The sequence below is a fragment of the Acinetobacter sp. RIT698 genome (genome assembly GCF_009668065.1).
Classification (GTDB): domain Bacteria; phylum Pseudomonadota; class Gammaproteobacteria; order Pseudomonadales; family Moraxellaceae; genus Acinetobacter; species Acinetobacter guillouiae.
In genome coordinates, this window is the sequence record NZ_WJYH01000034.1 from 1 (window position 1) to 53,945 (window position 53,945).

Here is a 53,945-nt window from a genome sequence, read left to right on the forward strand (position 1 = left end):
AGAATAATTATTTTAGCCAGATATAAAAGGTGTGAGGTCTAATCTTGTGAATAAAATAATGTCTAGCCCTAAGAAAGATGCATTGTCTAAAAGTTGTTTAAGAGATTTTTCAGTACATTTTAGACGGCCTTATGAAATTGGAAGACCAGTAGATGAATATAATGGTGAATTTGGTTTTGATTGGGTTCGAGATGAATATATATACCCTATTTTGACAATAAAAGAAATAAAAGACCCTGTTATTTATGCATATAGTCATGATTTTACATTTTCATTATTGAAAGATAACTATGTTCGAAGTGTAAATAAAGAAATTAGTTATCCTAACTATTTTCCCTCTTGGTTATCAATTTTTGCTTCTGGTTGTAAAGGTGTTTTGGGTAGTGAAGAAATAAATGCTCAAGGTGCAGTTCTTGATTTAGAAATACATCAAGATGTAATTGATGCATATTACCAAGATAAACTTACAGTCAATGGTACAGTTCTGATCTTTGAAGCATCTAATACCTCAATAAAAATTTCAACATTTAATAATAATCAACAGACAGATTATATTGAAGAACCTTTAAGTCGATTTATTGACTCAGAGCGTGTTAAGGTGAATTTAGGTACCAAAACTAGATATGCTTATAAAAAGAAAAAGGCAATAACAGTTCATTGTTTAGGAGATGTTTTAAAGCAAAATGAAAGTATTACTGTTATAGCAAAATGTGGCGAAAACAAAAAGGAAGTTGGCATAATTTATCTTTCCAGAAATGATCAAGTAATCACAAAAGGATTAGTGATTGTTGATGTAAAAGTAAATGGGGAAATACTTAAAAGACCTGAAAATTACGAAAAAGCTTTAAAGTATAATATTTTTAATCAGTGCCTTATGGTTGTTCAAGTCCTTAAGACTGATATTTTTGATCTAGATAGATTGTCGAAAACAGATGCTGAGGTAGGTGCTTTTGTAAAAAAATGGTGGACCAAAGAAATATCAGAAGCCTATGGTAAAAAATTTCTTGAGGTTTGTTCAAATACTCTAGAGCAAGAAAGTCAAAATAGCATAAGAAATAAAACGATTAACGTGGAAGAAGATTTGTCTCAAGAATTTCAACGCGAGTTAATTGATCTATATGATAGGAAGAGAAAAGTAGAAGACAAGTTACTATCAATATATTCAGAAGTTGAGCAAAAGAATTATATTTTCTTTGCACCGATTTGTGTAAGTGAAACTCCAAAAACTGAAAATGTATATGATCCAATTTCAAAGAAAGAAATTAGCCAACCAGTGTGGATGAATGTTTTAGGTAGTGCTAGTTATAAACCTAAATCAAAATTTTTGACTCCGAGAGTTAAAAAGATAGATATGAACTCTAAAGAAGCATTTAATGAGCTTAAATGGGCGAATACAGTTGCTGTATTTAAGGATGCAATGGCGACCAAAGAAGGATTCCTTAAAACATTTTCTCATGAACTTTGCCATACATTTGGCTTGTTACATACATTTAATGTTCATGGGAACAAATTCAGATACCAGCAAGGCTATACAGATAATATTATGGACTACAGCTATACTGATGATGGTGAAACTTCAAAATTTAATAAAAGACAACTTGTGTTTAGAAAAGATCAAGTTGATGAAATGTATACAATAAATAGCAAGGAAAAAATACTTGGTGATCATAATCATTAATGAAATTTTACGTTCGAATCTTTGAGATATATCCTTGTGGTTAACGTAGAGCAGGACGGATTAAAGAGCTTACCAGATCTGCACAGTTTGCACTTTTATATGATGTGGAGGGAATCAAACATCAGTTGGGTATTTCTGTACGGGTATGTGATGAAACATGTATCAAATAAAACAGCTCGGTCAACGTAAAGTGTCTCAATAAGAAGCCGCTACTTATTTCGATGCAATGCTTAATAACAGCAGTTTCTGTATTAAAGAACAAGATGAACATTTTATTATTCAATTCTATCGACAAGTAGCTAGTACAGCTGATGCCAATAAAACTGAACTGAATGGAAAAGAAGCTGTAATTGGAGGTAAAGTTTAGCAATGTTATAAAGGTCATAGTATGTTGACCACTATAGATTTACCTGTCATATCGTATGTTGGATAAGCATCTTCACAAAAGCCATTTTTAGCTATTTTGCAGGTAATGAATGAGGTTATTGCAAACATGCTTATAAAAGAGTTACCTACTTTTTCTGATGATACCCATGAATCCTTTACAGTTATGTTGATAGATATACCACCCAATATAATTCTGGCTGACTAAAATATCATTTTCATGTCACTTTAAAGTTTGGCAAATTATTTTATTGTAAAAGTCAACAAACTTAATCTGAGAGAAACTCATGAAAAATGTACTTAGTCGAAGTGTAACAGCTTTAATCTGTATGGGTGCTTTAATGACCACAGTTCAAACATGGGCACATGAGGATGAAGATAAAGTATTGACTAGAACAGTCGATGAACAGCCAAAAGACAAAAAACAAAAGAAATGTGAAAAAAATTGTAAACCAAACAATGATCCTAAAACTCAAACAAATAACTCAACGCAACATCAGCATGGAAACGCTTCAGAAATGTCACAAATGGATCATTCAAAAATGACCAATATGCCTTCTTCGATGAAGGATATGGATCATTCAAATATGGAGATGCCAAACAAAACAAATAAGTAATTCTTTGAGAAAAATCATGAGTCTTTTAGACTCAACACATTTCATTGTGATCTCCAAAAGCTCATCAAAAGATGAGCTTTTTAAAACTTAAAATTTGCGTATGAACTATGCTTATTTTAAAAATGTCATCGCTTAGACACGATATTTGAGTATATTAGAAGAAATTTTCACAAAATAAATGTGTATGCCTGTTCAAGAAAAGACTTCTCCACGTATTCCCAAATATATTGCCATTCGAGATGCTATTGCCCATGAGATTGAGTCTGGGCAATGGAGTGCCAATACCAAACTCGCTTCAGAACGTGTGGTGATGGAACAATTTGCTACCACACGTGTCGCAGTTCGAGAAGCATTATTGGCTTTGGAAATGGATGGTCTGATTTATCGTTTAGATCGCCGTGGTTGGTTTGTTCGTGCGCCACGAATTATTTACCGTCCGCAATCGACTAAGAGTTTTAACCAATATGTGACTGAGCAAGGGGGTGTACCAAGTACGGAATTGATTTCTGCGGAATTGCTGCAAGCGACCTCTTGGGATGCAGCACATTTAAAAATTTCGGTGGGTGATGATATTTATTCGATGTGGCGACGTCGTAGTATCAATGGACGTCCTGCGGTAGTTGAGCATTTACGTATTAATGCAAGTTTATTTCCTCAATTCTTAGAACAACAATTAGAAGGTTCTATTACGACATTGATGGCAGAGCACTATCAACGGCAATTGACCCGAGCGCATATTAATCTTTATCCAACGGTATTGTCAGAACAACAAGCCAAAGCTTTGCATGTCAATGTTGGTAGTATGGGTTTATATATTTGCCGTACCAACTGCGATCAAAATGGAGTGATTACCGATGTTGACCAAGAATATTGGTTACATGATGTACTAGATTTACATTTTGAAGCGTCATGACAAAGAATTAAAATAATTAATCTGGTTTAAACCAGATTAATTAAATTGTCATAAACTTTTGTTGAAATACAGGCTATCAAGAAGCAGCATTCGTTAGGAATGTCACAATGAGCCCGTATCTGAAACAGCAGCAAAAAAAGCTCCTCGCCATGGGCACAAGTATTCTCTTTGCTTGTGTCAGCACAGCATGCACCACGTCTTCAACCTCGAATGATGTTGAGCAAATCACAGTCTATACCGCGGTTGAAGCGGATCAATTAAAGCGTTATCAATGGGAATTACGCAAAGCACATCCTGAATTAAAAGTAAAATGGGTGCGTGATTCGACAGGTGTGATCACCGCAAAATTATTAGCAGAACAAAAGAATCCACAAGCCGATGTAGTGATGGGACTTGCTTTGACCAGTTTATTGGTCATGGAAAAAAAAGACTTATTGCAACCGTATCGCCCGAAACATGTCGAACAACTTAAAATCGATTTTTATAGCCAAAAAGACATTCCAACATGGACAGGCATGACCGCTTGGGAGTCGGCTGTTTGTGTCAATACTGTTGAATTGGAAAAGAAAAAACTACCGATTCCGCAAACCTGGCAAGACCTGACTAAACCAATTTATAAAGGGTTAATCGTGATGCCAAATCCGGCATCGAGTGGCACAGGCTATTTGGATGTGACTGCATGGATGCAAATTTTTGGTGAAAAGCAAGCTTGGCAATATATGCAGGCACTCGATAAAAACATTTCTCAATATGTGCATTCAGGCTCGAAGCCTTGCAAGATGGCGGCTCAAGGTGAAACGGTCATCGGAATTTCGTTTGGTTATCCGGGCTTTAAGCTGAAATCACGTGGTGCACCTTTAGAAATTGTCTATCCGAAAGAGGGGCTAGGTTGGGAAATGGAAGCCTCAGCCATTGTCAAAGGTACGAAAAAACTCAGCAGTGCAGAGAAATTTATTGATTGGAGTGTTAGCCAAGCTGCCAATGAAGCTTATGCACAAAACTTTTCAATGGTGGCACATCACAATGTTCACAGCAAAAACCAAGACTTCCCAAAAAATCTCGCGCAGCAATTGGTGAAGAATGATTTTTATTGGGCAGCTGAACAGCGTGAATCAATTCTAAAACAATGGTCAGCAAAATTTGAAAAGTAATTGAATCATATACACAAAAAGCTATTCAGAATCAGTTATTCAAAATTAACGATTAAAAACTAGGTGCAGTATGCAAATTCCATCGCATTTACAAAATAGTAGGACAGGGCAAGCCATGCCAAACTCGGCAGGGCATCTGCTCTCAACTTTAAGAACGTTTAAAATGGCAGAATCAAAAACAGTGCTTGAAGTGATGGATATTCAAAAATCTTTTGGTTCAAGCCGTGTCTTGGAACACATTAACCTTGACCTGAAAGCAGGTGAATTTGTTAGCTTTTTAGGTCCATCAGGTTGTGGTAAAACAACATTGTTACGCATCATTGCTGGGCTTGAACAGCCAGATTATGGCAAGGTGATTAAACAACAGGTTGATATTACCCATTTTAATACTGCAAAACGTAAATGTGGCATTGTTTTCCAAAACTATGCACTCTTTCCAAACTTAACTGTGGCGGAAAATATTGCATTTGGTTTGCATAAAAAACACTGGTCAGCGCAAGAGATTCAATTTCGTATCAATGAATTATTAAACTTAATTGAATTGCCCAATAACTCAGAAAAATATCCTAATCAATTGTCAGGCGGTCAGCAACAGCGTGTGGCTTTAGCCCGTGCGATTGCGCCCAATCCTGATGTTTTGTTGTTGGATGAACCGTTGTCAGCTTTGGATGCGTTGGTACGTTTAAACCTCCGCCAAAAAATTCGTACCATTCAATGCCAATTAAATTTGCCTGCGATCATGGTTACGCATGATCAGGAAGAGGCGTTAAGTATTTCTGACCGTGTGGCAGTGATGAATAAAGGTGTGATTGAACAACTCGATACGCCACATAATATTTATTACAAACCGCAAACTCGTTTTGTAGCACAGTTTATTGGTTCGATGAATTTTATACAGACAGTAGCGGTCGATACGCATCGTTTAAAAATGAATGAGCAATCTTTTATTGAATTTCCACATTTAAACTTTGCCCAAGATGAACATTATGAAATCGCTTTTCGACCTGAAAATGTCAAATTAGTTGCTGGAAATGAACCTTCTACTGAATATTTAAATTTAGCTGTAGATATTGTCAACACTGAGTTTTTAGGTGCAAAACGTCGTTTATTCTGCGTGGTGCAAAACCAAGGTCAGGCAGATGACAATATGTTGCAAGTTGATGTGGATCATCAACATATGGCGGTGGTGCAAGATGGAATGTATCTGCAAGTTCCGATTCGTGACTTACATGTGTTTGATTCACGAGGGCATGCGAGATGTTAAATCAGTCTGCTGCAGATGCTTTATTAAGTAGTCAAACAGCACATCGTTTTCGTTATTCATTGCGTTCAAGTGCGGTGTTGTTTGTCGCAGCAATTCTATTCACCATGAGTTTGATTGCACCCTTAATCGTATTGATGCAAAGCGCATTTTTAAATGAACAGCATCAATTTGTCGGGTTGGATAACTTTACAGCTTATTTTTCCAATCCGGCCTTAATCTCATCGATTTTTAATTCGATGTGGATCGCCATTACAGCCATGTTGATTACGGTGAGCTTGGCAAGTGTTTATGCTTTTGCATTGATCAATTGCAATATTCGAGGCAAAGCTTTCTTTAAAACCGTGGCATTTTTACCGATTCTTGCACCTTCACTTTTGCCTTCATTGGCTTTGGTGTATTTGTTTGGTCAGCAAGGTGTTTTTAAGGGCATGCTGGGCGAGGTGGAAATTTATGGTCCACTAGGCATTTTGATCAGTTATTGCTTTTGGCTATTTCCTGCCATGGTCATGTTGATGATGGGGGCATTTCGCCATATTGATCAACATTTGATTGAGGCTTCTCATGCCTTAGGAAAAAATACACTACAAACCCATTGGGCTGTGACTTTTCCTGCGATTCGTTATGGTTTAGTCAGTGCCTGTCTGGTAGCATTTACTTATGTCATCACAGATTTCGGGATTCCCAAAGTGATTGGCGGGTCATTCAATATGATGGCGTTGGATGTGTATAAGCAGATCATTGGTCAACAAAATATGAACATGGGTGCCGTCATTTCGATTTTGTTGCTCTGTCCTGCGGTGTTGGCATTCATTTTTGATCGATACCAAAATCGCCATCAGGAACGCTATCAAAATTTCCAAATTCAGCCTTATCGTTTGCGTGCCAATCCTCGAATTGAAAAAGCATTAACTGTATTTTGTGGGATGATTTCAGGCGGTATTTTACTGATTATTGTGACTGCGATTCTCGCATCATTCATTCGCTATTGGCCCTATGATTTGTCAATGACCTTAAATCATTATCGTTTTGAATATGTGGATGGTGGTGGTTGGGCAAGTTATTTTAACTCAATCAAATTGGCATTGTTCAGTACAGTTTTCGGTACGATGATAATTTTCATCATTGCCTTATTTAGTACCCGTTTTAAAGCACATCCTTTACTTAAAAATTATGTAAAAGTCTTGGTGTTATTGCCTTTGGCTGTGCCGGGCTTGGTGTTGGGTATTGCTTATATCTTGTTCTTTAATGCACCGCAAAATCCTGTGTCTTTCGTTTACGGTACGATGACGCTGTTGGTGATTTCAACCATTATTCATTATTACACTGTGCCACATTTGACCTTAACGCATGCGATTCAACAGATCCCAAATCAACTTGATCATGCTGCACAAAGTTTAGGATCTTCACATTGGACAATGTTCCGCAAAGTATATTTGCCTTTAACCTTTCCTGCGCTGTGTGATGTGTTGGTGTATTTATTTGTCAATGCCATGACTACTGTTTCAGCTGCGATTTTCCTTTATTCACCTGATACCAATTTGGCATCGGTGGCAGTGCTGAATATGGATGATGCAGGTGATACCGTGGCAGCTGTGGCGATGAGTATTTTGATTTTACTCACCTCATGTGCAGTCAAGTTGGTGCATTGGTTATTCACTCGGAAAATGATGACGTCAACACAACGTTGGCGTGAGCAAACACATTCATAACAAATTGATGTTTCAGTCAATCTTTTTAATTAACTAAACCATTTGAATTGAACGCTTTCTTTTAGGTGCAGGGGATTTTGCGTGCTAAAAAAAGTAGATAAGGTGGAAAAGACAATGAATACAGCACAATTTGACTTAATTATTGTCGGTGCAGGCATTTTAGGATTATCGGCTGCGATCCAAGCGGCAGAGCAAGGTTTAAAGGTACAAGTCTTTGAAAAATATGCACAACCTATAGGTGCGACTCGCCGTAACTTTGGCATGGTTGGGACTTCGACGCTAAGCCGTCCTGATGCGAAATGGCGTGAATATGCTTTGGCAACCCGTGAATTTTATCAACGGATTCAGGCACAAACCGATATTTCATTTCAACAGCGAAATGGCTTGTATCTTGCGAATACTGAACTTGAATGGCAAGTATTAAACGAGTTTGCTCAAGCCGCAGCTGATTATCAGATTCCTGTAAGTCTATTGTCTAAGCAGCAACTGTTTGATCAATATACTTATTTAAACCCAAAAACTGCGCTACGTGGCGGTATGGTGTTTCATGAAGATTATTCAGTTGAGCCACATTTGGTGGGACTGCGTTTGTTGCAATATGCCGAAAAACTTGGTGTACACATTCATTGCAATGCCTCTGTGGTACTGACGCAATTTAACCAAGGTATGGCGCATATTCGCTTGGCATCAGGTCAAACATTTACCGCAAATAAAGTCATGATTTGTCATGGTGAAGAGACACAATTGTTGTATCCCGAGCTCTTACAACAAAAAGGTTTATTGCGTTGTACTTTGCAAATGGCATTAACCAAACCGCTAAAAGTCAATCTCAAAGCTTCGATTTATTCAGGATTGTCGATCTCTCGTTATCCCGCTTTTGAGATTTGCCCAAGTCATCAAGATTTACGCAATGAATCGCAAATCGGTTTAGTTGAAAAATACGGTATTCATATCCTGATTAAACAAAATGAATTCGGACAAATTATTTTGGGCGATAGCCATGAATATTATCCGATTGAAGACCTACCACAATTTAATCAACGTGAAGAAATTAACCAATTCATTTTGCAATATTGCAAAGAAAATATTGGCTTAGAACTACCTGAAATTGAATCTCGTTGGAACGGTTATTACCTGACTCATCCTACGGAATTGGCTTGTGTGATGGAAGCTGAAACCAATATTTTCCTTGTCAGTGCGATTGCAGGCAAAGGCATGACCACAGGCGCAGGATTTATGAAAGAAATGTTAGAAAATTATATTTTGTAATCTGGTTTAAACCAGATTTGTTTATGCTGTATGAAATTGATCAAAGGTTAGGCGAAATGAACGCACAAATTGAACTTGCAAACACAATTGAAAACGATGTTGAAAATAAATACTTACTGTTGACACCGGGACCATTGTCTACCTCGAAAAGTGTGCGTCGTGTGATGCAACGTGATTGGTGTACTTGGGACAAAGAATATAACGCATTGGTTCAGGAGATCCGCAGACGTTTGGTGGCGTTGGCCACTGCAAAACCTGAACAATATAGTGCTGTGTTGATGCAAGGCAGTGGGAGTTTCTCTGTAGAAGCCGTGTTAGGTTCGGCGATTCCAAAGGATGGTAAAATTTTAATTATCAATAACGGGGCATATGGCGCACGCATGGTGCAAATGGCTCGGTGTTTGAAAATTGACGTGGTGGAATTACGCTACCCTGAAATGCAAATCCCTCAACTGGCTGATATCGAAAAAGCACTTGAAGATGACAGCATCACTCATGTGTCATGTGTCCATTGCGAAACCACCACTGGTTTATTAAATCCAATTCAAGCGATTGGACGCATTGTCAAAGCCAAAAACAAAGTGTGGATTGTCGATGCGATGAGTTCTTTTGGTGGCGTGCCAATGGACATTGCAGAGCTTGAAATTGATTTCTTGATTTCAAGTGCCAATAAATGCATCCAAGGTGTACCAGGCTTTGGTTTTATTTTGGCAAAACGTGAGCAATTACAAGCGTGTAAAGGTTTGGCTTGTTCAGTCAGTTTAGACCTATATGACCAATGGAACACCATGGAACAGCATAATGGTAAATGGCGTTTTACTTCACCCACTCATGTGGTGCGTGCTTTTTATCAAGCACTTTTAGAATTAGAACAAGAAGGTGGAGTAACCGCTCGTTATCAGCGTTATTTCAATAATCAACAACGTTTAGCCGCAGGTATGCAAGCGCTTGGTTTTGAAATGGTCTTAGATCAAGACGCACCACAATCTCCAATTATCACTACATTTTTATATCCAAATGAAGCCGATTTTAGCTTCCAAGCCTTGTATGAAAATCTGAAACAAGCAGGGTTTGTAATCTATCCGGGCAAAGTCACCGACTTAAATTGCTTCCGTATCGGCAATATCGGAGAGATTTATTTGGATGATATTGAACGACTTTTAACAGCGATTGAGCACTATCGAATTTGATTGGAATTCAAAACTCCTTTTCTTGCGCCATTTATGGCTCAGGGCGGAGGTTAGGATGGGGAGATTATAGATCCTCTCCCTAGCTCTCTCCTTTGAAAGGAGCGGGCGCTTCCATTAGAAATTAAATATTACGCAAAACTCAACTTACGCAAGATAGCTATTTTTAACTTTGAGAAATGAATAGGACAAACTTATGAACACTTCAACTTCAGCATTACAAGCCGTGGTTTTTGATTGGGCAGGTACAACAGTAGATTTTGGTTCACGTGCACCAATTTTAGCATTTATGGCCTTATTTTCAGATAATAAAGTTGAAATTTCAATTGAAGAAGCACGTGCGCCAATGGGTTTGGAAAAACGCGATCACATTGCGGCAGTTTTGAAAATGCCACGTGTTGCAGATGCGTGGAAACAGGCACATGGTGCAGAAGTGACTGTGGCGGATATTGACCGTTTATATCAGGAATTTATTCCATACCAATTGAAAAGCATCCCGAGCTGCTCAAAATTGATTCCGGGGGCATTAGAGGCATTTGCTGACATTCGTGCCCGTGGTGCAAAAATTGGCAGTAATACTGGTTATGCTTCGATGATGATTGGTCAATTGGTGCAAGATGTAGCTGATCAAGGTTATGTGCCTGACTGTACTATTACAGCCAGTGATGTGAAACATGGTCGTCCATATCCTGAAATGTTGTGGAAAAACTTAATCGAACTTGATGTGTTTGATGTTAAAAATGTGGTGAAAGTGGATGACACAGTGGTCGGCATCGAAGAAGGTTTAAACGGTGGTTGTTGGACTGTGGGTTTGGCCGTCAGTGGGAATGAAGTGGGGCTAAGCTTCGAAGAGTGGTCTGCACTATCAGCGTCTGAACAACTAGGCTTAAAAGAAAAAGCATACGCAAAAATGAATGCTTCAGGTGCACATTATGTAATTGATAGTATTGCTGACTTACCTGCGGTATTGGATGCGATCGAACAGCGTTTAGCAAATGGTGAAAAACCTTAACAGATGATGAATACCAGTCTTTATGACTGGTATTCTTTTAGAGCTGAAATATCAATTATTTTTTTAATTTCCTCATGCTGCATGAAAATGATGAATCCATGAGAAATTGTTTAATTAACTTGAGTGTTTGCTTGGTTGTTTGTGGTAGACCAAGCTATGAGTTAAATCGATTTTATAAGGAAGCGAGTACGGTTTTCCAAAATTATTCTTATAAAACTTATGTTGCCTAATAGCTTCCATTCAATTTTTTGCAATTTAAGTTACCCCCCTTTCATGAGGGACGAAGGGAGGTTTTATACAGTTACATCAATCAACTTCGCATCCAGTGATTGACTGCAATTCGTCAAAGCTTAAACCGTCTACATTTTCAATGACTTTCACACTTTCCTCAGCCCCACCAATAAATAATGATGACTATTCGCATGTATCTGTTTAGGTGGTATTTAGCCAGCGGGACGATTTTCTTGGCTTCACACAGCATCTCTAAAGTCGTATCTCAGCTTTTTCAGCAAAATGAACTGATCAGTTACTTTTTGTTCGGCTCATATCCTAAACAACAAAGCCGCCAACAGCTGCTTAATAAAATTCAGAAATATTTTAAATATTATCAATAGGTTTTCTTAAATATGAGAAAGCTGCAAAACCTATTCCTTATGGATTGAGAAATCGACGATCTGCTTGGGTAAGTAAGCGACTTACAATATTTACACAGTCAAGCGAATAAACGTGATAGATCATGAAAATCTTTCAGCTACTGAGCAAGCTCAAAAATGGAAAAATAATTCAATACACTTTTAGAAAGACCGAAAAGAAGAAATTCAGCAACAGTCAAAACTACAAGATATGAGGACACTGCGTGATTTAGTCAAACAAATGCAGTCACTTCATTTATGCAATCAACCAGAATAAATGTGCCTACACAACTTTGAATATATCTATGACCAAGGAGGGTAAATAGGATTGAGTAAATAAGGCTTTTAGATGACAGCTTTATTTATGAGGAGCACTATGCAAAAAAACAAAAAATGCATGGTTATAGAGGATTTATAACGTGAATGATGCTGATTTCTAAAGAAAAGAAATCAAGATAGCAGGGAAATATATGAAACAGACTTTACTCACCGCTAGTATTGTGGCTTTGGCCACATTGGCTATGCCAGTTTTTGCTTCTGGTTTACAGAGCGTTAGTAGCAACTATGTGGCTTCTGATTATGCAAAAACCAAATATCCAGTTGTATTTAACCATGGGATGTTTGGTTTTACTCGACTCGGTCCGACAGCTTTTGGGATGGATTATTTTTATCAGGTTCTTCCAGATTTGGCACGTAATGGTGCGACGGTTTATGCAACCCAGGTTTCTCCACTAGAATCCACCGAAGTTCGTGGCGAGCAGTTGCTACAACAAGTAGATGAAGTTTTGGCACTCTCAGGAAAGTCAAAAGTTAATCTGATTGGTCATAGTCATGGTGGACCGACTATTCGTTATATTGAAGCAATTGCACCTGAGAAAGTCGCTTCACTCACTGCTGTTGCTGGAACGTTTAAAGGGTCCAAAGTGGGAGATGATATGTTGGATAATCCTGCTGAGAAATTTTTATTTACCGTCTTAGGACAATATATCGTTGCTCCAGTGGAGTTACTTCTACAAGGTAATCCTGATTTGCCGATTAGTCTGGATCGCTCATTGAAATCATTAAGTGAAAAGGGTTCTGTAGAATTCAATGCAAGATTCCCAACTGCAGCAATCCCATCTGATTGTGGCAATGGTCAGAAGATTACCAGTAATGGGGTTTATCATTACTCGTGGACAGGTAAAGCTCAAGCAACCAATCTACTTGATGTCATTGACGTTGCCATTTCCACCATGGCACCAAGATCATATAAAAATAATGACAATGATGGTTTAGTTAATCGTTGCAATGCACATTTCGGACAGGTGATTCGAGACGACTATAATCAAACTCACCTAGATGAAATTAATCAGATTTTGGGCTTGAAAGCATGGTTTGGACCTGATCCTGTGTCACTTTATCGTCAACAGGTTAATCGTCTAAAACTTGAAGGGTTATAAGGGAATATTATAAGCAATAGACCCAAATATTTTCAAAACTAACACTAAGCGCATCATAAGGGAGTCTGAATATTCAGGCTTCTTTTGTTTAGAACACAATGATTGGCTTTAGGTTTAATCTTTTCTAAAAATTTAGATTTTTTTTATCTATGAATAGAAAGCTGATAAAGATTTATTAGAGATCTTTGTAAAAGGGGAAGATGACATCCATGTCGATCATTACACTTGTCTTTAAGACCAGTTTTATGCTGATATCCTTATACGATCATAACGAAATCATGCAGATATAGACTTTATAAAAAATCCACCTTTCCTGTTTTTACATCATAAATACCACCTGCAATGCCAATTTCACCTTCTTCAACCATCTTTTTCAGTACTGGGCTATTTCTTAAGATATAGGCAATATTATTTTGTACATTTGCAATGGTCACCGCCTGAATGAAATTACTGGTGAGTTGGTAATCGGTCATTTCTTTATGCACATTTTCTGCCGCCTGCATAATCGGTTTAAGAAAGTATTGTACATGTGGGGTTTCGCTGAGTTGAGTAATATCCTTTTTTTGTTCATACATCTGACAAGCTGCTGTCACTGCACCACAATCTGTATGACCCAATACTAAAATTAATTTGGAACCCTTACTCTTACAGGCGAATTCTAGAGAGCCTAATACTTTTTCGCCCGCTATATTTCCAGCGATCCGTAAACTAAATAAGTCACCAATACCGACATCAAAAATCCGTTCTGTTGGTGCACGTGAATCCATACAGCCTAGAACGGCTGCAAATGGATGCTGTCCAGATTGTGCAGTGACTTGAATTTGACGAGCAATATTATGATAAATCCGTTCATGGTTAACGAACCGCTGATTGCCTTCTTTGAGTAGCTGAAACACTTGTGCAGGCGTAAGTTGTCGTTGAATTTCCTGAGTACTGACATCAATATCCAGTTCTTCTTCTTTAATTTCAGGATAATGTATTTTAAAGCCAATTAGTTTTACATCGATGCCATTTTCTGCAGCTGTTTCATCCCTAAAATCTTTAATCACTTGATATACATCCGGATCAATATAATAGGTATTCGACGCATCGATCACTACAGTATCGCCACTGACTATTTTCTCTAAGGCAGAAACTAATGCGGAACGATTTAAAAAGCTAATATTGGGTGCCAGTTCAATACGGGTAATATTTCCATGCAAATGTGCTTCATGGATGATACGAACACCACGGAATAAATTATTTTTTAATACAATGATAAAACTAATCAACAGCCCTAACAAAATACCGATAAGTAGATCCGTCGCGATAATTGCAACAACCGTTACAATGAAGGGTAGAAATTGCTTCCATCCTTGACCATAGATCCGTTTAAAAAGTGAAGGGCTGGCTAATTTTACGCCAGTTAAAATTAAAATGGCGGCAAGGGAAGATAATGGAACAACATTGATTAATGGTGTCAGAAATAAAACCGCAATAATCAATAAAATACCGTGAAAAATTGCAGAGAATTTAGTCTTTGCACCACTTGCTGCATTGACTGAACTTCGAACAATCACTGAGGTAATCGGCATACCTCCAATTAAACCAGACATGGTATTTCCGATACCTTGGGCGACCAACTCTTTGTTTGGCGGAGAGGCACGCTTTTGCGGATCCATTTTGTCCGCAGCTTCTAGATTTAATAGTGTTTCAAGCGAGGCAACGATCGCCAGTGTAAGGGCGCCTGTATAAATAATAGGATTATTCCATTGGGTGAAGTCAGGGAAACTGATAATTGATTCAACACCTGAAAAGATATTGGGAAGATTAACCAGATGTTCAGTGCTGACCGTGAGGCTGGAATTTGTACTGATAAAAAAATAGTTTAAGAGTCCCGCAAAAATAACCGCAATCAGTGCAGAGGGTACAACCATTTTTTTTAAAGGTGTTTTATCCCACAATAAAATAATGAATATACTTGAGATACCAATGATTGCCGCACCATAATCAAGATGCTGTAATAGGCCTGTCCCTTCGGACCAACGTTGTTGAAGAATTTCGGTTTTAATCCCAAAGAGTAGAGGAAGCTGATTGATAATCAAGATTAATCCGATGGCAACAAGAAGCCCCATAATCACATTGGTTGGGATAAAATTTGAATATGTCCCCAACCGAAATAACCCGAAAAATAATTGGATGAGGCCGGCTAAAACTAAACAAAATAAAAAAGCTTGATAGTTGCCTTCAAGCTTATCTAGCTGTGTTAAAACAATAGCGGTAAGCCCAGCAGCGGGACCTGACACACTGATATGAGAACCACTCAAATAACCGATAACGATTCCACCAATGACACCTGCAATAATACCGGAAATCAAGGGAGCACCTGAGGCACTGGCTATACCTAAACAGAGCGGTAGAGCAACTAAAAAAACAACTAAACCTGAGAGCAAATCATTTGTATAAAACTTTCTTCTGGGAACCAATTCCTGTTGCATAAATATTCTCGGCAAATTTATAAGTTTGATATGCATCTGGATACAGCCTATTTCATGCTGTACACCAAACTTGCCTAAGTTAGATGAGAATGTGTCCGTAAACTTTAATAAAGACCAAATGACAACAGATTATGAAAGAAACTCTATATCAGCTTTACAAATGATAAATTTTTCTGAATATTAAAGAAATTCTTAAATATTTATTCGAACAATTTGGTTAAATTATAAGTATTTTAATACGTTAATTTTAATTTGATTTTTAGGTTTTTGGCTAAAAAGTGCTGATGAAGTCTGTATAACTTATGGTTTGAGCAATAAGGAATGGTGATGTATTTGTTTTTTAATAGGTAAGTTTTACTTGCGAGCCGTGAGATATTTTTCCAAAAAATTATTCAGATGTAAAACTTATATTGTTTTTATATTGGGTTTTGTAGGGTTTATGAAATATTTTAGAAAATATGTTTTTTCACGTGAATTTAGTTGTTTATTTGAGTGGATAAAAATGAGTATTGTGGTGTTTTAACTACACAATGCTTGCGGATATATTTACTTTATCTACTCATCTGTTGGTGCTATATCATGTGAAAAAACATGTTATATTTCATTTGTATATGAAATGGATTTTCAACTAAACCGGTCTGTTGAGTACAACTCGTTTAGTAGGAGGCAGGAGCTGATACAATTTCATTAAAAAATACTTTTTATCTTCACGACTATTTTTAATATTATTCGCAACGTTGATTTTGAAAACTTTTGCGCTATAAATGTCAAAAAATATAAATGGATGGATTACTAGATGGATAATTATTTAAGGGACTAAATTGAAGACGACATTCGTTTTTTAAAAGCTAATCAAGCATATTAACAAGTCAGATATTTATAAATTATAAGTATTTTTAATAGCTTAGTGTTTATTGATGTGATTCTGAAATTGTGTATAAAACAATGCGGATACTTGATCAATAAATATTTGTAATGGGGGTATTTATGGTCGTTTTATCCTATTTAAAAAACCAAAACAAACATTTCAACGCCATAAAAAACCAACAAATAACGATTGCAGCTAAAGCAAACATTGTTATCTGTATCGCATTTTGCCTATTTTGGACAATATATTTTAGCTTTGCTGAGATGTGGTTCATTGTTTGTATTGATATTTTTTTTACAGCAATGTCTATCTTCAGCTTATTTTTGATTTATATACATCGGATTTCAGCGGGCATATTGGTTTCACAAATTGTCCTCTTTGTTTTTCCTGTGGTTTTTTGCTTAATATTTGATGTCGCTACAATAGACCACCCCAGAGTTGCGCATTTATTTCTTCCAGCAGGAGCCATATTGGGATATTTGAATTATCGAAGAGATCCCAATGCGTTACAACTGATTTTAATTATCTTATCCATTGCCGCTTTTATCTTTTTTAGCGGGAGTGCGTTTACTTTAGATGGAGCAATACCTTTAGCTGAAAGCATTCGAGCTTATGGTGGTTGGATTGCAATATCCGTTGCCACTTTAATGATTTGTATCTCAATTTTTGTGATGCAATTGGAGTTGCAAATTGAAAACAAGTTGGTGCAGGATCTACGTTTAGCGCTTTCAAAACAACAGTTTGAGCTCTTTTATCAACCTCAAGTAAATTCTTCTGAAAAAATTATAGGCGCTGAAATTTTGTTACGTTGGTGTCACCCGACACTTGGCTATATCCCTGCGAAAGATTTTATTCCTGTAGCGGAAACTTTGGAGTTAATGCCTAAAATTGGAGATTGGATACTGATTCAGGCAAGTAAAGTATTACAAGACTGGCGTAAAAATGAATCTACAAAAGATCTTACACTTTCAGTCAATATAAGTGCTGATCATTTCATGCAAGAGAATTTTGAGCAAATCGTTACTTCCATGGTGCAGAAAAATGCAGTGTTTCCATCCCAACTTATATTAGAAATAACTGAAAGGGTTGCGTTAAATAATATTGAAAGTGTTATAGAAAAAATGGGTTTTCTACATAAAAATGGCATTCAGCTTTCTTTAGATGATTTTGGTACTGGCTATTCATCATTAAGCTATTTGCAGAAAATGCCCATTAGCCAAATCAAAATTGATCAGAGTTTTGTGCAAGCGGCTTTAGAAGATGAGCGGTGTAATAAATTGGTCTATGGGATTGTTAAAATTGGCCTTGATTTAAACCTGCGTGTTTTAGCAGAGGGGATTGAGACCGTTGAGCAATTTAATCGCTTTCAAGAAAATGGTTGTACTGAATTTCAAGGCTACCTATGGGGATGTCCAATGCCTTTAACAGATTTTATGAGCAAAGTAGCTGAGGAAAATCATTAAAGTTTGTGAATTATAATCATAGAAATAAGCTGTTTTAGTTCTATCTTTGATCCAATGGTATTGTGTATGCCTTTAATAATTAGATGCTTGTGGATTAAATATTTTCTAAGTTAGCTAAGTTTTGGTGCTAAGTCGGTAGACGAGCTATCTCAGTCAATTTATTAAGTAACGTGAGTTGTACAATATTTATTCTTGATTTTAATTGCTAATATTATTGATTTTAAAAAATTTAAAATTGGTATAGATTGATTTGAATACAAGTTGGAATTTCTGTATTTATTGACCTAATTAATTATTTTAAGAAATACAAATAAGCGTACTTTTCTTTAGAGTGTCAGCAGGAGGAATGTAAAAAATTACATTCTATTTCCGTTCTTGAATAGGCCTTTGAGGACGGGCTTCAGTTGAATCTCTAAACCATGAAAAGAATGCTGACTCAGCTAATGCTATAAAACCAACTAAGAAAAAGCCCAACAATTTAGTTATATATCCTTCAACAAATAAATACAACAATGGAAATACAACAAGATATCCCCCGCCAATACGCAATAGGCTTAATCCAAAGTCATATAAACCATGTGCAGTTTTTCTAATCACAAATTTATGCTTTAAATTAAATAAATGAGTGATTACCAGCAATATCAAACTGATTAGGAATAATGTTCCTAAGGCAAGCATCCATGAAAATTCGAACATTTCATTGGCACTATCAAATATTTTTATCACACCATTATCCCCATCTAACCAATATGTAAGAAAGATAATCATGGCAGAAGAAAGAACGGCTAAAAGCATTTCACTATACAAATATTGAAAATACAGCTTGATGTTAAGTTTCATAAAAAATCTTTCTGATTGAAAAGTAATTTATTAACGATTTTTAATAGAAATACAATTATTTGACGACATAAAGTGACGCAAATGATCATAAAAATAAGAACTGAAATTTAGCTTTTTATTTCGAATACAACAGTTTCAAACATAGCTTAGGGCTTCGCGTTGCTGTAATAAAAATGAATAAAAGGAGCGGTATAGAAATAAAACATAGAGTATGTTTTAAACTATTGATTATAAAAAATACTTAATTAATTCAATATGTTTTTATCTAGCAACTGTTTAGTTTGTCTAATTTAACTCTTAAGTATTGTTAATTTTTTCTGTATAATTGTATATTTAATAGTCTGTTTTTTTAACTTTGAATGTTATTAATGATTATTATGGCAAATCAAAAACTTAAAAAAATATATTTTTTATCTATAATTTCGGCTTATCCACTTTGCTTATATGCCGCAGATATACCATCGAGATCAGGTATTGTGGATTTAACTCCTGAAATTATTCGTCAAGATCAACGTTTAAATGAGCTTGAAAAAAAGTTAAATGATGAAAATATATTATTAACTCCAAAACAAAAAACCGAAAAACTGGGTCGTGAGCATGTTGTTGTTCTCGAAAAGCCATGCTTTAAAATAAAACAACTCCACTTCATCATAAATGATCCAACACAAAGTAAAAATCAAAATATTTTCAATGGTTTGTTCTATGACTTAAATCAGCCTAATTTTGTTATAAGGCAATGTATTGGCACTCAAAGCCTACAGAATCTAGTGAAATATGCGCAAAATGAGCTGATCAAAAAGGGATTGATTACCACCCAAATTGTAGTCAACCCACAAGATTTAACTCAAGGCAATTTAGTTTTAAATATACATGTAGGACGAATTCATCAAAATATCTCTAAGGACAAATCTGTAAATAAAATAGAGATATTCAATGCTGTACCTTTAAAAAATAATGAAATTTTAAATCTTAAAAAAATTGATCAAGGTTTAGAAAATTTAAAACGAGTTTCAAACAGAGATGTGGATATCCAGATACAGCCCGCTGTAGCTCAAGATGCTACAGAACTCGTTGGTTATAGTGATCTTATCGTAACATCTAGGCCTTATAAAAAATTAGGATTTAGCTTGGGTGTTGATAATTCAGGTTCAAAAAATACAGGAGAATATATCGGTAGTTTAGGGATTAGTTTAAACAATCCTTTGCATTTGAATGATGCACTCAATATCAATTTAAGTCATTCATTGGACGATTGGAACGAAGACTTTAATCAAAGCTTTTATATTCACTATTCAATCCCATTTCGAAATTATGAGTTAACTGCAACCCATAATGAATATAAATATGAACAAAAGATCGCCGGTTTTAATGCGCCGATTTTATATAGTGGAAAAACCAAACAGAGTCATCTGACACTTTCACGCATGATTGGTCGTGGTACAGATTATAAAACCAGTATTTATACCAAGGGTTACCATAAAGAAAATCAAAATTTTATCGAAAATATTGAAGTAGGTGTACAACGTAGAAAAACTGCTGGATGGAATGCGGGTATTCAGCATCGACAATATATTGGCAATGCATTACTAGATTTGAATCTTGATTATCGACGCGGAACAGGCGCATTGAATGCCCAATCTGCGCCAGAAGAAAGAATTGTAGATATTTTGGGGCGTCCTTTACCAGTAGAAGGATATGCTCGTGCTCCACTGTGGAGTGCTGATCTCCGTTATTCGAAACCTTTCACCATTTTAAATCACCCTGTCCAATACCGCTTAAATTGGCGTGGGCAATTTGCACCTAAAATTTTAGTTCCTCAAGACCGTTTTTATATTGGTGGACGTTATAGCGTCCGAGGCTTTGATAGCGATGTCATGCTGTCTGGGGATAACGGTCATTATTTACAACAAGAATTTAGCTGGAATTCACCTATTCCTGCGACTCAGTTTTATGCAGGGATAGATCAGGGATGGGTCAATGGACGGAATAGTTATTCTGGCCAGCGTCATCTCATCGGGAGTGTATTTGGTACACGTAGTTATTTTAAAGGTACGTATTTAGATACCTTTGTGGGTCGTGGAATAGAAGCCCCTAATCGCATTAGCAAAGAGTGGGTGATGGGCTTTAACTTAAATTTTTCCTACTAAGCAAAAGGGAATAAAAAAATGAATAAAAATTGTTATCGCATTATTTTTAGTAAAGCAAAAAATATGTTTATTGCTGTGGCTGAAAATATCAAAAGCCAGACAAAGACTGCAGGACAAAGTACTAACTTAAATCGGGCAGAAAAATCAGATCACACACCTTTTCATCAAACGTGGCAAGTAAAAGGCTTAGTTGCATCGATGAGTTTGTTTACGTCACTTGCTCCTGTCTATGCGCAAATACAAGTTGCCCCGAATGCTCAAGCTTCACAAAAAGCCAGCATAGGTGTTGGGCGTAATCAACAAGGCCAAAATGTGCCTGTTGTTAATATTCAAACACCTAAAAATGGCGTATCGCATAATGTTTATAATCAATTTGATGTATTACAACCAGGCGTTGTATTAAATAACAGTCGTAATGGTGCTGGTTCAGTGATTGTTGGCAATGTAGGGGCTAATCCGTATCTGCAAATCGGTGAAGCAAGAGTGATTCTCAATGAGGTGAACTCGTCCGCAGCATCGCAATTCAAGGGAAATCTAGAGGTTGCTGGACAACGTGCAGATGTGATTATTGCCAATCCATCTGGAATTAATATTCAAGGTGGTGGTTTTATTAATGCCAATAAGGCAATTTTCACCACAGGTAAAATACAGCTAAATCCTGATGGAAGTATTCAACAGTTTGTGGTGGATCAGGGAAAAGTCAATGTTAGCTCAACTGGAAACAACTTAGGGCTGGGTGGTATTAACAATAATGCAGACTATGTTGATATCTATGCAAAGGCTGTCGAACTCAATGCTCAAGTGCATGCCAATCAAACCTTACAAGTCATTACGGGATCAAATACGGTGAGTAATGACTTAAGTACAATTACACCAAATCAAGTAAACAGCACGACTCCAACATTTGCACTTGATGTAAAAGCATTGGGTGGTATGTATGCCAATAATATTTTTATCATTGGCACAGATAAAGGTTTAGGTGTGAGAAATGCTGGCACCATTCAGTCACCACAAACTTTAGTCATTACCAGCGCAGGTAAAATTGAAAATACGGGGACGCTAAAAAATACAAATCCGCAGGGCAGTCTATTGAGTATCAGTACCGGTGAGGGTGCAGATATAGTCAGTAGTGGGTCGATGATCAGTAATGGTAATTTACTTTTGGAATCGGGCCGAAACATTACTTTTGATCGTGCTCGATTAGAAAAGAATGGGGTAGACAATCCAAACATTATTTCTGTCAGTGCCAAGGGTGACGTCAATTTTAAGAACAGTAGCAATGTCCAGAATTTTGGTCAAGGTGGTAATCTTTACATTGATGCGAAGAATATCAATCTTGATAGTAATATGAATATTGGGGTCAATGGTAGTATTCAATTGGTTGCTGATAATAATATTAGGATTCAAGACTCTGGAAATTTTTCAAGTGTTAACGATATTTATATTCAAGCTAAAAATGATTTAAATATTGAAAATTCAAAAATATCGGCTAATCAAGGTGATATTAATCTTACTTCTAATGGAACTTTAAATGGAAAAAATATTGATATAAATTCTAAGCAAGGAACGCTTAGCATTCAGTCAAAACTTGATTTAAATTTAGTACCAAAAAAAGAGATAACCTATGATAAAAGAGCCCCTGATATTGCTGTAGAAACATATACAAAAAATGTTCTAACAGGACTCAATGGTGTAAATTTAGTTTCCTCTGACTTAGGGAAAATTAGTCTTGAGAATACAAATATAAACGCTAAAAATGGTGATATTCAAATTTATGGAGGGAATGGTATTGATTTAAAAGAACAATTTAGTTCGGCTTTAGTGGAAGTGGAATTTTGGGGAAGAAAAGTTCTTTGGCCATTTCCAACAAAAGATTATAGTAAAATTTCATCAAAAGGACTTTATTTAAAAAGCAATAAAGACCTTAATATGAATTATATATCCATTAATACTATTGGAGGAGGAATAAATGTTGAGGCTTTAGGATGGGCTAATCTTTTAAACTCAAATCTAAAGTCAGAAAAAAATATTGAAATCATTTCAAATGATATTAACTCAAGAGGTTTGGATGTAAATTCAGGTCAAAATATTGCTTTACAATCTAAAGACTTAACTGTAACAGAGCGTTCAAAATATAATGCAAATGGTATGGTTTCTTTAGTTAGTGAAGGAGGTGGAGGTAATGGGTTAATAGATAGTGAAGTTTCATCGAAAGGATTTTATTTAAAAAGTAATACAGGTTCAAGCTTAAAAAATACATCTGTTAATACAATAGGAGGAAAAATAAATATTGAAGCTGTGGAGGATATTTATTTTGAAAATTCAACTCTAAAGTCAGATAAAAATATTGAGTTTTTTTCAGATGGAATTTATTCAAATCGTCTAAATGTTAACTCAGATCGTCATATCGCTGTAAAATCTAAAGGTTTAATTTCTTCAAATGACTCAAATTTTAATGCCAAAGGTATTCTTTCTTTAGTCAGTGATGGAGTACATAGCGCATCTGAAACCAATTATAATGGTGGCGCAATATTAGTCGAAGCTAAGAAAATAAATGAAAATAGTACAGTTTCCTTTAAAACGACGAGTACAGATATTTTAAAAAATGATGCTGATTTAAATAAATTAAATGGCAATTTATCAATACAAACTGAAGAAACACTGAAGTTAACTCCAACTATAAATATCAACGCTTTTGGTGATCTAGAGCTTGTATCTAAAAAAGGAGACTTAGTTGTAGAAAGTCAAGGTGGGAGAAAAGGCCGAGGATCAGAAAGCTTGGTTTCATTGATTAGCAATAAAGGGGGAATGAAACTAGAAGGAAATAGTGTCAGTATTGAAGCAGCAAAAATCAATGCTGAAAAAAATATTGAAATAATATCATCACAAGGCAATTTGAAAATTGATGCAGTAAAAAACACTTTTCAAAATAGAGAAACACTTTTTAATTCAAGGGAGTTTTTAGATGCTTATGAAAATTTAAAAATACAATACAGAAAAAGCGATGGTTCATTTTATCTTGCAGAAAAAGAATTTTTTAAAAAGTATCCAGTTGCAGCAATTAATAAAATAACATTTGGAGGGGGAGAAGGAATAACGAATTTTACAAATTTATTTACGGATCAATTCTTGCCTTTAGATCAAGTTTATAAATTTAAAACGGATGATAAATATCCTGATCTATTCACTGATAATAGCGGCTATAGTCATACAGGCAGCAATATAACAAGTAACTCAGGCAACATTTCACTAAAATCTAAAAAGGGAATTTCAATTAGTGGCTCTGAGTTAACAGCTAAGGCCGGAACAATCGACATAGAGGCGCAAGGACCTCTAGATCAGACTTATACTGCAACAGCTACACAAGGTGTGGGTGGTCAACCGAAAAGCTTTGATGCGAGTATTATTATAGATGGAACACAAGATTTCTATGATAAAGGCAATGAATATGATGCAAATTATAGTTTTAAAACTTTAGTTAATCCGACTGTTCTTAATGGTTTTAATGGTGTAGATCTAAGAACCGTTGGCAAAACTTTCAAAGATAACTTGGTCTTACAAGCAACAGGTATTGTTTCGCAAAATGGTAACGTTAAGATAGAGTCGTTTAAAAACATTCTTTTTGATGCAGCTATAGAACAAAACTATGATCGTAGAACGACGACCCAAAAGAGAAAATCATGGGGTGGTTTAAAGAAAAAATATATCACCACGAAAATCGAAAATGATAATATTGATGCTGCATCAGTTGAAATACAAGCAAAAAATATTTCTATAGAAAGTAAAGAGATTAATAATCCCAATAATAGTATAGATATTTATTCAGGTAAATTTAATGCGGAAGGAAATATTTCTATACGATCAGGTGGAAATATTAACTTTTATACTGCGAATAATATTTCAATAAGCAGGGAAGACATCACCAAGAAGTCCTCATTTGCAGGAATTAAGTACAATCGTTCAAAAACCAATTCTACTCGCTCCCAAGTGTCACAAATTCCAGCAACATTAAAAGCTAATTATATCGGCGTCAAGTCGGGTTTTGATATGGAACTTGTAGGTACAGAGTTTAAATATTTAAGAGGTGCAGAAATTGAGTCTGGTGGGAAAATTTTTATCGCACCTGCAATAACAAGAATTGAAGATGTTGTAAAAAAAGAAAAGAACTCTGTAGTTTGGCAGTCTACGCAAGATAAAGGTTCCATCACTGAAACTGCACAATTGCCAAGTTTTAATGGACCAACCGCTCCAACTTTCCAAGCTGATGGCGGTATTAGCGTTCAAATACCAGTAGGCGAAAAAGACCAAAATAAAGTACAAATTCGAGATGAAATTTTAAAACTGGCAAACCAACCAGGGAATGAATATTTAAAAGACTTTGTAAACCGTAATGATGTGGATTGGAATAAAGTCATTCTTGCTCAACAGGTTTGGGATTATAAATCTCAAGGTTTAACAGGAGCAGCGGCAGCTATTATTGTGCTCATTGTAGCAATAGTTACCTATGGAGCAGGTACTGCAGTAATCGGAACGACTACCGCTGGAGGCGGGTCTATCACATTTGGCGGAATAACTTTAGCGACAACAACAGCTTCAGGTGTGACAACTTATACAGCGGTAGGGGCGATGGTTAATGCTGCTTTGACTTCACTTGCAACTCAAACTTCATTGAGCTTAATAAACAATAAAGGAGATTTGAGTAAAACACTTAAAGAGTTAGGTTCTAAAGAATACATTAAAAGTTTAGCAACATCTGTTGTTACCGCTGGGATATTGGATAGCGTGAGTAAAACTTTAAACTTACCTACGAATTCTACTGACATAGTCGATAAAATTTATGCAAATACTATTACTGCTTTAACAAGTAGTGTTATTGAGGCTTCAATAAATGGTGATTTGAGTCAAATAGATTTAGAAAAAATTCTACTCAATGCTTTATCAAACTCTTTACAAGCAAAAGCAGCAGGCCAAATACACGATCTGAGAGTTGGTAATTCATTAGATATGAATTATGTAGTTACTAAGATTTTGCATGCAGTATCAGGGTGTGTAGCAGCAAAAATATCAAAAAAAGAATGTGAAGCTGGAGCTATTGGTGCAGCGATGGGAGAAATTGTTGCAGAAAATTTAAAGAATGGGAAATATTCTTTTGAATTAAGTGAGAGTGAAAAATTAAAAATTTGAGTAACCTAATTGCTGGATCAACAGCAGCAGCACTTGGTTACGATGTGAATACTGCAGTAAATACAGCAACAATAGCAGTTCAGAATAATGCACTTGCCGATGATCTTAAAAAGCTTTTTAGAGATAGCGCACAAAAAGCAGCTGGCGGTACAGTGGGTGCATTTCTCTCATTAGGACAATTAGGATTACCTTTTGTAAATTCTGAAGAAAGAGCAAAAATGATAGAGGGGATAAAAATACTTGCAAACTCTGAGGAGCCATTAGTTTTATTAAAGTTAGGGTTAATTAACAATCATAAGGAATTTCAAGATTTAGATGCACTTATGAGTATGAATAATGACACTTTTGGACGCGCCATGGTGGATGCAAAGTATACAATGGATATTGTTCAAATGTTAACTGGCGTTGCAGCATTACCAAAAGTAGTTGTTACAAGTGGGAAATTAGGAGTCGCAGCAACAGGATATGTAATCAATGGAACAAAGGTAATTATAAAAAATGGCACAGTAAGAATAGCTAAAACTACTGAAGAAATTAAATTTGTTAATGAATTTATAAAGTCTGGAAATGGTGAAGGCTTATTCTCGATGATCAATCGTGGAACTTATACTCCAGAAACAAATACTTTATTGGGGCAATTAAATAATTCATCATGTGCAGCAGCTAGCTGTAAAATGGCAGCTGGTCTATATGACATACCTGAAGCTTTTATAAGAAGTGCTATAAAAACAGCGGATGATGGTACTATTTTAGCTAACATACCAAGTGGATTAAAAGCACTAGGTTTTCGAGGGACTGCATCCTACTCAACTAATCTTTCTTTAGAATCAATTCAGACTGCTACCCAAAAAGGTGCTGCTGTGATTTTAAATGTAAGGACTGAAACAGGAGGATATCATGCGATTGTCGTTGATGCTGTTAAGAATGGGCAGGTTTATATCAGAGATCCTTGGCCAGCAGGTACAGGTAGTTCTTATTCAGTCCCAGTGGGTGCATTACAATCAGTAATGACTGGAAAAGGTGTTGTTGTTCAGAGATTTTAAATTTGGATTTTATTATGCAAAAAATATGTGATTTGTTTGTCCCTCATTTGATAGTACATGATGAACTTAAATTTCTTTCAATTTTTGATAAGGATTTTAATTATAAACCTGAAAGTGTCTATGAGGGTTTTGTTAATGTAAATGTAAAAAGAATAAAGCTTATTACATTTGTTGTCGAGTTTAAAAAAAGAGGTATTGAGTGTTATAATGTTCCTATAGAATATAGAGATAATAAAAATATTTCTGAAGGTGATGGTATTTTTTATGCAAGAAACTATGCGAATAAAAAAAATTATGATATTAACTTTATGTTTAAGCTATCATCACCATTGTATTGGGGTTTTGAAATAACTAATGATCCTGAAGAGAAAGTCGGTGGGGTTATTTATGTGGATAAAGTTGATGGTCACATTTGGAGTCTAGATGAATATGAGGAATACCATTATGATTATAATAATTGTTTATTTTAATTTTTATTAGAGTTTATATATTGGTTTTAGTTTTGGAAAAAGCTTGATTTATAATGGTTGTTAAATTATTAAGATGAATGAAAAATGTTTATTTAACAATATTGTTTATAGATATTAAGTTGATTTAAAATTATTACTGAGGGTGATAAATTAATATGGATAACAAAATCTTTAACCCAGATGATTTTTCTTTCAAGACTAGCAGTATTAAAGCCAATGATTTTATTATGGCAATTAATACTTTATCTGGAAAACGTAGTTTTATTCTCGATAACAAAGGGAAAGAGTATTTACTAGATGCAAGCATAGATAATGTACAGATAGAGAATGCATTGCGTGATTGCCTCGAAGCAAGCCGCAGAGTGTTACCAGTAGATGATATGGAGTTATTTGATTACAAGCAATCAATCGAGCGATATAAAGGTTGGGTTAACCGTTTACAAGAGTTTGTGGGTTTTAAAAGTAAAGCTAAGTTATTTCGACCTATGTTTTCCTTAACTGTAATTGAGCAGAATGGTGTAATTTTTATTGATCCATCTAGACAGGAAAAACCTGAAGCTTGGGATAGTGAAGGCATAGATGAATCCAACCGAGTCCAGATTTCAAGTGATTCAAGTCTTGAAGAAATAGGCATAGCTGTTCGATTGGCTTTAACTAGATGTAAATCAATGTATTTAAAATAGCCTAAGCTTGACTATTCTAAAATGATAAAAAGCTTATTTGTTCATCCATTTTTATTATAGATGTGGAGTACTAAGAATATGAATAAAACCTTACTTGCTATGATAGCAACAGTATTTCTTTTTACAGGCTGTGCATCAGTTCCACTTGCTAATCAGGAACTGAGTGCTACTTCAAAACAGTTTAAACAGCCTGAACAGGGTAAATCTGGGTTGTATATCTACCGTGCTGGTGGATTGGGTACGGCAATTAAAAAAGACATTAAAATCAATGGTCGTTGTATTGGTGAAACAGCCCCTAATATTTTCTTCCATGAAGAAGTTGCTAGTGGTCAGGAATATACCATTTCAACTGAATCAGAGTTTTCACCAAATGACCTTAAACTTCAAGCAAAGAGTGGAGAGAATTATTTTATCAAACAGTATATCAAACCAGGTTTGCTGGTCGGTGGAGCTGGACTGAAATTGGTAGATAATGCACAAGGTCAAAAAGCGATACAAAAACTAAAACTGGCAGAAAAGGGCAAATGCGGTAAATAAAATACCGATGCTTCATCATATGGCATCGATTGAAAAATTCATGCATTTTGAATGTTATATATTTGAAAATCTGGGCAGCCTACATGATGATTTACTGCCCAGATCATTTTTAATGACTGCCCATGTGAAAAAACTTGATTTTAATTTTTAGGTCTAGGCTAAAAAACTCAATTGATTTAAAAAATGGAGTAATTCGTGTTTCGGCTTGGGATAGAAAATGAAAGCATTAAATGAATTAAAAAGACATATAAAAGCTTATAAATCATATCAAATTCAAGATTTAAATGATTCACTTCATTCAAATGAGTTCGATGTGAAAAAAGCAATATACGAAGATGACCTATTTGTTACTGAGCTAATACGTATCATGGGATCTTTTTATGCTCAACGAGCTTTTTATGCAATAGAAAATGATTTTCTAAATTCTGATGCTTTAAGAGATTTAAATTTGGCTTTTATGTATATGGAAGCGTGTAATGAATCAGAATTGATGAAATTTAAAAAAAACTCACATGATAGAATGAAAATACATCGTTTTAAGAAGCACTATTCGGAAATTTCTGCACTTCTATTTTGGGCAATATTAACAGAAAATTTTAATTTAGCTAAAAAGTTGGCTAAATTTGTTTCATTTTGTTTGGAGCAAAAAATAATTCAAGATTTTCCAAATAGTTATGATTATTTTTCATTATGGGTTTATTCAAAATGGTCAAAAGAGTTACCTTTGATTGATTTAGATTTAAAAGGAGAATTTAAATTTTTGATTGATCATTGGAATGAATCTGGTCCAAATGTTGCTGAAACCCTTATGAAAATTTGCGACCTACATTGTGAAGAACTTATAGATAATGACAAGCGTAAATTTCCACCAAAGCTGGTATGTGCTCCATTTACAATAATACCTTTAGAGATTCATGTTATTAATAAACTGAGATTATTAGATGGACTGGATGAAATTGAAGTTAATCACCCGCTTATGCAAACAAATGCTGCAAAAATCAAATCTTTTGAAGTGATAGAAGATGAGCTTTTAGAGGAATTTCAATTGAAAATTCTTTTTTAACTTTTATATGGCAGAACTATTTAAATATCGATTGCTGAGGCAGAATTTAAAAACAACAATATTAAAATATATTAATCATGAGGATCTTGTAGATGCTAAATTTAAAAAAATGGAACGATTTAACAGATGAGCCACTAACATTAGAAAATGTAAAAAAAATATATGACCCATTGAAGGTTTATAGAGTTCAATACAATCACTGGGATCCTGCCAATAGTATAAATGGTTTTTGGGCTAAGACGGCTGGTTATACGACTTATTATATTCAGCAAGGTACAATCATTTTTATCAATGAAGAAACAAAAGAAGAAGTAACAGCGGGTCCTGGATGTATAGTAAAACTACCTAGAGGTGATTATTTATTTAGAATTACCAGTGACATTCGGCTGGAGTTTATACAAGTATTAGAATGGCCTGATGGTTGGCCTAAAAATAAAGATCTAGATATTTGAACCTAATCAACCAAATTTTGGTTAGATTAGCCAAAAAGGGATTGGGTTTTGAATGGAGTAAGACCCAATTCTTTTAGTTTAATTTCTGTGCTTTCATGATTGTAGTCATGGGTTCAATTAACATATCAGTCTTAGCTGATAGGACTTCCCGTTACTACAATCAATGTATTCAAAATAGCCTAAGCTTGACTATTCTAAAATGATAAAAAGCTTATCTGTTCATCCATTTTTATTATAGATGTGGAGTACTAAGAAAATGAATAAAACCTTACTTGCTATGATAACAACAGTATTTCTTTTTACAGGCTGTGCATCAGTTCCCCTTGCTAATAAGGAACTGAGTGCTACTTCAAAACAGTTTAAACAGCCTGAACAGGGTAAATCTGGGTTGTATATCTACCGTGCTGGTGGATTGGGTACGGCAATTAAAAAAGACATTAAAATCAATGGTCGTTGTATTGGTGAAACAGCCCCTAATATTTTCTTCCATGAAGAAGTTGCTAGTGGTCAGGAATATACCATTTCAACTGAATCTGAGTTTTCACCAAATGACCTTAAACTTCAAGCAAAGAGTGGAGAGAATTATTTTATCAAACAATATATCAAACCAGGTTTGCTGGTCGGTGGCGCTGGACTGAAATTGGTGGATAATGCACAAGGTCAAAAAGCGATACAAAAACTAAAACTGGCAGAAAAGGGCAAATGCGGTAAATAAAATATCGACGCTTCATCATCTGACGTCGGTTGAAAAATCATGCATTTTGAATGTTATATATCTGAAAACCTGGGCAGCTAACATGATGATCAGCTGCCCAGATCATTTTTAATGACTGCCCATTTTATTGATAATTCTAATAGGCACCACCGTATATCCTTGATCAGTATCAGGCCTTGGTTCTAAAAACGTTTGAATTGGCAGATTAGTAATAGCGTTAGCTCGCCATAATCCCACGCCATTTACAAGTTCAGTCACAGGTTTCTTTGTTTCCAAATCATTAATCCAAAATACACAACCTTCTTGTTTATTTGGATTTAATTCATAACCGACTTGGTATCTTTTATTTGGTTCAATATGGACTTTGACTAAATTTGTATAGTTATAAGAACCTTGACCACACCAAATTTGTAAATCATGTTCACCAGCGTGCAGAATTAAAGGCTCTTTGAGCTGATGATAGCCATTTTCTACTTTCTTTTTATCTACTGCAAAGACAAAAGCAATCGTGTCTGCTAAATATTTACGATCATAGAGATCACCAATGATGGTTGCTGTTTGTGATGATGCTTGAGGTGGAGAATAGTATTCAATAGCAGGTGTATTCTTGGATGTACTGATACAAGCAGTAAAAATGATCGGTACACTTAGAATTGAGATTTTAAAAAATAGATGCATATTCAATCCCTCTATTTATTAATAATGACAGGCATATAAATTTGTTGAGGTTGATTTACTACTGTATGAGCAAATTGCTTATCTGTGACTGCTTCACCGGTAGTTAAATTTTCAATCCAAAACTGAATGCCTTGTTTATGGCTGTTTTTATCCGCTTGATTGGTTTTGATTTGATATTTTTGCCCTGTTTGAGCAGTAAAATTCAGCTCAGCTGAAGAAAATAATTGCTGAGCATCAAAGGTGAAGCGAACGGTTATCTGTGTAGGTAGAATGGAATAGATTTTATTCCAGTCTTTTGATTGGTTTAATGTGGCTTTGCCATTGATTTGATTAATATAAATACGAGCTTTTATGAACTTTAAAGGGGTGCTCGTTTCTTGGAAACCTTGAATTGTTGCGAGTTGTGCTGAATCAATATTTTGAGGGGTTTGATAAAGCAGCTCTTTGGGGATTTCTGCAAGTGCAAATGGTGAAGAGCATAAAGCAAAAAATAAGGTTATTTTGATCAATTGATTATGCATAAAATAAACCTCTAAAATGAGAAAACTATTTTTAGAATTTTACTAAGTATTTTGACTTAGCAATCTATTATAAAGAGGGTTGGTTCAATATCCTAAACCTATAATTATTTTAATGGCTTTTTTTGAAACTTCATTATACCTATAGATAGAACACATTAAAATTTGGGATAGAAAATCGACTCAAGATAAACTATAAAATTTATTCAAATCCCTAAAATAACTCAAAACAGTGCCTTACTAAACTAGCTTACAATTTTAAAAACAAGCGTGTCGTAAAATGCTAAGTCAGTGTCGTCTTATGTAAAGTGAGCTGCAGCTGCTGTGTTGTAGTTTTAATCATGATTTTTAAATATTGATAAAAATACGGCATGGATAGGGAAATGGCATTGAATAAAGCAATACGGTTTTATGAAACAGGAACACCAGATGTTTTGCAATATGAAGACATCGATGTTGGTGAACCAGCAGCAGGGCAAGTGCGTCTGCGTCATGTGGCAGTTGGATTAAATTATGCTGACACTTATTTTCGTGACGGCACATATAAGATTCCACTGCCAAACGGGATGGGCGTAGAAGCGTCTGGTGTAGTCGAAGCCGTAGGTGAGGGTGTAGCTCACATTCAAGTGGGTGATCGAGTCACTTATACCGGTTTTTTAAATACGTTAGGTGCTTATAGCACTGCACGTCTAATCTCAGCTGATGTATTAATCAAACTACCTGAAGAAATTTCTTGTGAAACAGCCGCAGCAATGACCATGCGGGGTTTAACCTCTGCTTATTTAATGCGTCGTATTTATGACTTTAAAAAAGGGGACACCATTTTATTACATGCTGCCGCTGGTGGTGTGGGCTTGATTGTTTCTCAATGGGCAAAGTTACTCGGTTTAACTGTGATTGGTACAACCTCTTCAGAAGAAAAAGCGCAAATTGCTCGTGCACATGGCTGTGATCACGTCATTAATTATGGTTATGAAAATGTTGCAGAACGAGTACGCGAATTAACCGATGGGGTTGGTGTGAATGTGGTTTTTGATAGTGTCGGTAAAGACACGTTTATGGCATCGCTTGATTCATTAAAACGCCGTGGCTTATTGGTTTGTGTGGGGACTGCTTCTGGTGCAATTCCAGAATTTAACCCCGTCTTGTTGGCAATGAAAGGCTCTCTCTATATGACCCGCCCAGCACTGGCAGATTTCATTGCTGATCCTATAGAAAAACAAGAACTTGCCAATGAACTATTTGACCACGTCCGACATGGACGCATCAAAATTGAAATCAATCAACGCTATGAACTCAAGGATGCAGTTCAAGCTCACCGTGATCTAGAAGCACGTAAAACCACAGGATCATCAATTTTTGTCATTTGAAGGGATATCTTATGCAAGTTGAACAATTAAGTTGCAATATCGGTGCAGAATTGTTGGGGGTCAATCTGGCAGATGCCATTGACGATGATGGGTTATTTACTGAAATTCGTCAGAATTTGTTAAAGCATCGGGTTTTATTTTTAAGAGATCAAAACCTAAGCCGAGCAGAACATGTAGCATTTGCTGAGCGCTTTGGACAACTAGAAAGCCATCCTGCTGTTGGAAGTCATCCAGAGCATCCTGGGCTGGTACAAATTTATAAAAGCCCAGAGAGCCCAATTGATCGTTATGAAAATGCTTGGCATAGCGATGCAAGCTGGCGCAAAGTTCCGCCAATGGGTTGTGTACTACGTTGTATTGAATGTCCGACAGTGGGTGGAGATACCATGTGGACCAATATGGTGATGGCCTATGAAAATCTACCCGTAGAAATCAAAACAAAAATTGCAAATTTACGCGCCTATCACAGTATTGAAGCCAGTTTTGGCGCAATGATGCCGATTGAAAAACGTTTGGCATTAAAAGAACAGTTCCCCGATGCAGAACATCCTGTGGTACGTACGCATCCTGAAACGGGTGAGAAGATTCTTTATGTCAACGCCTTTACCACTCATTTTAGTAATTACCATACCAAAGAACACGTCCGTTTTGGACAAGATGCCAACCCCGGTGCAACCGATTTACTGCGTTATTTAATTACCCAAGCCTATATTCCTGAGTACCAAGTTCGTTGGAGTTGGAAGCCGAATAGTATCGCAATTTGGGACAACCGCAGTACACAACATTATGCCGTAATGGACTATCCACCATGTCATCGAAAAATGGAACGGGCAAGCATTATTGGTGATGCAACTTATTAAGCGTAGCAGTTAACGATTTTATCTAAACCCTAATTTTAAAATACATATGGAGATGTTTATGCAATTCTTTGATGACTCATTGCACCCTGAAAACATGGACAAAGTGGTGATTACGGTAGCGCCTTATGGGCCTGAATGGATGCCTGAGGATTTTCCTGAAGATATCCCGGTGACCATGCAAGAACAAATTCAAAAAGCGGTAGAGTGCTATGAAGCAGGTGCTTCAGTCCTCCATTTGCATGTTCGAGAACTAGATGGGAAAGGTTCGAAACGTCTGTCTAAGTTTAATGAACTCATTGCCGGTGTGCGTGAAGCGGTGCCTGATATGATCATTCAGGTAGGTGGATCAATTTCTTTTGCTCCAGAAAGTGAAGGTGAAGCTGCAATTTGGTTAAGCGATGATACGCGTCATATGCTGGCTGAATTAATGCCAAAACCAGACCAAGTAACCGTGGCGATCAATACCACTCAAATGAATATTATGGAGTTGCTCTATCCTGAATATTTAGAAGGCACTTCTTTGGCACATCCAGCAATTCATGCAGCTTATGCAGAAATGACAGTACCCGCAGGTCCAGCTTGGGTTGCAGAGCATTTAAAGCGTTTAACTGAAAATGGCATTCAACCGCATTTCCAATTAACTGGGATGCATGGTTTAGAAACGCTGGAACGTATGGTGCGTAAAGGGCTGTATAAAGGTCCGTTGAATCTAACCTGGATTGGAATTGGTGGTGGTTTTGATGGGCCAAATCCTTTTAACTTCTTTAACTTTATTCATCGTGTACCTGATGGTTGTACATTAACTTCAGAGTCTTTACTTAAAAATGTTTTGCCGTTTAACACTATGTCAATGGCGATGGGCTTACATGCACGTGTCGGAAATGAAGACACCATTATTGATCATCAAGGTCAGCGTTTTTCTTCAGTACAGCAGATTCAACAGACCGTGCGTATTGCCCATGAATTAGGTCGTGAAGTTGCATCAGGTAAAGAAGCACGTGAAATTTATCGTATTGGCGTGCAATACGACACGATTGAAGAAACTTTGTTGGAAAATGGTATGGCGCCCAATCGTAAAGCAGGTCAAAAGGGTGTTCCACAGCGTAAATAATGATTTGAGCCAAAAGGATTTTTGATTCAAACAGTGAGAAAAAGATGATTACGTTACTGTGAAGTCGCGTAGTCATCAAAAATGAATGAGAAATTATAAAAACACAAGGAGAACGTATGGATGCGCATCAATATTCAAGTCCTGCGGACGGTGTAGATACTTCGGTTGGCATTCCACGTAAATATGCATGGTTGGTTTTTGCACTGACATTTGGTTTGTTGATTTCTGACTATATGTCACGGCAAGTCTTAAATGCAGTATTCCCACTGATCAAAAGTGAATGGGCTTTGACAGACAGCCAACTTGGATTATTAAGTGGAATTGTGGCCTTGATGGTGGGTTTATTAACCTTACCTTTGTCGATCTTGGCAGATCGTTTTGGCAAAGTAAAAAGCTTAACTTTGATGGCCGTGTTATGGAGTATGGCAACCTTAGGCTGTGCAATTGCTGAAAGTTATCAACATATGTTTATTGCCCGATTTATGGTGGGTGTTGGCGAAGCTGCCTATGGCAGTGTCGGGATTGCTGTTGTTGTATCGGTTTTTCCTCGTGATATGCGTGCAACTTTAGCAAGTGCTTTTATGGCAGGTGGTGTGTTTGGCTCATTCTTAGGCATGGCTTTAGGCGGTGTAATGGCTGAACATTTTGGCTGGCGTTGGGCATTTGGTGGAATGGCAGTCTTTGGGCTGATTCTGGCATTTTTATATCCTATTGTGGTTAAAGAAAACAAGATAGGAACCGTTCAAGGCAAAATTAAGACCCAACAGAAACAGGAGAAGTCGAGAAGTCCTTTACGATCAATTTATTCAAGTCGGTCTGTGATCGCCACTTATATTGGCAGTGGCTTGCAATTGTTTGTGGGTGGCACGGTCATCGTTTGGCTTCCCAGTTATCTCAATCGATATTACGGATTGGGGACAGATAAAGCGGGGCTGGTCGCGGCAATGGTTGTACTCAGTAGTGCAGTTGGCACGATTTTATGTGGGATGTTATGTGATCGTTTAGGACGAGATCGACCAGACCGAAAAGTCAGTTTAGCGATTGCATTTTGTTTGATCGGTTGTGTGTTGTTATCCATTGCTTTTGCCATGTCTGTCGGAAATGCTCAATTGATCATGATTTGTATTGGGATGTTTATCGCATTGGGTACCAATGGACCATCCAGCGCAATGGTTGCCAACCTAACACATCATTCTGTACATAGCACAGCATTTGCAACATTAACTTTGGCAAATAATTTTCTCGGCTTGGCTTTAGGACCTTTAGTAATTGGAAAGCTATCTGACGTGATTGGTTTACACCATGCTTTTCAATTGATGCCTCTGATGAGCATTGTGGCTGCTGCCGTATTCTTCTATGCAAAACGCCATTATGCCCATGATATTAAAAAATTTAATGCACAAGCAGCACGACAAGGTCAAACAGTACAAGCACAGTCATGCAATATGGGTAATCAGTAATGACGCGTAAAATGAATATTGAAGTTTTTTTTGATTTTATCTGTCCTTGGTGTTTGATTGGAAAACGTCATTTACAGACTGCGATTCAAAAATTAAAACAAAGTGATCCAGATGTTGTGGTCAATATCCAGTGGCGTGGTGTACAGCTTTTACCCCATATTCCACTGGTGGGTGTTCCTTTTGATGCCTTTTATTTACAACGATTAGGCAGTTCAACAGCCGTTCGAATGCGTCAAACTCAAGTTCGTCAAGCCGCGAAAGCGGTCAATGTCGATATTGATTTTGATCGGATTCGTCGTATGCCAAACACAGCTATGGCACATCATTTTTTTGCAAATATTTCAAAAGTATATCATTCAGATCAAAGTGAGCGATTTTTAGATGCGCTATTCACAGCCTATTTTCATCATTCGGAAAATATAGGCGAGTTAGCAACATTGCAGAAAATAGCCATGTATTGCGGTTTTGCGGATGAGGTGGTTGAAGGTATTTTAGCAAAACCATTCGTTCCTTTTATCTCAGCAGATACAGGGGGTAAAGGGGTACCATATTTTGTTTTTGATGGAAGTTTTGCAATGGCAGGAGCGCAACCTGCAAGTGCACTTTATCAAGCAATGCTGGAAACGCTTCAAACACAAGGACAAATGGTATGAGCTTGCGTTTTCAAGTTCCTCAAGAAAAAATCCCAACTTTAGGCAATCGATCCTTTTTGATGATCGGTGACCGATCTCTAATTTTATTTAATATTGCTGAACAATTTTATGCGATTAATGACAGTTGCCCGCATCAGGGTGCCTCATTACTCAATGGGAAATTAGAAGGCAAGGTAATTCAATGTTGTGCACATGGTTTACGTTTTGACTTGTCAAATGGTTATTTACTCAATTCAACACAGCTACAAGTTCAATCATATCCAGTAGAAGTGATTGGAGAAAATGTTTTTATTGGTTTGGATTGTGGAGTAGCACTAGATGAGTAAATTAGATTCTATGGCTTGGCAGCCACGGCTAAGTGCGTTTATGCCCGGATTTATTGTTAGTACTGTGGTTGCCGCTGCGGCCTGCTTTTTATCTGAGCATTATGGTGCACCAGTAATGTTATTCGCTTTATTGCTCGGGATGGGTGTGAACTTTCTTGCAACAGAAGGAAAGTGTAAAGCGGGTATCGAATTTACTGCGCGAGAAGTACTGCGTTTTGGGATCGCCTTACTCGGAATGCGCATTACCCTTGAGCAAATGACTGCGCTAGGTTGGCAGCCCATTGTTTTGGTCATTTCATTGGTCGTCATTACCATTCTTGCTTCAGTCATCGCAGCAAAAGTGCTCGGGTTTAATAAATTTTTCGGTATGCTGACTGGTGGCGCGACAGCGATCTGTGGAGCTTCCGCAGCATTGGCCTTGTCTGCAGCTTTACCCAGTCATCCACAAAAAGAAAAAGCAACCTTATTCACCGTCATTGGAGTATCTGCACTTTCAACTTTAGCAATGATTGTTTATCCCATGATTGCGCAATGGTTGGAATTGAAACCACAACATGCAGGGATTTTTTTAGGTGCAACCATCCATGATGTCGCCCAAGTGGTGGGGGCAGGTTATAGCATGTCTACAGAAACAGGCGATACTGCAACAGTGGTGAAATTGATGCGAGTTGCCATGCTTCTACCTGTGATCATCTGTGCAGCCATGATTACCCGTATGCAAGGCGTACCCTCTACGGGCAAAAGACCGCCATTATTGCCTTGGTTTGCAGTAGGATTTTTAATTCTTGCCTGTATAAATAGTACTGGATGGGTACCTACAGTTGTTCAAACTGGAATGAATGAATTATCTCGTTGGTGTCTGATTATTTCGATTAGTGCGCTAGGGATGAAAACACAATTAAAAGAGTTAGCAACGGTGGGTATTAAACCGATCCTGCTGATGATTGGAGAAAGCGTTTTTCTGGTATTGTTGGTACTCAGCCTGATGCATTGGTTATTTTAGTCGAGCTTTGATTTAACAAAAGTTTTGCAAGGTACAACGTTAAAGTTGATTTACGCAAAACTTTTGTTTTAAGTGGCTTTTCTTATTATTGTTTTGATGTTAATACCAAGTTAGTCGTACCTTGATTGAATTTATATCGTATTTTCATCAATGATCTCAGCCTTATTGTGGGTACGCCAAGCATTGGGTGTTATACCAAATTGACCGATAAACCATCGTGTAAAAGAGCTTGGCATAGAGTAACCAAGAATATCTGAAACTTGAGCCAGTGAATAATTGATATTTCTTAAATAGCGAAATACCAAATTTCTGCGGACATCATTCATTAATTCACTAAAATTTGTATGTGCAGCTTCTAGACGCCGTTGCAGCGTTCTGACATTGACTTCATGGGTCTGCGCGACTTGATCAATTGTGGCACGTCCCATCGGTAAAAGCAGATAGATACTTTTACGGATATCAAAAATAAGTGATGATTCATTGTCTTTTTGTAAGATGTCGATATCGAGATAGCGCTGTGCATGGTTTGCCATTGCTGTATTTGCTTGAGGATTGATTTTATCAAGCTCTGATGATGAGCAGACAATACCATTAAACTCGCTACCAAATTCAAGTGAACTTCCAAAAACACGTTGATGCACTGTTAAGTCTTTTGGTGAATCGTGGGTAAAATGAATACTTAATGGGTGCCATTTTTGAGCTAATAATGCAGCACAAAAACGATGGGTAATCCCCAAAGCCAATTCAATCGCTTGACGACTATACTTTGCTGAAGCAGAAATCACTTCTACCCGAATAATCACGGTTTTTCCAACTTCTTCTATATATATTTCAAGCGCGTTATTGATGATATTTCGGTATCTTACAATTGTTTTTAAGGCATCACGTAACGTCTGTTGATAGCTTAATAATAGGCTTAGCTCACCAAAATCAGCAATTTGACGTTGTTCGGCCATATGTAGACCAAACACTTCACAACCACTGATTTGAGCAGATTGCTCTAATAGTGTCATGACTTTGTCGACGGAAATACGTTGTTTTGAATCATTTAATTGAGCAGAATAAATTCCAGCATCAGATAATAAATGGTATGGATTAAGGTCTAATTGTCGGCTTACATCCAGATAATTCTTAAGTACCGCTGTATGTGCAAGAGGAACCAATTTACACTCTCCTTGTCTTTTCATTAACCGTCCTGGTCAATACACCACTGTTTGAAGACTGTACCAATACGCATTTATAAAAAGTTTTTGCGTATGTGTAATCTCAATAATTTTATCAAAATTTTTTAAAAAGCATCTCAATTCATTACACATTGAGATGATTGAAATAGAGTATCAAATTTGTTTAACAAAGAGGAGTGTTTTAAAAGGACTGCACTTTATTGAGTAAAGAACAGCCTTTTAAAACGTATTAATGTGCGACACAACTTAGGGATATTGCTTACACATTAATTCTTTTAGATGGGGCATTGCGACTCATATCGGATTGTAGATATTTAGTACACAATATTTTTAAAATTAAATGGTCGGTAGATATAGGGCTACAATCAATCCATTTAATTAAAAACGATAGCCTACCCCAAGATATGTGACCAAAGGATCTAAATCAATTTTTGTCGTGGACTTGATCAATTGGGTACCTGTCGATGTATCTGTGACAGTCACAGTTGCTACATTATTAAAGTTTGGCATATAACTTAAAGATCCAGTGGTAAACCAACGATCGGTTAAATCAAAGGTAAATCCTGCTGTGAGTACTGGTGCAAAGGCATCACTGGTTTTAACTTTAACTTTTGGTGTCGCTGTTGAACTGCCTTGACCACCGTGCAATGCTTCACCCGCTCGATCATTGAGGATATTATCAATCATATAACCTGCTTGAATAAGGTCTTGTTCTACACCGCCATTGAGCTTTAACTTATTAAAATGACCATATACAACACCCGCGCCAACAAAAGGTCGGAACTTATCTTGTCCTGAAGCGCCAAAATGATATTTAACTGTTGCTGCAGGCGTCCATGCAGTTACTTCTGCAACTTTGCCATGTGCATCAAGATCGGTAATTAAGGTATCTTTTAGCAGTTTTAAACCATTTAAATAGGTCGGTGGTGTGCCTTTTCCGGGAGTATTGGCAGTGGAAAGTGCCGAAGCTCTAATTTCTCCTACGCCATCAATATCAATTTTTGGTGGGATACCACCGACTAATTCAAGAGATACATGATCATTTACAAAGTAGCTTAGAGTTAAACCCAATGTATCGGTATCCGCGACTTCCATTCCACCTTGAGCGGTATAATCAGAAATACCTGTGATATCCGATCTGGCTCCGGTGGTCAGACTTGCTGGAACTTTATAATTGGGGTCTGCTTTACCATTTTTGATAAAAGTATTTAATAAAAGCCCACCCATTCCCTTAATTTCAGATGCATTGGTTTCGTAGTTGGCAATATCACTTCCCCATAATGATGATCCAACGCCATAGCTGCCACCTTCTACAACACTGGTTGTTACATGTGTTGAATTGGCTTTGCCTTGAGGCATGACATGCATCCAGCCTGCACTGACAGCCCAGCGTTTAGAGGTTGTAGAATCCGCATAACATAAATGAGTTGTTAATAGACATGCCAATGGCACAGCTATTCTACAAATTTGATTCATTTTAATTTCCTTGTAGTTCACTTTTTTGGGGTTTCAGCGGATCCTTTCTGAAACACGGCCCCATTATTAAAGTTGGCATTGGTTAAAGCAATCTCACTCATTTCATTAATAATATTCAGATTTTTAATGAATAAATAAGTGAATTTTAAAATAAAACAATTAAATCAATCTCTTATAATTTTATAACCCCATGCTCGAATGCTTTATTGGAGCAGTCATTTGTCATCAAATGAAAAGCAGTTGTCATCAAATGTACATCACCAAGATCAACTAAACCGTATTGTGAATAAGCAATTTATAGAATTCATCTTCATTCATTTGGCGAAAACTTAAGGTAGATCAATGGAAAAAATCCAGATAAAGGCAACCGTTTTAATTATCCCAGGTTTACGTGACCATGTTGCTGAACATTGGCAAACCTTATTAGAGCAAAGGCTGGTCAAGGTACGATCCGTCCCCCCGTTGGAAACAGACAAGCTCAACTGCATAAAAAGAGTTAAAGCGATCCAAGCACAACTTGAAGAAATTGATGGTGCTGTGATTTTAGTTGCACATAGTGCAGGGGTATTAATGACCGTTCACTGGGCAGCTCTGTATCAACACAATATTCAAGGGGCTTTGTTGGTGACACCACCCGATTTATCGGCCAAATGGCCTGAAAACTATCCAAGTTCTGCAATGCTAAAACAGCAAGGATGGGATCCTTTACCTAACAAGATTTTGCCTTTTCCGAGCATTGTTGTTGCAAGTACCAACGACCATTTAGCCAGTTACCAGGCCGTTCGGACTATGGCAAAAACATGGGGCAGTCAATTGGTGAGTTTAGGTGAAGTGGGGCATCTTAATCCTGCTGCTGGATATGGGTATTGGGCACAAGCTGAACAATTTATTCAACAATTAGACCAAGTGGACGATTCGATATGTATCGCTTAGTTCATAGACTTTATATAGCGGAATTTATTGAGAAGTGACTTGGTTCAATTTCCCCGCCGTTTTAAGACAGCATTGCTCATAGGTTAGCAGTATTCATAACAGATTAAACAATTAAAAAATCATGCATATTTCAAAATAGTCAATATGGCTATTTAAGGACTTAAATTGAATTAAATCATATCGATATGGAGATCGAATGATGCAAAATGTGATATGTAGCAATAACGTGAAACACACGATTATTTTCACTCAAAAGCTGAGTGTCTGTTTAGTGCTGTGCTTAAGTATTTCAAAAGTGTCTGCAACAAGTGTTGAGATCAATGAGGATTGGAAATTTGAAACCAGTACCATACTCAGCCTAGGTGCCAATTGGAGTGCTCAAGATGCTTCAAATCAGTTGGTGTATAAACCTGATGCAAATCATATCGGAAAGAGCGGTTTAAGCGTTGACGTGAATGGTGACGACGGGCATGTGAACTTTAGTCAAAACGATAACATTTCCCAAATTATAAAAGGGTTGACTGAGTTTCGTTTAAAAGGACAACAACAGGGTGCAGTACTCAGCACTAAATATTGGTATGACCATGCTTATGAAACTGGTCGTGGAGATTTAAAAGCCTTTGATGATTCTGCTTGGCCTAGATTAGCCAAATTTAAGGGCATTGATCTTTGGGATGCCTATATCTGGAAAAATTTTGCTTTAGAAAATGGTCAAAATGCCAATCTAAAATTAGGCAAACATACTTTAAATTGGGGGAAATCGCAGTTTTTCCAAAATGGTATAAATTCAGTCAGTGCCTTGGATTATGCTGCAATCAATCGGCCGGGAGGAGAGGCAAAAGAACGAATAATTCCTGTCGAAATGTTTTCATTTGAGGCTGGAATAACGCCAAATCTTAAACTCGATGGTTTTTATCAGTTTACGTTTAGACCTTCTGTGGTGGACGGGTGTGGGACGTTTTTTGCGATTTCTGATTTTGTTCCAGAAAATTGTGGCCCGATTATTTTGACCGTTACACCAGGAGATAAGTTGTCTGAAAGTGCTTTAGATGCACAGACTTATATTCCACGGGCAGAAAGTCGATACGCCAAGAATAGTGGGCAATATGGTTTTGCTTTAAAGCAAACTTTACCTCGTTGGAATAATGCTGAACTTGGTGCATATTTTGCGAACTATCACAGTCGCAATGCTAATTTTGATGGTACAGCGGTAACTGCATCAGGGCCTGCATATTTTAATACAGCTCGTTTTTTTTCAATTTATCCAGAAAATATTAAAATGTATGGATTAAGCCTAGCAGCAAAAGTGGGGACAACCGCTGTTTTTAGTGAATTAACGCATAAACCTAATCAGCCCTTACAATTAAATGGAACAGATATCGTCTATGCTCAAGTTTTAGACAAAGATACGCCCCTTACACCACCTGGAGTTGCGGCTGAATTTGGACAATATTTACAAGGGTATGTAAGAACGCCTGTAACCCAATTTTCACTGGGTGCGAGTGATCGGTTAAACAATATATTGGGTGCAAATGCATTGAATTGGGCGGCAGAGTTTGCAGTGAATCATATTGCAGATATTGGTAATCATCGTTTTGGACGGGTCGGTGCATTTGGACGGAGTGAGCTTTCATCTGGTGCTTATAATCCTGAAACAGGTGAATATAAATGTACGCCTTATGGCACCGCACATCTTGCAAATGATGTGATTGATCGTATGAATGAGCGCTTTTGTAATCGGGATGGTTTTTTTACGCAATGGTCATATGGCTATCGTTTACGAGGAGCTTTAAATTATCAAGATATTTTACCTGCGACCGTCATCACACCAAGTGTAATCTTTCGCCATGATATAGCAGGATTTAGCCAAAATTTTCAAGAAGGTCAAATGAGTATTGCAGCCACTATTTCAGTGAATTATCAGCAAAAGTATACAGCTGAACTTGCGTATACCAATTTTTTTGGTTCGAATGATTTTAGTACACTCGATGACCGAGATTTTGCTTCGTTGGTATTAAAAGCTAATTTTTAACATTGAGAAATTGGATGCCATGTTTATTGGAAGGTTTGGCATCCAACATTAAGCGCATCTTTTTAATAATAAATATTTAATTCATTTATACAGAAAATGCTTATACAGCTTTGGCAAAAACTGAATTTTCTGATGTTTATGGTATTTAATTATTCAATCTGATCAATATTGATGTTATTGGAGCTGCTAAGGAGATTGACGGGCATAGGCTTTATTATCACTATAAATATGACCTGTTAAATTGATCAAAAATTGCATTTGTTATTTGGTGATGAATTACATGAAATATGTATTAAATTATAATAATAAGAACACTATTACAAGTTTGTTTCTAAAAGATAATATAAATTTAAATATTTGTTTTTAGGGAATATTTTTAATAAATTATGTATTTAATTGTAATTAAAATAAGTGTAAAAGTTTGCAAAACATGGTGAGTAATGATAAAAAATGTGCATTATCTGAATAGCTTAATGGGTTCCTACAGATATATTGAAGAATAGAAATATGAATGTTGGATATAAATAAATAATGAAAATTTATGAAATGGTGTTTCATAAAGGTATAGATGAAAGCACTCATTTTTTTTATAGTGAAAATACCTATGCTTCACGTCAGCATTTTATCGAATTAATACGTTTAGATATTGACGCTGAATTGAGTAATTTTAAGATGACATGTCTAAGTGATGATCAATATGATTTAAAAGCATTGTTTGAAGAAGTTCATAAAGAAAGCCATTTGCATGTAGATAAAATGGAAGCTGAATTTATTCGTGATGCAATCGCTACATTTGACCAATGCATTTGTTTAAGAGTTAAAGAGCGAGATGTTCTTAAACCGAGTGGAAACACCTTTCATATTTAGTCGTCATCCAAATTGTATACAGAGATTCACGATTTTCGGTCGGCATGTTAAAGTGTCATAACGTATCCCATTCTTCACCCCAGAACGAATGGGATTTTTTTATTTTTGATGAATGGATAAAATAACCGCTAAGTGTTAACTTTTATTGATTAAATCATATTTTGAATAAAGTCCTCGTCACTAATTTACAGCCTCATCATCGTGATTAATCTACCAATACAAAGCCATTGTGAGCAATGATTGTAAAAGACTAATTTGGGGTGCTTATTATGGTCATGGTTACTTTGTTATCTCGAGTTTATTTAAAATTGGAGTTTTTGAATTAATCATCATATCTTAGATCAATTGAATGAAATGAGATGTAAAAAATTTGAAGGTAATAATTAATTATAAAAGGCGATTCTTAAATTTTTTAGGTAAAATTTAAAATATAGATAAGCCGATAAAGCATTTTTAAAAATAAGTTTATCTTTGTCATATTGAGTTTGGTTTAATATATAAAAATAAAATTTTATCAAGTAAAATTTTGAAATATAGGGTTTAATTTTGTTTTTATGAGGCTTGATCAAGATAAAATACGATATTGCCTAAGCGAAATTTTAAGTCCTTAGATTGGCATATTTAGCTTGGTGTTATTTAAAAGAAAATTAAGTTAATTTCACTTTTACTTTGTCAAATTATCAAGTGAAATGTATTTTTTGGTGTTTTAAATATAATAATAATTTAATTCCACAATTCCAATAAAATTTTAAATAAATACAAATAGTTGAGCTTGTTTTGTGCTGCTTATTAGTTGATTTATTGAACACTTATTCATCACATGTGATTATGTAAATACTTTCACACTTCTTGTGTAAAAGTTTACGAATAATACAAATCATGGGAATTAATATGAATATTTTTACAAAACTAACACTAACTGCATTGTTGAGCACGGCTTATATCGCGACTGCACAAGCAGCTGTTACTGGTCAAGTTGATGTCAAGCTGAATGTTTCGACAGGTTGTACTGTTGAAGGTTCTACTGTTACTGGAAATATGAACCAATTTGGTACATTAGATTTCGGTAAAACTTCTGGTACTTGGACCAACGTTTTGACTGGACAAGTTGCTTCTACAGCGACAGGTGGTCATCTCGCTGTAGAATGTGATGGTGCAAACCCTGTTGACTTTACGGTTGCAATTGATGGCGGTCAACGCGCTGATCGTAGTCTTAAACATACAACTGCTGCCGACCTAGTAAACTATAACGTTTACCGTGATGCAGCACGTACCAATCCATATGTGATTAATACAGCTCAGCCTTTCACTGCTGCAGCAGGTGTAGCTCAAGAAGTTCCAATTTTTGGTGCAATTGCTGCGAACACTGGCACTGCAAAAGCACAGGGTGATTATACAGACACTTTATTGGTGACTGTTAATTTCTAATCAGTATACGTAACAGTAAACAGGTTTGTTGTTGAACAAGCCTGTTTTAGGGAGGAACGTATGCACCTGTTACTTAAACAATGCGTCGGATTGCTACTTTGTAGCATTGTTTCATCGCTCACCAGTGCTGGGCAATTGGCCGCTAAGTTAAATGTTCAACTTGAATTAGAGCCATCCTGCAAGATCAACAATGAGACCGTGAATAACGGAACCAATGGCTTGAATTTCGGGCAGCTAGACTTTGGAGAAACCACAGCTGCATTTAATCAGGTGATAGAGACCAGTTTAAGTCAGGGTTCTACATCAGGTTTGACCATTCAATGCCCTGGCAATGCTCCAATAAAAGTTACCTTTGGTGCGGGGCAACATGACAGTAAGGTACCAGCACCTTTTGGCGCAAATTATTTTCGTGCGATCAGTAATGGCACAGATTTCCTTGCCTACAACATCTTATATGGAACTGCTCGCGAAGCGTTAAGGCCTAATCAAATCATTACTTTGACCAATAATGGTCAGCCGCAAACGCTTAATCTCATGGGGCAAACTGTTAATAATGGTCGGTCAGTCTCACTTGGACAATATACCGACACTATTCCAATTACCATTGAATTTTAAAGAACAAAATCATGAAAAAAATAGGTTTAAGTGTTCTGCTGATTTCGATTGTTCAAAGTGGGTTTGCTGTTGATCCTGTAACTTCGGCAAGTTTTAAAGTGCAGGCGACCATTGAAAATGGGTGCAAACTCAGCAATGTCGAACAGTTACTTGATTTTGGTCGTCATCCTGTTGTGGCGCAGGGGCAGTTAAAAGGATCCGTCATCAATACTGCGCAAAGCTGGAATATCCAATGTACTGCACGGCTACCGGTAAAGGTGATGTTGAATGGTGGTGATCACTTTTCAAATAACTTTCGGCGGATGAAACATGCCCAGCAGAATGAGTTTGTACCTTATCAGCTTTATCAGGACAGTAGTTTGCAAGGTGAATATGCCAGTGGGAGTAGTTACTCACTGACACCAACCACTACTTTGAACACCGTACTGGGTTTTGCAGTTTATGGTGTTGCAGACTTGAATAATAACAATCAACCACGATCAGCTGGCCTGTATAAAGATACGGTCGCAATTACGATTACATGGTGATTCTATGAGCTTAAATAAAATGAAAATATGGTCGGGCAGAACTTTCTCTGCGGCCGCGATATTGATGGTCACTTCACCCGTATTCGCACAGGCCACTTTTTTAATCTGGCCAATTTATCCAAAAATTGAAGAAAATGAAAAAGCCTCTGCGGTCTGGCTACAAAATACCGGTAACTCTGATGCCATGGTACAGATTCGGGTATTTAAATGGGATCAGAATCATCAGCAAGATGCTTATGTGGAGCAAACTGAGGTTATTCCAAGTCCGCCTGTAGCGAAGATCAAGGCGGGTGAAAAGCATATGTTGCGTTTGACTCGCTCAGCTGCTGTACCTGATGCAAAAGAACTTGCCTATCGAATTATTGTTGATGAACTGCCGATCAAGCTCAATCCAGAAGATGAAAAAGATGCGTCGACAGTCAGTTTTCAGATGCGTTATTCCATTCCCTTGTTTAGCTATGGCAAAGGACTTGGTAGTGGTTTAACTGAAGTTTCACAAAAAACCAATGCGAAAAACCCTTTGGCTAAACCGATATTAAGCTGGTGGGTCAAGAATAATGAACAGGGCAAACCTGAACTTTATATTAAAAATACTGGTTCAAAATTTTCACGACTTTCTGGAATTAAATTAACCCCGACTTCAGAGCAAATGGCTTTTGGCAAAACCGCCTTTGGTTATGTGTTGGCAAACAGCACCATGAAGTTTGATCTGGACAATAAGTTACTCAACAGCCTAAGTGGTCAAAGCAGTTTGTATGGGGTTGACAGTTCAGGGGTGAAACAGGAATTGGTTGAGATTAAAAAAGAAGGAGGGGGATAAATGGGTTATTTATCAGGGTTACACACCCCTTCTTTTTTATGCAAAAGCCTGACATTGATATTGGTTGCGAATATTCCATTGCTGAGTTGCAATGTCTATGCAAATGGTTTGCCCCCGCCACCACGAGATGTTTCAGAAGTGAATAGCTTATTTAAGCTTTATCTTGACTTGGTGATCAATCAATATTCGACGCGACAAGTGATACCAGTCATTGTCAAAGGCGATCATTACTTTATCCAGCAATCGAAACTGGATGAGTTGCAGATTAAGCTGCCTGCGGATGCACTTCAGCAACAGTCAGAAAAAAACCTGACCGATCTGGATGTATTTACTTTAGGATTTTCTGGGAAGGCCTTGGATTGGGTCAGCCTCAATCAGATTCCCGAATTGAAGTATGAGTACAATTCAGCGCAACAGTATTTTAGTCTCGATCTTCCTGCCAGCTGGATGCCGGTGCAGATACGCGGCTTGGATTCATGGTATCAACCTGAAACAGCGCAGTCGGGTATTGGTTTATTAAATAACTATGACTTTTATACCTACCGCCCAGAGAATGGTGGCTATAGTAGTACACTCTTTACAGAACAACGGTTTTTCTCCCCTTATGGGGTACTGAGAAATTCAGGGGTTTATAGCAAAACTGATTTTAAATCTGATGGGATTGGAAACGACTCAACTCAAGATAATGATGGCTACCGCCGCTATGACACCACTTGGCAATATGATGACCCAGTCCGGGTAGTTTCATTTTTAGCGGGTGATGTAATTACGGGAAGTAAAAACGCATGGGGAAGTTCAGTGCGTTTAGGTGGATTGCAGTTACAGCGTAATTTTGGTACGCGTCCAGATTTGATTACCTATCCTTTACCTCAGTTTAAAGGACAAGCGGCTTTACCGAGCACCGTGGACTTATTGATTAACGGACAGAAAGCCAATTCAACCGATGTACAATCTGGCCCTTTTATTCTAAATAATGTTCCATTTATCAATGGTAAAGGCGAGGCGGTGATTGTCACCACAGATAGTGTTGGCCGTCAGGTGGCAACCTCGGTGCCGTTTTATATTTCGAATACTTTGCTTAAACCGGGGTTATTGGATTATTCGGTGTCTATGGGACAAATCCGCGAAGATTATGGGATCAAGAACTTTGAATATGGCAAATTTGCCAGTTCAGCGGATGCGCGTTACGGGATTAACGACTGGCTCACGGCTGAAGGACGAGTTGAACTCTCCGATTCAATTCAGTTGGCTGGGCTAGGTTCAGTGCTTAAGTTGAATCGGTTTGGTGTTGTAAGTGGTTCGGCAACCCAAAGCTGGGCTGATGGAGAGCTTAATCAGTTAAATAATAACTTGAACGGAAATAAAAACTTCAAGGGAAATCAATACACGCTCGGTTATAGCTATAACCAACAACGCTTTGGATTTAGTCTCAATCATACCCAGCGAGATCAGGATTATTATGATCTTTCACGCTTGCAATACACAGATTTGATTTCAGCCAACAGTCATAAAAGTTTGGTTGCCAATACTTATTTTGCGACAGAAAAGTCGGGTACTTTTGGGGTGGCATATATCCGAACCAAGAGCCGAGACATTGAAAATAAACTGATGAACCTGTCTTGGGCACCGGTATTACCGTCCTATCTGCGTGGTGCGACAGTATCGTTAAGTGCCAACCGGGATTTTGTGGAAAAAGAGTGGAGTGCAGCATTTCAGTTGTCGGTTCCATTTTCCAAGAGCAGATCCACAGCTAATCTAGGTTATAGCCAACAATCCAGTGGTGATTATGCTTATATCAACTATAACCGTAGTGCACCGTTGGATGGTGGTGTTGGTGTTGATTTAACTCGACGTTTTAATGAAAACAGTGATGACTTTAATCAGGCACGAGTCAGCTACCGTAACCAATATTTTAATACCGATGTCGGCATGTCGGGTAGCAATGATTACAACTATTGGTTTGGACTGTCAGGTTCGGTGGTGTTGATGTCAGGCAATGTCTTTGCTGCCAATCGATTGGGTGAGTCGTTTGCTTTGATTGATACCAACAAAATTGCAGATGTACCCGTGCATTATGAAAACAGCTTGGTGGGGCGGAGTAACGCCAAGGGATATGTATTTGTACCGTCAGTGACGCCTTATTACGCGGCTAAATACAGTATTAACCCGATCGATTTACCCTCTAACTTTAATGCAACCCAAGTTGAAAATCGGATTGCGGCAAAACGAGGCTCAGGTGTTGTGATTGGCTTCCCAATCAAACAGTCTTATGCAGCCAATGTATCTTTAGTGCAAAGCAATGGGCAAGCGATTCCAGTGGGTGCGGTGGTACATCGTGCGGATCAAGAATCGAGTTATGTGGGGATGGACGGGATTGCTTATCTTGAAGATCTGGGTGCAGAGAATAGCATTCGAGTGCAACTGCCAGATCAAAGCGTATGTGAAGCAAACTTTTCGTTGGATTTAAAACAAGCGCAACAACAGATTGCAGTGATTAAGTCGGTTGTTTGTCGTGAGGTGGCTAAACCATGATTACTTTAAAAAAAATAATACCTACAGGTCTATTATTCTCTGGATTAATATTGATTGCTGCTCAAAGTCAGGCAGATTGTAACGTTAACTCAAGTGGCAATGTGTCCATTGGTAAGGTTCCTTCCATTACTCTGGCAGAAAATGGAGTTCAATCTTCGCAATTCAGTGCAGGTTTATCCTGTAGTGGATTTAGTTTGGCTGCTTTAAATACCACTTATCTGAAATATCGGGTCGATCAGATGCCAATAAACTATATCAATAGTGTCACTGGTGAACGCCTTACGGTGAATTATTTGGATACCAATAGTAATCCAATTAATGTGGGGCAAGAAAGAGATATGAGTAGCTTTACAATTATCAATTTCTTTACGGGGCCTAATGGTGCGTTACCATTTTATGCAAAGATTAATTCTGGACAAGCTGTATCGCCTGGGATTTACCGAGCTGAAACACCATTTAAAGTCAAATGGTATTATTCTGTGCCTGCAATTGCTGTAGCTGGAATAGGATTTTATTTTTCAAGCCCTGGTTTTAATCGTGGATTTTTGGGACTCGGGTTTGATTGGGGAAGTGGTAGTGATTCTTCTCTAAATTTGAGTATTGAAGTTTTACCAGACTGCCGTATTGCGACCAATGATGTGAATTTTGGAACAGCAGCCTTTGCAGATGCCTTTACACCAGTGAAAACCTCGATGGGAATACGCTGTTCAGTCAAGACACCTTATAAAGTGAGCCTGAATGATGGTCTTTATCCACAAAATGGCAATCAACGTGCAATGAAGTCAGAAACGGGGAATAACTATATGAGTTATGAAATTTATAAAAACTCAACTACGGAACGCTGGGGAAGAAATAACGAGCAGTGGTTGAGCGATGTTGCGACTACAAATCCTGGTATTTATGATGCGAAAACTCAGCAGGGTTATGCTTTCACAACAAAAATTCTGGATACAAATTCACTGAGTCTGCCTGCTGGTAAATATAGTGATACTGTAACTGTACAGGTCGAATTTTAAGAGATACTCACAATAACATCATGATTTTTTATCATGATGTTAATTATAAAAAAGAATACATATAATTAAATTATTAATTTACACTATTAAAAACACCTAAGCTATATTCTTTTATTTATTTAAGTGGTTTTTTATATTAAGCACCAGTGAAATAAATAATTATTTTTTGAAAAAAATTCTTACATCATATTATTTATTTTGTCGCTAATTTCTTGTATTTGTTTGTTAAATATTTTTTTCGTATTTCGTGTGTTTAAATTAATCCTGCTATTTTTTTTATAATGATTCTGATTTTATGTTTTTAAATCATTAATAGTGTTTAAAACACCAATATAATTTTCAACAGATGTTTTTTTTATTAGTATAAGATTATAATAATTGTTTTAATTATAAGAGGGTTATTTGTTGTGCGAGTCTATGCATATTTTAGAGTTGATGATTTGTCTATAAAAGACAGTAATTATGTCTCCTATATTTCAAACGCTGGTTATGAAATACCAAATAAACGAGTGATCTTTGAAGAGGTGGAAGCCGGTATATCATTAAAATATAGAAATAAATTTATTAATTTAGTCAATTATGCGATGGAAAGCGGTGATTTATTGTTAATCAATGGAATTGATTCATTAGGTGGTAACTTTAATGAAGTATCTTCAAGTGTAAATTTGATTTTTAAAAAAAAAATTCGATTAATCTGTTTAGATTTTTCTAAAAATGAAATTGTGGGAGATCTTAAGAAATTATTTATGCATTTTTTAAAGTTATGTTCTGATTTTGAAGAGAAATCTAGTTTTTCTAAAAAGAGCATTATGAATAAAGCAAAAAAGCGTGTAGGTCGTCCCGAGATTTTAACTGATAAGCAAAAGAAAGAAGCATTGGATAAGTTTAAAAAAGGCCATACTGTTTATTCAATTGCTAAGCATTACTCAGTTACTCGAACAGTCATCCAACGCTTAATTTTAAAATCTTCTGACGTCATTAATAGTGATGAAAAGTAAATGAGGAGTATAAAACTTCAGAAAAATCATATAAGTAGGTTTGCGATTGCGCAGAAAAGATCTGATTTTAACAAAACAATTATTGTCCAATTGGTTTATGTGTTACGACAAGTAAATCCCAAAAAAGCAAAAAATTTGATGAGTCATTATAGTATTGAAATAAAGTCGATAAATGGTTTGATCAACTATAGGATTCAAGGGATTAAACATGAGGGAAAAATGATTATCTTTTTATATGGTTCTGATTTATATTTTTTGGATCTAAATAAATCATTGTTTGATTATGAGTCTTGATTTGTTTTTGGTGTGATAAAGTATATATTTATAGTTGTTTTATTCGG

Annotated in this window: 43 protein-coding genes and 2 pseudogenes; 39 read left to right on the forward strand and 6 right to left on the reverse strand. The window is 36.7% G+C overall.

Annotated features, from left to right (window positions below; genetic code table 11):
- Positions 1-58: 58 nt before the first annotated feature.
- The 11 genes and pseudogenes from GJV03_RS14710 (at position 59) to GJV03_RS14760 (ending at position 13,255) form a co-directional block, all read left to right on the forward strand.
- Positions 59-1,678, forward strand: a complete 1,620-nt coding sequence (locus GJV03_RS14710) for a hypothetical protein (protein WP_016539701.1) — start codon at positions 59-61, stop codon at positions 1,676-1,678.
- A gap of 101 nt (positions 1,679-1,779) precedes the next feature.
- A pseudogene (locus GJV03_RS21780) lies at positions 1,780-2,018 on the forward strand (hypothetical protein); the annotation flags it as partial.
- A 331-nt stretch (positions 2,019-2,349) separates the two neighbouring features.
- Positions 2,350-2,679, forward strand: coding sequence for a hypothetical protein (locus tag GJV03_RS14715; RefSeq protein ID WP_004724819.1), 330 nt, complete (start codon positions 2,350-2,352; stop codon positions 2,677-2,679).
- Between the two features lie 184 nt (positions 2,680-2,863).
- Complete coding sequence (locus GJV03_RS14720; protein ID WP_252720717.1) at positions 2,864-3,592, forward strand: UTRA domain-containing protein; 729 nt, start codon at positions 2,864-2,866, stop codon at positions 3,590-3,592.
- Between the two features lie 119 nt (positions 3,593-3,711).
- Positions 3,712-4,743 (forward strand): putative 2-aminoethylphosphonate ABC transporter substrate-binding protein, encoded by a 1,032-nt coding sequence (locus tag GJV03_RS14725; RefSeq protein ID WP_154130434.1) that lies wholly within the window; start codon positions 3,712-3,714, stop codon positions 4,741-4,743.
- 70 nt (positions 4,744-4,813) lie between these two features.
- The gene (locus GJV03_RS14730; protein ID WP_154130399.1) at positions 4,814-6,007 is read left to right on the forward strand and encodes an ATP-binding cassette domain-containing protein; all 1,194 of its coding nucleotides are present in this window, start codon (positions 4,814-4,816) and stop codon (positions 6,005-6,007) included.
- Complete coding sequence (locus GJV03_RS14735; protein WP_154130401.1) at positions 6,001-7,716, forward strand: putative 2-aminoethylphosphonate ABC transporter permease subunit; 1,716 nt, start codon at positions 6,001-6,003, stop codon at positions 7,714-7,716. The genes GJV03_RS14730 and GJV03_RS14735 overlap by 7 nt, the downstream gene beginning before the upstream one ends.
- A 114-nt stretch (positions 7,717-7,830) precedes the next feature.
- On the forward strand, positions 7,831-8,985 hold the full coding sequence (locus tag GJV03_RS14740; protein WP_154130403.1) for a TIGR03364 family FAD-dependent oxidoreductase: 1,155 nt from the start codon (positions 7,831-7,833) through the stop codon (positions 8,983-8,985).
- Positions 8,986-9,041: 56 nt separating this feature from the next.
- Positions 9,042-10,175 (forward strand): 2-aminoethylphosphonate--pyruvate transaminase, encoded by a 1,134-nt coding sequence (phnW, locus tag GJV03_RS14745; protein WP_154130404.1) that lies wholly within the window; start codon positions 9,042-9,044, stop codon positions 10,173-10,175.
- A gap of 193 nt (positions 10,176-10,368) precedes the next feature.
- Positions 10,369-11,184, forward strand: a complete 816-nt coding sequence (gene phnX, locus GJV03_RS14750) for a phosphonoacetaldehyde hydrolase (RefSeq protein ID WP_154130405.1) — start codon at positions 10,369-10,371, stop codon at positions 11,182-11,184.
- 1,102 nt (positions 11,185-12,286) lie between these two features.
- A complete protein-coding gene (locus tag GJV03_RS14760; protein ID WP_154130407.1) occupies positions 12,287-13,255 on the forward strand; it encodes a triacylglycerol lipase in 969 nt (322 codons plus the stop codon).
- Positions 13,256-13,548: 293 nt separating this feature from the next.
- On the opposite strand, the gene GJV03_RS14765 is transcribed toward GJV03_RS14760, so the two are convergent.
- Positions 13,549-15,732: a solute carrier family 23 protein gene (locus GJV03_RS14765; RefSeq protein ID WP_151958092.1), complete on the reverse strand. Its 2,184-nt coding sequence runs from the start codon at positions 15,730-15,732 to the stop codon at positions 13,549-13,551.
- 987 nt (positions 15,733-16,719) lie between these two features.
- On the opposite strand from GJV03_RS14765, the gene GJV03_RS14770 reads away from it, so the two are divergent.
- Positions 16,720-18,063: an EAL domain-containing protein gene (locus tag GJV03_RS14770; protein WP_154130409.1), complete on the forward strand. Its 1,344-nt coding sequence runs from the start codon at positions 16,720-16,722 to the stop codon at positions 18,061-18,063.
- Between the two features lie 363 nt (positions 18,064-18,426).
- Here GJV03_RS14770 and GJV03_RS14775 read toward each other — a convergent pair whose 3' ends face one another.
- Positions 18,427-18,903, reverse strand: coding sequence for a hypothetical protein (locus tag GJV03_RS14775; RefSeq protein ID WP_154130411.1), 477 nt, complete (start codon positions 18,901-18,903; stop codon positions 18,427-18,429).
- 377 nt (positions 18,904-19,280) lie between these two features.
- Between GJV03_RS14775 and GJV03_RS14780 the strand changes: the two genes are divergently transcribed.
- The 10 genes and pseudogenes from GJV03_RS14780 to GJV03_RS14820 all read left to right on the forward strand — a co-directional run bounded on the left by GJV03_RS14780 (position 19,281) and on the right by GJV03_RS14820 (position 31,197).
- Positions 19,281-21,050: a ShlB/FhaC/HecB family hemolysin secretion/activation protein gene (locus tag GJV03_RS14780; RefSeq protein WP_252720718.1), complete on the forward strand. Its 1,770-nt coding sequence runs from the start codon at positions 19,281-19,283 to the stop codon at positions 21,048-21,050.
- 18 nt (positions 21,051-21,068) lie between these two features.
- Positions 21,069-26,234, forward strand: coding sequence for a DUF637 domain-containing protein (locus tag GJV03_RS14785; RefSeq protein WP_154130415.1), 5,166 nt, complete (start codon positions 21,069-21,071; stop codon positions 26,232-26,234).
- Positions 26,231-26,278: pseudogene (locus GJV03_RS21935) on the forward strand (hypothetical protein); the annotation flags it as partial. The gene GJV03_RS14785 and the pseudogene GJV03_RS21935, both read left to right, overlap by 4 nt.
- Entirely contained in the window at positions 26,279-27,277 is a 999-nt protein-coding gene (locus GJV03_RS21940) for a cysteine peptidase family C39 domain-containing protein (RefSeq protein WP_154130416.1), read from the forward strand.
- A gap of 14 nt (positions 27,278-27,291) precedes the next feature.
- On the forward strand, positions 27,292-27,747 hold the full coding sequence (locus GJV03_RS14795; protein ID WP_154130417.1) for a hypothetical protein: 456 nt from the start codon (positions 27,292-27,294) through the stop codon (positions 27,745-27,747).
- A 155-nt stretch (positions 27,748-27,902) separates the two neighbouring features.
- The gene (locus GJV03_RS14800; RefSeq protein ID WP_154130418.1) at positions 27,903-28,430 is read left to right on the forward strand and encodes a contact-dependent growth inhibition system immunity protein; all 528 of its coding nucleotides are present in this window, start codon (positions 27,903-27,905) and stop codon (positions 28,428-28,430) included.
- A gap of 78 nt (positions 28,431-28,508) precedes the next feature.
- On the forward strand, positions 28,509-28,967 hold the full coding sequence (locus GJV03_RS14805) for a DUF2846 domain-containing protein (RefSeq protein WP_154130419.1): 459 nt from the start codon (positions 28,509-28,511) through the stop codon (positions 28,965-28,967).
- Positions 28,968-29,184: 217 nt separating this feature from the next.
- On the forward strand, positions 29,185-30,030 hold the full coding sequence (locus GJV03_RS14810; protein WP_154130420.1) for a hypothetical protein: 846 nt from the start codon (positions 29,185-29,187) through the stop codon (positions 30,028-30,030).
- 92 nt (positions 30,031-30,122) lie between these two features.
- Positions 30,123-30,482: a hypothetical protein gene (locus GJV03_RS14815; RefSeq protein ID WP_154130421.1), complete on the forward strand. Its 360-nt coding sequence runs from the start codon at positions 30,123-30,125 to the stop codon at positions 30,480-30,482.
- A gap of 256 nt (positions 30,483-30,738) precedes the next feature.
- On the forward strand, positions 30,739-31,197 hold the full coding sequence (locus GJV03_RS14820) for a DUF2846 domain-containing protein (RefSeq protein WP_154130422.1): 459 nt from the start codon (positions 30,739-30,741) through the stop codon (positions 31,195-31,197).
- A 108-nt stretch (positions 31,198-31,305) separates the two neighbouring features.
- Here GJV03_RS14820 and GJV03_RS14825 read toward each other — a convergent pair whose 3' ends face one another.
- Positions 31,306-31,875, reverse strand: a complete 570-nt coding sequence (locus tag GJV03_RS14825; protein WP_154130423.1) for a hypothetical protein — start codon at positions 31,873-31,875, stop codon at positions 31,306-31,308.
- 11 nt (positions 31,876-31,886) lie between these two features.
- On the reverse strand, positions 31,887-32,396 hold the full coding sequence (locus tag GJV03_RS14830; RefSeq protein ID WP_154130424.1) for a hypothetical protein: 510 nt from the start codon (positions 32,394-32,396) through the stop codon (positions 31,887-31,889).
- A gap of 380 nt (positions 32,397-32,776) precedes the next feature.
- Between GJV03_RS14830 and GJV03_RS14835 the strand changes: the two genes are divergently transcribed.
- The 7 genes from GJV03_RS14835 (at position 32,777) to GJV03_RS14865 (ending at position 39,176) form a co-directional block, all read left to right on the forward strand.
- Entirely contained in the window at positions 32,777-33,763 is a 987-nt protein-coding gene (locus tag GJV03_RS14835; RefSeq protein ID WP_154130425.1) for a quinone oxidoreductase, read from the forward strand.
- Positions 33,764-33,774: 11 nt separating this feature from the next.
- Positions 33,775-34,623: a TauD/TfdA family dioxygenase gene (locus GJV03_RS14840; protein WP_154130426.1), complete on the forward strand. Its 849-nt coding sequence runs from the start codon at positions 33,775-33,777 to the stop codon at positions 34,621-34,623.
- 58 nt (positions 34,624-34,681) lie between these two features.
- Positions 34,682-35,734, forward strand: coding sequence for a 3-keto-5-aminohexanoate cleavage protein (locus GJV03_RS14845; RefSeq protein WP_154130427.1), 1,053 nt, complete (start codon positions 34,682-34,684; stop codon positions 35,732-35,734).
- Positions 35,735-35,850: 116 nt separating this feature from the next.
- Positions 35,851-37,194, forward strand: coding sequence for an MFS transporter (locus tag GJV03_RS14850; protein WP_154130428.1), 1,344 nt, complete (start codon positions 35,851-35,853; stop codon positions 37,192-37,194).
- Positions 37,194-37,847, forward strand: a complete 654-nt coding sequence (locus GJV03_RS14855) for a DsbA family oxidoreductase (RefSeq protein WP_004724786.1) — start codon at positions 37,194-37,196, stop codon at positions 37,845-37,847. The genes GJV03_RS14850 and GJV03_RS14855 overlap by 1 nt, the downstream gene beginning before the upstream one ends.
- Positions 37,844-38,173, forward strand: coding sequence for a Rieske 2Fe-2S domain-containing protein (locus GJV03_RS14860; RefSeq protein WP_004724784.1), 330 nt, complete (start codon positions 37,844-37,846; stop codon positions 38,171-38,173). The genes GJV03_RS14855 and GJV03_RS14860 overlap by 4 nt, the downstream gene beginning before the upstream one ends.
- Complete coding sequence (locus GJV03_RS14865; protein ID WP_154130429.1) at positions 38,166-39,176, forward strand: putative sulfate exporter family transporter; 1,011 nt, start codon at positions 38,166-38,168, stop codon at positions 39,174-39,176. The genes GJV03_RS14860 and GJV03_RS14865 overlap by 8 nt, the downstream gene beginning before the upstream one ends.
- A gap of 131 nt (positions 39,177-39,307) precedes the next feature.
- Here the strand turns inward: GJV03_RS14865 and GJV03_RS14870 are convergent, their stop codons facing one another.
- Positions 39,308-40,339, reverse strand: a complete 1,032-nt coding sequence (locus tag GJV03_RS14870) for an AraC family transcriptional regulator (protein ID WP_154130435.1) — start codon at positions 40,337-40,339, stop codon at positions 39,308-39,310.
- Positions 40,340-40,738: 399 nt separating this feature from the next.
- On the reverse strand, positions 40,739-41,836 hold the full coding sequence (locus tag GJV03_RS14875; protein WP_154130430.1) for an OmpW family outer membrane protein: 1,098 nt from the start codon (positions 41,834-41,836) through the stop codon (positions 40,739-40,741).
- A gap of 342 nt (positions 41,837-42,178) precedes the next feature.
- On the opposite strand from GJV03_RS14875, the gene GJV03_RS14880 reads away from it, so the two are divergent.
- The 10 genes from GJV03_RS14880 (at position 42,179) to GJV03_RS14925 (ending at position 53,604) form a co-directional block, all read left to right on the forward strand.
- Positions 42,179-42,769 carry an alpha/beta hydrolase gene (locus GJV03_RS14880; RefSeq protein ID WP_154130431.1) on the forward strand — a complete coding sequence of 197 codons (591 nt, stop codon included), beginning with the start codon at positions 42,179-42,181 and terminating at the stop codon, positions 42,767-42,769.
- Positions 42,770-42,965: 196 nt separating this feature from the next.
- Entirely contained in the window at positions 42,966-44,801 is a 1,836-nt protein-coding gene (locus tag GJV03_RS14885; RefSeq protein WP_154130432.1) for a DUF1302 domain-containing protein, read from the forward strand.
- Between the two features lie 531 nt (positions 44,802-45,332).
- On the forward strand, positions 45,333-45,668 hold the full coding sequence (locus GJV03_RS14890) for a hypothetical protein (RefSeq protein WP_004724773.1): 336 nt from the start codon (positions 45,333-45,335) through the stop codon (positions 45,666-45,668).
- An 891-nt stretch (positions 45,669-46,559) separates the two neighbouring features.
- Positions 46,560-47,096 (forward strand): spore coat protein U domain-containing protein, encoded by a 537-nt coding sequence (locus GJV03_RS14895; protein ID WP_004724771.1) that lies wholly within the window; start codon positions 46,560-46,562, stop codon positions 47,094-47,096.
- A gap of 60 nt (positions 47,097-47,156) precedes the next feature.
- Complete coding sequence (locus tag GJV03_RS14900; protein ID WP_004722258.1) at positions 47,157-47,711, forward strand: spore coat protein U domain-containing protein; 555 nt, start codon at positions 47,157-47,159, stop codon at positions 47,709-47,711.
- Between the two features lie 11 nt (positions 47,712-47,722).
- On the forward strand, positions 47,723-48,238 hold the full coding sequence (locus tag GJV03_RS14905) for a spore coat U domain-containing protein (protein ID WP_105714784.1): 516 nt from the start codon (positions 47,723-47,725) through the stop codon (positions 48,236-48,238).
- Positions 48,239-48,257: 19 nt separating this feature from the next.
- On the forward strand, positions 48,258-49,058 hold the full coding sequence (locus tag GJV03_RS14910) for a fimbria/pilus periplasmic chaperone (protein ID WP_151958115.1): 801 nt from the start codon (positions 48,258-48,260) through the stop codon (positions 49,056-49,058).
- Positions 49,059-51,590: a fimbria/pilus outer membrane usher protein gene (locus GJV03_RS14915; protein WP_154130433.1), complete on the forward strand. Its 2,532-nt coding sequence runs from the start codon at positions 49,059-49,061 to the stop codon at positions 51,588-51,590. It begins immediately after the preceding gene.
- Entirely contained in the window at positions 51,587-52,606 is a 1,020-nt protein-coding gene (locus GJV03_RS14920) for a spore coat U domain-containing protein (RefSeq protein WP_056517971.1), read from the forward strand. Before GJV03_RS14915 ends, GJV03_RS14920 begins: the two co-directional genes overlap by 4 nt.
- A gap of 407 nt (positions 52,607-53,013) precedes the next feature.
- Complete coding sequence (locus tag GJV03_RS14925; RefSeq protein ID WP_056517969.1) at positions 53,014-53,604, forward strand: recombinase family protein; 591 nt, start codon at positions 53,014-53,016, stop codon at positions 53,602-53,604.
- The last annotated feature ends 341 nt before the right edge of the window (positions 53,605-53,945 follow it).

Excerpts from the sequence above, each read along its gene's own strand:
- GJV03_RS14885 (WP_154130432.1), top strand. The coding sequence starts at position 42,966 with ATGATGCAAAATGTGATATGTAGCAATAACGTGAAACACACGATTATT.
- GJV03_RS14805 (WP_154130419.1), top strand. The coding sequence starts at position 28,509 with ATGAATAAAACCTTACTTGCTATGATAGCAACAGTATTTCTTTTTACA.
- GJV03_RS14910 (WP_151958115.1), top strand. The coding sequence starts at position 48,258 with ATGAAAATATGGTCGGGCAGAACTTTCTCTGCGGCCGCGATATTGATG.
- GJV03_RS14880 (WP_154130431.1), top strand. The coding sequence starts at position 42,179 with ATGGAAAAAATCCAGATAAAGGCAACCGTTTTAATTATCCCAGGTTTA.
- GJV03_RS14780 (WP_252720718.1), top strand. The coding sequence starts at position 19,281 with ATGGCAAATCAAAAACTTAAAAAAATATATTTTTTATCTATAATTTCG.
- GJV03_RS14740 (WP_154130403.1), top strand. The coding sequence starts at position 7,831 with ATGAATACAGCACAATTTGACTTAATTATTGTCGGTGCAGGCATTTTA.
- GJV03_RS14710 (WP_016539701.1), top strand. The coding sequence starts at position 59 with ATGTCTAGCCCTAAGAAAGATGCATTGTCTAAAAGTTGTTTAAGAGAT.
- GJV03_RS14915 (WP_154130433.1), top strand. The coding sequence starts at position 49,059 with ATGGGTTATTTATCAGGGTTACACACCCCTTCTTTTTTATGCAAAAGC.
- GJV03_RS14785 (WP_154130415.1), top strand. The coding sequence starts at position 21,069 with ATGAATAAAAATTGTTATCGCATTATTTTTAGTAAAGCAAAAAATATG.
- GJV03_RS14795 (WP_154130417.1), top strand. The coding sequence starts at position 27,292 with ATGCAAAAAATATGTGATTTGTTTGTCCCTCATTTGATAGTACATGAT.
- GJV03_RS14735 (WP_154130401.1), top strand. The coding sequence starts at position 6,001 with ATGTTAAATCAGTCTGCTGCAGATGCTTTATTAAGTAGTCAAACAGCA.
- GJV03_RS14850 (WP_154130428.1), top strand. The coding sequence starts at position 35,851 with ATGGATGCGCATCAATATTCAAGTCCTGCGGACGGTGTAGATACTTCG.
- GJV03_RS14860 (WP_004724784.1), top strand. The coding sequence starts at position 37,844 with ATGAGCTTGCGTTTTCAAGTTCCTCAAGAAAAAATCCCAACTTTAGGC.
- GJV03_RS14715 (WP_004724819.1), top strand. The coding sequence starts at position 2,350 with ATGAAAAATGTACTTAGTCGAAGTGTAACAGCTTTAATCTGTATGGGT.
- GJV03_RS14845 (WP_154130427.1), top strand. The coding sequence starts at position 34,682 with ATGCAATTCTTTGATGACTCATTGCACCCTGAAAACATGGACAAAGTG.
- GJV03_RS14895 (WP_004724771.1), top strand. The coding sequence starts at position 46,560 with ATGAATATTTTTACAAAACTAACACTAACTGCATTGTTGAGCACGGCT.
- phnX (WP_154130405.1), top strand. The coding sequence starts at position 10,369 with ATGAACACTTCAACTTCAGCATTACAAGCCGTGGTTTTTGATTGGGCA.
- GJV03_RS14760 (WP_154130407.1), top strand. The coding sequence starts at position 12,287 with ATGAAACAGACTTTACTCACCGCTAGTATTGTGGCTTTGGCCACATTG.
- GJV03_RS14840 (WP_154130426.1), top strand. The coding sequence starts at position 33,775 with ATGCAAGTTGAACAATTAAGTTGCAATATCGGTGCAGAATTGTTGGGG.
- GJV03_RS14730 (WP_154130399.1), top strand. The coding sequence starts at position 4,814 with ATGCAAATTCCATCGCATTTACAAAATAGTAGGACAGGGCAAGCCATG.
- GJV03_RS14830 (WP_154130424.1), bottom strand. The coding sequence starts at position 32,396 with ATGCATAATCAATTGATCAAAATAACCTTATTTTTTGCTTTATGCTCT.
- phnW (WP_154130404.1), top strand. The coding sequence starts at position 9,042 with ATGAACGCACAAATTGAACTTGCAAACACAATTGAAAACGATGTTGAA.
- GJV03_RS14920 (WP_056517971.1), top strand. The coding sequence starts at position 51,587 with ATGATTACTTTAAAAAAAATAATACCTACAGGTCTATTATTCTCTGGA.
- GJV03_RS14815 (WP_154130421.1), top strand. The coding sequence starts at position 30,123 with ATGCTAAATTTAAAAAAATGGAACGATTTAACAGATGAGCCACTAACA.
- GJV03_RS14775 (WP_154130411.1), bottom strand. The coding sequence starts at position 18,903 with ATGAAACTTAACATCAAGCTGTATTTTCAATATTTGTATAGTGAAATG.
- GJV03_RS14905 (WP_105714784.1), top strand. The coding sequence starts at position 47,723 with ATGAAAAAAATAGGTTTAAGTGTTCTGCTGATTTCGATTGTTCAAAGT.
- GJV03_RS14875 (WP_154130430.1), bottom strand. The coding sequence starts at position 41,836 with ATGAATCAAATTTGTAGAATAGCTGTGCCATTGGCATGTCTATTAACA.
- GJV03_RS14890 (WP_004724773.1), top strand. The coding sequence starts at position 45,333 with ATGAAAATTTATGAAATGGTGTTTCATAAAGGTATAGATGAAAGCACT.
- GJV03_RS14810 (WP_154130420.1), top strand. The coding sequence starts at position 29,185 with ATGAAAGCATTAAATGAATTAAAAAGACATATAAAAGCTTATAAATCA.
- GJV03_RS14825 (WP_154130423.1), bottom strand. The coding sequence starts at position 31,875 with ATGCATCTATTTTTTAAAATCTCAATTCTAAGTGTACCGATCATTTTT.
- GJV03_RS14720 (WP_252720717.1), top strand. The coding sequence starts at position 2,864 with ATGCCTGTTCAAGAAAAGACTTCTCCACGTATTCCCAAATATATTGCC.
- GJV03_RS14855 (WP_004724786.1), top strand. The coding sequence starts at position 37,194 with ATGACGCGTAAAATGAATATTGAAGTTTTTTTTGATTTTATCTGTCCT.
- GJV03_RS14820 (WP_154130422.1), top strand. The coding sequence starts at position 30,739 with ATGAATAAAACCTTACTTGCTATGATAACAACAGTATTTCTTTTTACA.
- GJV03_RS14835 (WP_154130425.1), top strand. The coding sequence starts at position 32,777 with ATGGCATTGAATAAAGCAATACGGTTTTATGAAACAGGAACACCAGAT.
- GJV03_RS14800 (WP_154130418.1), top strand. The coding sequence starts at position 27,903 with ATGGATAACAAAATCTTTAACCCAGATGATTTTTCTTTCAAGACTAGC.
- GJV03_RS14765 (WP_151958092.1), bottom strand. The coding sequence starts at position 15,732 with ATGCAACAGGAATTGGTTCCCAGAAGAAAGTTTTATACAAATGATTTG.
- GJV03_RS14900 (WP_004722258.1), top strand. The coding sequence starts at position 47,157 with ATGCACCTGTTACTTAAACAATGCGTCGGATTGCTACTTTGTAGCATT.
- GJV03_RS14770 (WP_154130409.1), top strand. The coding sequence starts at position 16,720 with ATGGTCGTTTTATCCTATTTAAAAAACCAAAACAAACATTTCAACGCC.
- GJV03_RS14865 (WP_154130429.1), top strand. The coding sequence starts at position 38,166 with ATGAGTAAATTAGATTCTATGGCTTGGCAGCCACGGCTAAGTGCGTTT.